Origin of the sequence: Nocardiopsis sp. SBT366 (assembly GCF_001083815.1) — a bacterium.
Lineage (GTDB): Bacteria > Actinomycetota > Actinomycetes > Streptosporangiales > Streptosporangiaceae > Nocardiopsis > Nocardiopsis prasina.
Genome location: NZ_LAVM01000009.1, coordinates 1 through 56,798, shown reverse-complemented (window position 1 = coordinate 56,798; position 56,798 = coordinate 1). Strand labels below are relative to the sequence as shown.

Genomic DNA, 56,798 nt, shown 5'->3' with positions numbered 1-56,798 from the left:
GTTGTACGCCACCCACGGGGCCAACGACGGCCACGCCTTCCGTTATCGAGGCCTGGCCCGCGAACTGCTGCCCCTCCTGCACACCGACGATCGCCTCGCGGAGCGCTACCAGCGCAACTACCGCGAACGGACCGCCCTGTTGGAGGGCATCGCCGCGCAGCTGGTCGAGGCGGGCCTGTTCCGACGCCCCGACCCTCCGGGATCGATCGGTGACCTGGTCATGGCGGCCTGGGTGCTGAACGAGTTCACGCCCCCCTTCCTGCAACAGGTCGAACGGGGCGGCGCCGCCCCCGACTCCGCGCGCGCCACGCGCGCTCTCCTGAACGGACTGCTCACCGAACGAGGACGCCGCGTCCTCGACTCGACCCACCCACACGAGAGACACCCGTGAACCCCCACAGCAGCCCCTCGACCCCGTCCGAGCCGGACCCGACCGGAACGACACCCGACGATTCGAGTTCCTCCCAACCTTCGCGACGGAGCCTGAGCCGGAGGAGACTGCTGCGCTGGGCGGGCCTGGGCGCGGGCGGGGCGATCGTGGCCGGGAGCGGAGCTGTGGGGGTGCGCGCGGCCACGAACGGTGTTTGGGGTGCGGGCACGCGCGACTCCCATGAGCTGTGGCGTTCCTGGAAGGACGAGACCGGTGTGCGTGGGGTCGTCGCTGCCGGCGTACTCGCGGCCAGCCCCCACAACACCCAACCGTGGCTGTTCGACGTCCGTCCCTCGTCGATCGACGTGCTCTCGGAGCCGAGCCGCAGGATCCCGATCACCGACGCGAGCCTGCGCGAGCACTACTCCGGCCTTGGCTGCGCGGTCGAGAACATGGTCAGAGCGGCGGGCGCCCTCGGATTCTCCGCGACGGTGCGGGTGGTGCCGGAAGGCACGGACTCACCGGTCGTCGCGCGTCTCGAACTGGAGTCCGGCGCCGCTCAGGACGATCCGCTGTACGAGGCGATCGGTGGCCGCCACACCAACCGCGGCCCCTACCTGGACCGCGAAGTACCCGAGGCCGAGCTCTCGCGACTGGAGGAGCTCGCCGGTGCCCACGAAGGCGTCGGACTGCGGTGGCTCACCAGCCGAGCCGACCGCGACGAGATGTCCTCCCTGATCGTCGAGGCGACACAGGCGATCACCGACGACGAGGAGCAGTCCAGGGACTCGGCCTCCTGGTTCAGGACCCCGCGCTCCGATGTCGACCACCACCGCGACGGCATCACCCTTGACGCACAGGCGCTGGACCCGTTCACCCTGGCCATGGCGAAGATCCTCCCGGAGCAGTCCCGCCAGGCCGCGGACCGCTTCTGGGTCGACCGCACCAGATCCGAGCAGTGCCCCACGGCTGCCGCCTACGGGGTCATCACCGTCGGGGACGCCACCGCTCTCCAGGACCAGTTCAACGGTGGGCGCGCGCTCCAGGCTGTCCACCTGGCCGCGACCCACGCTGAGCTGGGACTGCACCCGATGAACCAGATCACCGAGCGCATCGACCGCGACCACGCCCTGGGGCAACCCGACCAGTTCGGCTCCCGTTACGCCGCGCTCCTGGGCGCGGAGGCGAACACCCTGTTGCTCGCGTTCCGCGTCGGATATCCCGAGCGGGCTGCCATGCCCAGTCCCCGACTGCGCCTGGACGACGTCCTCACCTGACACCCCGGCGCCGTCGCTGCGCGGGGGCCACCTCTGCCCACGGCTCTGGCGCCGGGCGATTCGACCCTCAGCGGGCGGCGGCGTCGAGGTGGGTGACGTAGGCGTTCATGGCATGGTCGCGCAGCGCGTCCACCCCCAGGGAGAAGGGATCGGCGGTGTGCCCCCGCACCGAGTCGGCCAGGCCTCCCAGCACGGACATCGGCTTCTCGTGTATCCGCCCGGCGGCGTCGATGTGCCTGACCTCGGAGACGTGGCGGAAGATCGGCTCGGGCGGCACATGGGCGATCACGTCGTTGTTGTTGACGAAGCGGTACATCCGCCCGCGGAACACCTCTTCGTAGGCCTTGGCCAGGGTGGCGTCGCAGGTCCGGGGCTGCCCGAACGTGTAGACGCCGTCCGCCAGGACGCCGTCGACGAAGTGCAGGCGGGCCGCGGCCAGCATGGCCAGGGCGCCGCCGAGGCTGTGCCCGGTGACCCACACCGTCTGCTCGGCGTCTCGGAACTCCCGGAGGGCGGTCGAAAGGTCCGTGTACACCGCGTCCAGCGCGCGTTGGAATCCCCAGTGCACCCGGCCCTCGCACGAGCGCTCGGGGACCGGGGGAGTGTTGATGTCGGAGAGCCAGTCGCGGATCTGTGCGGGCTCGGTTCCCCGGAAGGCGATGACGATCATGTGATCGCCCGCCATCACGTAGGCCTGGGTGTCCTCCAAGGGGAAGGGCGGTGAGAAGGCCACCCGGAAGGAGCGCACGCGCTGGAACCCCCATTCCCGCGCTGTCCGCTCCACCGCGTCGTGGTCCTTGTAGGCCAGCCGTGCGGCGTGGGCCAGGGAGCGCACGTGCGACAGCTCGTAGTCCCTGACGGTGTGGTCGAAGGTGATCGTGGTCATCCCTGTACTCCCGAGCGCGTCGATGTCGTCACCATCTGTAACACCATCGCTGCGTCCGAGGGGCCTGTTCGCGCAGCTCCTCCGGGCGGTGAGCGGGAAATTCGCTGGGTTTGCCCAGGCTGGGCCACTAACGTTCCTGGTGTTCGACCTTCCTACTGGAGACATCCATGAACAGCGCAGTGACCCTGATCCGTTCCGCCGCCCTCTCCGACGCCGCCGAGTACGCTTACGCGGCCACCGTTCCCTCGGGGGTGCGGCTGATCTTCCCCGCGGGATCGTGCCCCCTCAACGAGGACGGCTCCACCGCGGCGGTCGGCGACTACGCGGGGCAGGCGGCCGTCTGTGTGGCCAACCTTCGGACCGCGCTCGCCGAGGCTGGCGCCGAACTCACCGACGTGGTCAACACCCGGGTGCTCGTGGCCTCCACCTCCCAGGACGACCTCGTCGCCGCCTGGGAGGTGGTCCGGGACGCCTTCGGTGAGCACGACGTCCCCAGCACGCTGATGGGCGTCACCGTTCTGGGCTACGACGACCAGCTCGTGGAGATCGAGGCGGTGGCCGCCGTTCGCGAGTAGACGGTCCGGGGGCTGAGGGGATCACCTCCGGCCGGTGGCGGTGTCGCCGTCCGGTGCCCAGCGCAGGACGTCTCCGGGTTGGCAGTCCAGAACTCGACAGATCGCGTCCAGGGTGGTGAACCGCACCGCCTTGGCGCGGCCGTTCTTGAGGACGGCGACGTTGGCGGGGGAGATCCCGACGGCCTCGGCGAACTCCCCGACCGACATGCCGCGCCGAGCGAGTTGGACGTCGAGGTCCACGATGATCGCCATCAGACCACCCCGGCCATCTCGGCCTGGAGGTGGGTCGCCTTGCGCAGGAGGCCCCGCATCAGGACGACCACCATCGCGAAGGCCGTGCCCATGGCGGTGGTCAGGAAGGCGGCGCCGAGCGCGGCGACCGCCTCCATGTTGCCGTTGGCGAAGGGCATGTCGGTCAGGGCCAGGTGTGCCGTGACTCCGGCCGTGAGCAGTGCTCCCGCGAGGCTGGCGCCGATGATGAGGTCCACCCACAGAAAGGCCCGGGTGCTGAAGAGCGCGTCGCGCCCCAGCATGCCGAGCAGCATCCACGTGGCACCCAGAGCGACCTGTACACAGGCGACGCCCAGGATGCCCAGGATCGTGTAGGGGACGACGATCCGCTCATACGGGGGGAAGTGGGCGGCCTCGTCGGCGATCGCGCCGGGAATGACGACGATCTGTCCGAAGAGGCCGACCAGGATCGCCCCGATGATCGCGAGGCGCAGGATGGGGGTGAGGTAGCGGTGCATATATCGATTATCGATAGAATCCTATCGATAGTCAACACGTTCCATCGGGTTCGATGGCACCGCGAGCCTCACCCGCCTCTGTCGTCTCAGAGCGTGAGCATCACCTTGGTGGCCCGACGCTCGTCCATCGCCCGGTATCCCTCGGCCGCCTCCTCGATCGGCAGGGTCAGGTCGAAGACCGCGCCCGGGTCGATCTGGTCGGTCATGATCAGCTCGATCAGCTCGGGAAGGAACCGCCGTACCGGCGCCGGACCGCCCAACAGGCTGACACTGGAGAAGAACAGGTCCAGGCCGTCGAGTTCGACCCCGTGGGACACACCGACGAAGCCGACGTGTCCGCCCGCACGTGTGGAGTGGATGGCCTGCTCCATGGACTCCTGGGTGCCGACCGCCTCGACGGTCGAGTGGGCGCCGAGACCGCCGGTGAGCTCCTTCACCTTCGCCGCGCCCGCCTCGCCGCGCTCCTCCACGATGTCGGTGGCGCCGAACCGCCGTGCCAGTGCCTGCCGGTCGGCGTGGCGCGACACGGCGATGACTCGCTCCGAGCCGAGCCGTCTGGCCGCCAGGACCGCCAGCAGGCCGACGGCGCCGTCTCCCACCACCGCTACGGTCCGACCCGGCCCGGCCTGGGCCGCGACCGCGCCGAACCAGCCGGTGCCGAGGACGTCGGAGGCTGCCAGCAGGCCGCGGACCTGCTCCGGCGTCGGTTCGCCGGGCACCCGGACCAGCGTGCCGTCGGCCAGTGGGACACGGGCGTAGTCGGCCTGGGTGCCGATGGAGCCCATCATCACCTGGTGGACACAGCGGGACTGGAAGCCCGCCCGGCAGATCTCGCAGGTGTTGTCGGAGGCCACGAACGAGCCGACCACGAAGTCGCCCACCCGAACCGCACGTACCTCCGGTCCGACCTGCTCCACCACGCCCACGTACTCGTGGCCCATCCGCGCTGGTCCGTCCTGCTGCTCAATGCCGCGGTAGGGCCACAGGTCCGACCCGCAGACACAGGTGGCGGTGACCCGAACCACCGCGTCGGTCGGTTCGACGATCTCCGGTTCCCGGACCTGCTCGACCCGGACGTCGCCGGGTCCGTGCATCACTACAGCTCGCATGATCGCTCCCTCATTGGGCCCACTGTTCTTCCCCCAACAGCACCACGTCTCACATCCGTGAGGGAGTCCCGCCTGATGGGGGCACTGCGAGGGACTCCCTCACGGACGCGCGAGAGGAGCTACCCGGGGCGCGGGCAACCGAACCGGGGTGCGCGCTCGGGGCGCGGTGGCGTCGGCGCCGCGACACCTCGGCCCGGGGTTGTCATCGGGCCGCTACGCCTGGTCGGAGGAGCAGCAGCCGGAGGGTCCGGCGGGGGCGTGATCCGTGACGGCCGCGGGCGCGGCGCCCCTCTGATCGCTGTCGCCCTTGACCACGTAGACCTCCCAGGGCTCCCGTCCTGGGCCGTGGACCCACACCTTGTCCTGGACCGCGTAGCAGCACGAGGTGTCGTTCTCCTCGAAGGTGGCCAGGCCGGAGTTCCTGAAGCGAGTCGTGGCCGCGTCGACCTTCGCGGTCTCCTCCACCTCGACGCCGAGGTGGTCCAGGCGGGTCTCCTGGCCGGGCTCGCCCTCGATGAGGACGAGCTTGAGCGGGGGTTCGGCGACGACGAAGTTGGCGTAGCCGGGGCGGCGCTTGGCGGGCTCGACTCCGAAGAGGGTCGAGTAGAAGGCCACTGACGCTTCGAGGTCGGCGACGTTCAGGGCGAGTTGGATACGGGACACGGAGTCCTCCCGAGTTCTGAATTGATGTTCATCTATTCAGTGAGGCTCCAGTGTTGCCTTCTGAATTGAAGTTTGTCAACATAGACGCATGTCGAATCAAGAGGAGGGGGTCCTCGATCCCCATGGCGGCGTCACCGACTGCTGTCCCAGGCTGTTGCAGTCCCCGCTGGAGGAGGGCGAGTCGGTCGAACTCGCCAGGGTGTTCAAGGCCCTGGGTGATCCGGTGCGGTTGCGGCTGTTGTCGATGATCGCCACCGCGCGCGGCGAGGAGGTGTGCGTCTGCGATCTGACGCCCGCCTTCGACCTGTCCCAGCCCACCATCTCCCACCACCTCAGACTCCTGCGCGAGGCCGGGCTCATCTCGTCCGAACGGCGCGGGACCTGGGTGTACTACCGGCTGCTACCGGAGGCGACCGACCGCCTGGCCTCGGTCCTCACCCGCACCGTGAGGCCCGCGGGGGCCTACTCGTGAACGTCCCCGCTCGCTCGGACGCCGCCCCCTCCGGTGTGGTCGGACGCCTGTCGTCGCTGGACCGGTTCCTGACCGTGTGGATCCTGGCGGCGATGGTCGCCGGCCTGGCCCTGGGGCGGCTGGTCCCCGGACTGGGGGAGGCGCTGTCCGCAGCCGGGGTGGCCGGTGTGTCCCTGCCGATCGCGCTGGGGCTGCTGGTGATGCTGTTCCCGCCCCTGGCCAAGGTCCGATACGACCGGTTGGGGGCCGTCACCGGCGACCGCCGTCTGCTCGTCACCTCGCTGGCGGTGAACTGGCTGGCGGGCCCGGCGGTGATGTTCGCGCTGGCCTGGCTGTTCCTCCCGGACCTGCCCGAGTACCGAACCGGACTGATCATCGTGGGCCTGGCGCGGTGCATCGCGATGGTGATCGTCTGGAACGACCTCGCGTGCGGCGACCGTGAGGCCGCCGCCGTCCTCGTCGCCATCAACTCCGTGTTCCAGGTGGTGGCGTTCGGCGCCCTCGGCTGGTTCTACCTGTCGGTGCTGCCCGGGTGGTTGGGTCTGGAGCAGGCGGCCCTGGACGTGTCGTTCGTCGACATCTCGCTCTCGGTCCTGGTCTTCCTCGGAATACCCCTGCTCGCCGGGTACCTGACGCGCCGCCTCGGGGAACGGGCACGCGGACGGGAGTGGTACGAGACCCGGTTGCTGCCCCGGCTGGGGCCGTGGGGGCTGTACGGCCTGCTGTTCACCATCGTGATGCTCTTCGCCCTCCAAGGGGAGGCGATCACCTCGCGGCCCTGGGACGTGGCCCGCATCGCCCTGCCCCTGCTGGTCTACTTCCTGGTCATGTGGGCGGGGACGCTGGCTCTGGGCCGTGCCCTGGGCATGGCCTACCCGCGCTCGGTCACCCTGGCCTTCACGGCCGCAGGCAACAACTTCGAGCTGGCGATCGCGGTGGCCATCGCCTCCTTCGGCGCCACCTCCGGACAGGCGCTGGCCGGTGTGGTGGGCCCGCTGATCGAGGTGCCGGTGCTCATCGGGTTGGTGTACGTGGCCCTGGCGGCCCGGCGCTGGTTCCCGGGGGAGGGGCGCGCCGGGAGGCCGACCGCCGATGACGGGAGGCCGTCCACCGATGACGGGAGGCCGTCCACCGATGACGGGAGGCCGTCCACCGAGGAGAGGCAGGGAAGCGGTGGCTGAGACCACGATGGAGAACTCGCCCTCGGAGGTGGCGGTTCCGCAGGTGCTGTTCGTCTGCGTGCACAACGCGGGGCGGTCCCAGATGGCGGCGGCGTTCCTCGAACACCTGGGCGCTGGCCGCGTGCGGGTGCGCTCGGCCGGTTCCGCGCCCGCCGACCAGGTCAACCCGGCGGTGGTGGCGGCGATGTCGGAGGTCGGGATCGACATCGCCGAGAACACCCCGAAGGTCCTCTCCGAGGAGGCTGTCCGCGCCTCGGACGTGGTGATCACCATGGGCTGCGGCGACGCCTGCCCGTTCTTCCCCGGCAGGCGCTACCTCGACTGGGAGCTGCCCGACCCGGCGGGGCGGGGCGTGGAGGCCGTGCGGCCGATCCGCGACCGGATTCGACGGCACGTGGAGGATCTGCTGGGGGAACTCGCCCCGGGATGACCCCGACCGGCCCGCCGTGACCGTGGGCGGCTCCGGGAGCGTCCACCGAACGGGTTCCGGTGGGGCCAGTGGTGCCCACGGGTTCGTCCGCTTCACGGGGCGCCGCGTTGGTGAACGCCCGCACATGTCACTTTTCGGGCTCACCGTGCTGTGGCTCGTTGGGCGATCGCGGACTCCGTGGTGGGCCACGACTGAGGAAGACTCGGGCGCGAACACCGTGCAGACCCCGATCGCGCAGACCGTTGCCGGGATTTCGGGTGAGGCCACGGTGAACTTGCAGCGCTCGGTCCGCCAGTGGCCCCCGACGACGCTCCTCCGTGCGCGGCGCCCCGGCATGAACCGGGGCGCCGCGTTGTTGCCAACGGATGGTGGACGAACGTGAGGAGCGGTCGTGGAGGGTGTTCTGGGCGGGGTCCTGCCTGAGGCGGCGGACGTGGTGGTCATCGGAGCCGGACAGGCCGGGCTCTCGGTCGCCTGGCACCTGCGGCGGCTCGGGCTCGAACCCGGGGCCGGGTTCGTGGCCCTGGACCGTGGGCCCGACAGCGGCGGGGCCTGGCAGTTCCGCTGGGAGTCACTGCGCCTGGACGACGCCCACCAAGGTGGACGACCTCCCCGGGATGCGCGAGATGGGTCTGAGCTTCGCCAGCGCCGACCCCGCGCGGCCCGCCCGGGAGGTGGTGCGCGACTACTACGAACGCCACGAACGTTGGTTCGGGTTGAACGTGGTGCGGCCGGTCCGCGTCACTTCGGTGAGCGATGAGGGATCCAGCCTCCTGGTCGCCACCGACAAGGGGGACGTCTCCGCGCGGGCGGTGGTCAACGCCAGCGGGACCTGGGCGCGCCCCTTCCGCCCCTACTTCGCAGGGGCCGCCGACTTCCGGGGCGTGCAGGTCTCCACGCCCGAGTACCGGGCGGCCGAGGACTTCGCCGGGATGCGGGTCCTGGTGGTGGGCGGCGGTACCTCGGCGGTGGGATTCCTGCGGGAACTGGAGGGGGTCGCCGCGAGCACGGTCTGGGCCACCCGACGTCCGGTCGAGTTCGTCGACGACCCCCAGGCCGGGGTCCGCGCGGTGCGCCGGGCGGACGAGGCCGCCAGGGACGGGCTGCCACTACCCAGCATCATCAGCGGCACGGGCCTGCCCGCGACCCCCGAGAACCTCGCCGCACGCGACCGGGGGCTCCTCGTGGCCCGACCCATGTTCACCGCGATCGAACCCGACGGAGTCCGCTGGGACGGCGGCTCCCTGACGTCCGTGGACGCCATCGTCTGGGCCACCGGGTTCCGTTCCGAACTCACCCACCTGGCACCCCTGCGTCTGCGTGAACCCGGCGGAGGGGTCCGGGTCGAGAACGGTCGCGCCGTCCGCGAGCCGCGCCTCTTCCTCGCCGGGTTCGGCCCCCAGGCCAGCACCATCGGCGCCAACCGTGCCGGCCGCGCCATCGCCCGACAGGTCATGGCCGAACTGGAAACCGGCGCCTGAAGAGAGAGCCTGTGGACAACCGTTTCGCGGCCGCCGCGAGGGTTAGGGTCGTTTCTGGACCCCATCGTTCCCCAACGTCCGGAGGTAGCCGGTATGAGGGCCAACAAGCTCCCCACCGAGGAGATCAAACGGGATCCGGCGGCCTTCGCCGACCGGGTCACCGCTGACGGTCGCTTCGGACGCACGGCCGAAGCGGGACGCTACCGGCTGATCATCAACCGGGCCTGCCCGTGGGCACACCGCGTGGTGATGACCCGGCGGCTCATGGGGCTCGAGGGCGCCGTCTCCCTGGCCGTCACGGACCCGGTCCAGGAGATCATCGAGGGCGACCCGCACTGGGTGTTCAGCGAGCGCACCGGCAGCCCCGGCGGCCGGGACCCGGTCCTGGACATCCACGCCCTGCGCGAGGCCTACCTCGCCCGCGACCCCGCCTACGACGGCGGGGTGAGCGTGCCCGGACTGGTCGACGTGCCCAGCGGACACCTGGTGTCCAACGACTTCGACCAGATCAGCGTGGACATGGCCACGGAGTGGGGCGACCTGACCCGGGAGGGGGCTCCGGAGCTGTACCCGGAGGACCTGCGCGAGGAGATCGACGCCGTGAGCGCGGAGGTCTACCGCGACCTCAACAACGGTGTCTACCGGTCCGGTTTCGCTCCCGACCAGCGGCGCTACGACCGGGCCGTGACCGGTGTCTTCGACCGGCTGGACGCCCTGGAGAACCGTCTCACCGGCAGCCGCTACCTGGTGGGCGACCACATCACCCTGGCCGACCTGCGGCTGTGGGCCACCCTCGCGAGGTTCGACGCCGTCTACCACGGTCACTTCAAGTGCAACCGCCGCAAGCTCGTCGAGTACCCGGCGCTGTGGGCGTATGCGCGGGACCTGTTCCAGACGCCCGGGTTCGGGGACACCACCGAGTTCGAGCACATCAGAGTCCACTACTACCGGGTGCACACCGCCATCAACCCCCCGGGCGTGGTGGCGATCGGCCCGGACCCCGGCGCCTGGCTCACCCCGCACGGCAGGGAGGCCCTCGGGGGCAGTCCCTTCGGGAAGGGCACCCCGCCCGGTCCGGTACCCGCCGGTGAGCGGGTCCCGCCCCTGGAAGCCCAGGACCGCGCGGCCGGAGGAACCTGGGACGCCCCGGTCGGCTGACCACACACGCCCTCGCCCCCGCTTCGCGTCCACGTTCGGCGAGGGCGTCCAACACTGACCGCGAACCCTTCCCCGACGACCGGAGGTGAGGCGGAGCACGCAGGGTGGTCAGGTGTCCGGGTGGGCCTACCAGGGGGGTGCTGCCCAGGCTGGCCCCGCTCAGGAGAGGAAACCCCGGATCAGCGCCTCACTGCCCTCCAGGTGTTCGCGGACCGCGCGCCGCGCCGCCTCCGGCTCGCCCTCGCGGATCGCCCGCACCAGTTCCCAGTGCTGCGCGTTGCTGTGCTCCAGGTTTCTGACCAGCATCGGCATGGCGTCGAGCAGGTCGTTGACCCGCATGCGCACCTCGGTGAGCGCTCGGGTGAGGGAGGCCGACCCGGTCAGCTCGGCCAGGGTCAGGTGCAGCACCGTGTCCAGACGCCGGTAGTCCTCCACCTCGGCTGCCTCGGTCGCCTCCAGGCGATCGCCGAGCAGGTCCTCCTGTTCGGGGGTGAGTCCCTTCTCGGCCAACAGCACGGCCGCGCCGGTCTCCAGGGCACGCCGGTGGGTGAACAGGTCGTCCAGGTTCGTTCCGGTGTCCCGCAGGACCCGCTGGGCCTCGCTCCGACTGGGCCTCGGGCGCACGTAGGTGACGAAGGTGCCGCCGGACCTGCCGCGCCGGGACTCCACGTACCCCGCCTCCTGGAGGGCGCGCAGGGCGTCGCGAAGGGTGATCCGGCTGACCCCGAGCCGCGCGGCGAGCTCGCGTTCGGCCGGGAAGCGCTCCCCGTGGCCGACCACGCCCAACCGGATCGCGGACAGCAGGCGTTCCACGGTCTCCTCGAACGGGTTGCCGGTCCGCACGGTCCGGAACACGGCCTCGGCCGCGACCCCCGACGGGTCACCGCCCGAAAGGTTCATGCTTGTTCCTTTTCTGCTCGATGGTGGCCTGCTTGAGAGGTGGCACCTTCCCGGCGCTGGGCATCCCCCTTTCGGGAGAAGCCATTGACAGCGCCGAAGGGCTCCTGGTTGCATGTCCCACCATTGGTCTGAAGTCGAACCATACTCCCGAGCGCAGTCGCGCGGACAAGGAGCCCCAGGTGCGAGACAGCCTCCCCCCACTGTCGCTGGACCAGCTCAGGACCGAGGCGGCCGCCGGAACGGTGGACACCGTCCTGGTCGCCTTCACCGACATGCAGGGACGCCTCCAGGGAAAGCGGCTCTCCGCCCGCTACTTCCTGGAGGAGACCCTCACCCACGGCACGGAGGGCTGCAACTACCTGCTCGCCGTGGACGTCGACATGAACACCGTCGAGGGCTACGCCATGTCCTCCTGGGAGACCGGCTACGGCGACTTCGTCATGGCCCCCGACCTGTCCACACTGCGGCGCACCCCCTGGGCCGAGGGCGCCGTCATGGTCATCGCCGACCTCACCTGGCACGACGGCACCCCCGTCGCCGCCTCGCCCCGACAGGTCCTCGACCGCCAGCGCCGACGCCTGGACGAACGCGGGTGGCGCGCCTACGCGGGAACCGAACTGGAGTTCGTGGTCTACCGCGACTCCTACGAACAGGCATGGAACAGCGCCTACCGCGACCTCACCCCCGCCAACCAGTACAACGTGGACTACTCGGTTCTGGGCGGGGCCCGGGTGGAGCCGCTCCTGCGCCGCGTCCGCAACGAGATGACCGCCGCCGGGCTCTACGTGGAGTCGGCCAAGGGTGAGTGCAACCTCGGCCAGCACGAGATCGCCTTCCGCTTCGACGAGGTCCAGCGCACCTGCGATCACCACAGCGTCTACAAGAACGGCGCCAAGGAGATCGCCGCGCAGGAGGGCATGGCACTCACCTTCATGGCCAAGCCCAACGACCGCGAGGGCAACTCCTGTCACATCCACCTCTCCCTACGCGACGCGGACGACACCCCGCTGCTGGCCGAGGGCGAGGGACTCTCCGAGACCGGCCGCCACTTCCTCGGCGGACAGCTCGCCGCGCTCCGTGAGTTCACCCTGTTGCTGGCACCCAACATCAACTCCTACAAGCGCTTCGTCCCGGGCAGTTTCGCCCCGACGGCAGTGGCCTGGGGCCACGACAACCGCAGCTGCGCCCTGCGGGTGGTGGGCCACGGGCACTCCCTGCGAGTGGAGAACCGCGTCCCCGGCGGGGACGTCAACCCCTACCTGGCCAACGCCGCCCTCATCGCCGCGGGACTGCACGGCGTCGAGCACGGAATCGAACCGGGCGACCCCCTCACCGGAAACGCCTACACCTCCGACGCACGATCCGTCCCCACCACCCTGCGCGAGGCCCTGGAGCTCTGGGAGGGCAGCGCGCTGGCCCGCGCGGCCTTCGGCGAGGAGGTCGTCGCCCACTACGCCAACCACGCGCGTGTGGAACTGGCCGCCTTCGACGCGGCCGTCACCGACTGGGAGCTCTTCCGGGGCTTCGAACGGATGTAGACGATCGCTTCCCCCTCAGTACGGGGGCGGGCACCAGAGACATCGGCACGAGGGAGGGACCCCTGTGGGAACCAGCGAAACCGCACCGGGCCAGCGGCCCCACCAGCACGGACCACGGGATCAGGAGGTGGTCGATCCGGCCATCGGGGAGGTCATCGCCACCGTCCCCCTCGCCTCCGTGGAGGAGACCGACGCCGCCGTGGCCCGCGCGGCCGCGGCCTTCCCCGCCTGGCGCGACACCCCGCCGGGGGAACGGGCCCGCCTGCTGCGCGCCGTCGCCGACCGCATCGACGCCCACGTCGAGGAACTGGCCCAGCTGGAGGTCGCCAACGCCGGACACCCGATCGGTCAGGCCCGCTGGGAGGCGGGCAACGCCCGGGACGTGTTCACGTACTTCGCCGCCGCTCCCGAACGCGCCACCGGTCGGCAGATCCCGGTCCCCGGCGGCTGGAGCGTCACCTTCGCCGAACCCCTCGGCGTCGTGGGGGTCATCGTCCCCTGGAACTTCCCCATGCCGGTCCTGTCCTGGGGCGTGGCTCCCGCCCTGGCCGCGGGCAACACCGTCATCGCCAAACCCGCCGAACTCACTCCGCTCACCGCCCTGCGCATCGGCGAACTGGCCCGGGAGGCCGGGTTGCCCGACGGTGTACTCCAGATACTGCCCGGCGCCGGGCCAGTGGCCGGGGACCGTCTGGTCCGCCACCGCGACGTCGCCAAGATCGTCTTCACCGGCTCCACCCGCGTGGGCAAGGGGATCATGGCGGCCGCCGCCGACGACCTCACCCGCGTCACCCTCGAACTCGGCGGCAAGAGCGCCAACATCGTCTTCTCCGACTCCGACCTGGAGCGGGCCGCGGCCGCCGCGCCCATGGCCGCCTTCGACAACGCGGGACAGGACTGCTGCTCCCGGTCCCGCCTCCTCGTCCAGGCCGACGTGTACGAACACTTTCTGGAACTCCTGCGCCCCGTTGTGGAGGGCATCGCGGTCGGAGATCCACGCGACCCCGGAACGGAGATGGGACCGCTGATCAGCGCCGCCCAGCGCGACCGCGTCGCCGCCTACGTGGACGGCGCCACCATCGCCTTCCAGGGCGGGGCGCCACAGGGTCCCGGATTCTGGTTCCCGCCCACCGTGCTCACCACCCACGACCCGGCCGAACCCGCCTTCCGCGAGGAGATCTTCGGCCCGGTGCTCTCCGTCCTGCCCTTCGAGACCGAGGCCGACGCGGTCCGCTTGGCCAACGACACCGAGTTCGGGCTCGCCGGGTCCGTGTGGACCCGCGACCTCGGCCGCGCCCTGAGGGTGTCCCGCGCCGTGCGCGCCGGGAACCTCTCGGTGAACTCGCACTCCGCCGTGCGCTACTGGACCCCCTTCGGTGGCATGGGCCAGTCCGGCATCGGCCGCGAACTGGGCCCCGACGCCCTGGACGCGTTCACCGAGACCAAGACCGTCTTCCTGTCCGACGACACCTGAGCCGGAGGAACACCATGAACCGATTCCTGGACCGCGTCGCCGTCATCACCGGGGCGGCGGGCGGCATCGGCCGCGCCACCGCCCGCCGCCTGGCCGAGGAGGGGGCCACCGTCGTCGCCGTCGACCTGGACGAGGAGGGCGGCCGCAGCGTGGCCGAGGAGACCCGCGGCGGGTTCATCCGTGCCGACGTCACCGACGAGGCCGAGGTGGAGGCGCTGTTCTCCCAGGTCCGTGACGAGTTCGGCGGCGTCGACGTGGCCTTCAACAACGCCGGGATCTCGCCGCCCGAGGACGACTCCATCCTCACCACCGACCTCGACGCGTGGAAGCGGGTCCAGGAGGTCAACCTCACCTCCGTCTACCTGTGCTGCAAGTACGCCCTGCCGTACATGCGCGAACAGGGGAAGGGAGCCATCGTCAACACGGCGTCGTTCGTCGCCACCATGGGCGCCGCCACCTCCCAGATCTCCTACACCGCCAGCAAGGGCGGGGTGCTCGCGCTCAGCCGGGAACTGGGCGTCCAGTTCGCCCGCGAGGGCATCCGGGTCAACGCGCTCTCCCCGGGGCCGGTGGACACGCCGCTGCTGCGCGAGCTGTTCGCCAAGGACCCCGAACGCGCCGCTCGCCGCCTGGTCCACGTCCCGCTGGGCCGCTTCGCCGACGCCACCGAGATCGCCGCCGCCGTGGCCTTCCTGGCCAGTGACGACGCCTCGTTCGTCACAGCTTCCAACTTCCTCGTGGACGGCGGGATCTCCGGGGCCTACGTCACCCCGATCTAGTCTGGTGACCGTCCGTACGTACTCGTGCACGCAGGAGGACCCATGTCACCCGTCGTCGGGATCAGCGCCTACGCCGAGCAGGCCCGGTGGGGTCCGGCCTGGGACCTGCCCGCGACACTGCTGCCGCAGTACTACGTCGACTCCGTCGCGGCGAGCGGCGGGGTCCCGGTGCTGCTGCCGCCGGTGGCCGGTATCGCCGGGGCGCTGGATCGGTTGGACGGGCTGCTGCTGGCCGGGGGCGGCGACATCGACCCCGGCCGGTACGGATCCCCGACCAGCGAGCACACGGCGGGGGTCAGGGCGGACCGGGACACCGCCGAGGTGGACCTGCTCGCCGGGGCGCTCGCCCGGGGCCTGCCCGTGCTCGGGGTGTGCCGGGGCATGCAGCTGCTCAACGTGTGCCGGGGCGGGACCCTCAACCAGCACCTGCCCGACCTGGTGGGGCACGCCGGACACCGTCAGCGGGTCGGCGTCTTCGACACCCACCCGGTCACCGTCGCCGAGCACTCCCGCACCGCCCAGGTGCTGGGCCGCACCATGCTCGACGTGCCCACCTACCACCACCAGTCCGTCGCCGACCTGGGCCGGAACGTGTCCGCCACCGCCTGGGCCGAGGACGGGACGGTCGAGGCACTGGAGTACACGGACGTGTTCAACGTGCTCGGCGTCCAGTGGCACCCGGAGATGGGGACCGACCCCAGCCTGTTCCGCTGGCTAACCGAGCGCGCCGCCGAACACTGATCCCGGCTCCCGTTCGGGAGGGACGAATCCGTCCGAGCACGCTGACGCCCCTGGTCAGGGGAGGCGGGTCCAGTCCGGGCCGGGAGTGAATGGGGGAGACGCTGGCCCCACGGGACTGACCGAGGGGGTCGTCGTCGGCGCCCCGCCACGCTCTGCCTCACCGTCTTCCCCGTGCGAAACACCCGGCACAAGCTCAACGGCACTGACGGGGGTCCGTCTGCCCCGGTTGGCGTTGGCTGCGTGACCACCAGGGTTTCCGGGTGGGGCTGAGCCCGAGTTCGCCGACGAGCCCTCGCCCGAGGACCCGAGCGGGAGCCGAACTGGTTCGAGCGCCCTTCCGAATGCGGTAAAGTTTCACCTGTTGGCGGGGCGGAGACGCCGCCGCTCAGCGGCCGGGACGTAGCGCAGTTTGGTAGCGCACTTGACTGGGGGTCAAGGGGTCGTGGGTTCAAATCCCGCCGTCCCGACAAACGAAGGGCGTTCACTCAGGTGGACGCCCTTTCGCATGTCCGTGAAGCGCATGACCTCGCGCAGGGTGTCGCCGAAGTGGTGCCGGACGCTCCCGACGGCCAGGCCAGCGCATGCGGCGATCCGGGCGAGGGTCACCAAGCGGATCCCATGCGCGGCGATCTCGTCGGTCACGGCGTCGGCGCCCGCTCTCGGCGCACATCCGGGCGGGCTCTCTGGGGCCTGGCACCGCGCGCCGTCCCGCCCTGTGACGCGTTCTCCGCACGCGATACCGTGAGCCGGTGCCTTCACCGATATCTGCCTCGTTCTCCGACTTCGCCGACATCGACGCCTTCACGCGGATTCCCAGAGTCACCGCCGTGGCAGCCGGGCCCGACGGGCGGGTGGTGGCCTCGATCGACGAAGTCGACGAACACGGGTCCAAACGAAGGTCGGCCCTGTGGGCGCTCGACCCGGAGGGTCTGACCCCGGCCCGGAGACTGACCTTCTCCACGGACGGTGAGGACGCACCGCGGCTCACCCCCGACGGTTCGCTGCTCTTCACCTCCCGGCGCCCCGACCCGGACGACGACTCGGCTGAGGGCGCGGCGGCCGTCTGGCGCCTGCCCGAACACGGGGAGGCGGTCCTCGTCGCCCGGACCCCCGGAGGCCTGAGCGTCTCCGGTGTCGCGGAGGACGGCTCGATCCTCGCGAAGACGAGTGTCCTGGCCGGGGCCACCCTGGAGGAGGACGCCGAACGTCGCAAGGATCGGAAGGCCGCCAAGCGGAGCACCATCTGGCACACCGGCATGCCGATCCGCCGCTGGGACCACGAGCTCGGCGACGTCAGCCCGCGCCTGGTGCTCGTCTCCCCCGACGGTGGGGTCAGCGATCTGACCGACGGCGTCGACACCCTGGCCCTCTCGGGTGCGTCAGCCGACCTGTCCCCGGACGGCCGAACCGTCGCGACGACCTGGACCGAACGGGTCGAGCGCGGGCAGACCCGGACCGGTGTCGTCCTCATCGACACCGACAGCCGCGAGCGAACCACTCTGCTGGCCGCCGACGAACACCAGGAGTACGGCTCGCCGGTGTTCTCGCCCGACGGCGCCCACCTGGCGCTCACGCGCATCACGATCTCCACACCCACCGATACCGGCTACGACTTCCTGGAGATCCATCCGCTGACGGGTGGGGAGCCGGTCGGGGTCGACGTCGGAGACCTCACGATCAGGGGGTACGTCTGGAGCCACGACGGCACCCTCCTGGTCACCGGCGATCTGCACTCCTCCGGCGCCGTGCTCGCCGTCGACCCGAGCACCGGGAAGGCCCGCACTCTGGCGGACACCGGTGTCTTCACCTCGCTGGCTCCCGCTCCGGACGGCTCCCTGTTCGCGCTGCGTTCCGACGTCGCCACCCCCGCCCGGCCGGTGCGGCTGGCGTCCGACGGTGAGCGGACCGAACTCCCCGCGCCGGGTTCGGTGGACGCCCTGCCCGGCGCCCTGGAACGGGTGTGGACCGACGTCGGCGGCGTACGGGTCGGCGGATGGCTGTGCCTGCCCGACGGCGCCTCCGAGGCGGACCCGGCTCCCGTGATGCTGTGGATCCACGGCGGCCCGCACAGCTCCTTCAACGCGTGGTCCTGGCGGTGGTGCCCGTGGCTGGCCGTCGCCCGGGGCTACGCGGTGCTGATGCCTGACTTCGCCATGTCCAGCGGTTACGGGCACGCGGGGTTGAACCGGGGCTGGCCCAGGCTGCCGGAGGTCGTCTACGGGGAGTGCGAGGCACTGCTGGACCAGGAGCTGGAGCGCCCCGAACTGGACGGTGCGCGCACGGCGCTGCTCGGCGCCTCCTTCGGAGGCTTCATGGTCAGCTGGATCGCCGGGCGGACCGACCGCTTCTCGGCGGTCGTCACCCACGCCGGTTCGTGGGCGATGGGGCAACAGCACCGCACTACCGACGCCGCCGCGAAGAAGATGCGCGTGCACGGCCACGAGGACCAGCAGCCCGAGTGGTACCGGGACAATTCCCCGCACCAGGGCGCGTCTCGTGTGGTCACACCGGTGCTGATCACCCACGGCAACCGGGACTACCGGGTGCCGGTCAGCGAGGCGCTGCGGATGTGGTGGGACCTGGTCTCGGGCTGGGACGGCCCGCCGGAGACGATGCCGCACCGGTTCCTCCAGCTGACCGGTGAGAACCACTGGGTGCTCACACCCTCCAACGGCCGCGTATGGAACGAGACCGTGCTGGCCTTCTGCGACCAGCACCTGCGGGGCGGTGACCCGATCCCCGAGATCCTGCCGTGGTGATGGTTCCGCGGTCACGTCAATGAGGCGAACAACTGAGAGGACGGGACATCTTGTCGAACAGATCAACCGTAGTGAACGGGAGCGCGCGGCCATGGCGGACCGGTTCCCGTGTCGCCGCGTCGGCGCTCGTCATGGCTCCGGCCCTGGCGCTCGTGCCTCCAGCGTACGCCGAGCGGGCGGACGGCTGCCTGGGTGAGGAGGGCGCGACCGTGGAGGAGGCACGGGTCGAGCAGGAGGTCCCGCGGGAGATCCTGCTCGGGTCCGGGTTCGACGCCGCCGTGGACCGCTTCGAAGAGGAGCTGTGCGGGGCGTCCGACCTCGACGGTGCCGGAGCGGTCGTTCAAGGCCACGGGGACGCGCTCTGGAGCGACGCGGTGGAGCGGGTCCGGGCCCCCGGGGAGGTGGAGGGGGACCTGAGCGCCGAGGACGACCGGCCGCTCTACTGGGCGAGGCTCGCCATGACCTCCGCCCTCAACCGCTGGGAACCCGGCTTCGCGCTGAGCGAGGCCGAGCGCGCCGAACTCGTGGCCGACCTGGAACGACGCTCCCGGGGCCAGAACGGCGAGGACTTCGCCGAGGCCCCCGGTGGAGCCGACGTCAGCCACGTGGTCGTCACCGGTTTCGACCCGTTCCTCCTCGACGACGACATCCGGCAGGCCAACCCCTCCGGGGCCGCGGCCCTGGCCCTCGACGGCGCGGTGCTGGAGACCGCCGACGGCGTCGCGGTGGTCAAGGCGATGCTCTACCCGGTGCGCTGGCGGGACTTCACCGACGGCATGGTCGAGCAGTCCCTCCTGCCCTACTACACCGGTGACCAGCCGGCCGACGCGGTTATCACGGTCAGCCAGGGCTCGCCTGGGAGGTTCGACCTCGAGGCGCACAACGGTGCCTGGCGCGGTGGCTTCGAGGACAACGAGGTGCTCGGCACGCCCGAGATCATCCCGGTCCCCGAGGGTGCCCCCACCGTCACTCCCCAGCCCCAGTGGTCCGACTCCTCCCTGGACCGCACCGCCATCGCCGAGGAGACCACCGGGGCTCCCTTCCCCGTGGTCGACAACACCGAGGTGACCGAGATCCCGGCGGGTGGGACCGCGCCCGTGGTGAGCCCGGACGGACCCACCCCCGGTTCCGAGGCGCGGTCCGGCGGCGGAGGGAACTACCTCTCCAACGAGATCGCGTACCGCAACACGCTGCTGCGCGACGCCACCGAAGGGGACGTCCCCGCGGGTCACGTCCACACCCCGGTGCTGAACCTCGGTTCCGGTGGGAGCATCTCCGATCCGGCCTTCGAGGAGGAGCGCGAGGCGATCGTCCGCCAGGTCGAGGACATCGTCGCGGCCTCGATCCGCTAGTGAATCGTCCCCCCGGGCCCGCCCATCTGCGGGCCCGGGGGCGCTCCTCCCGTTCGGGATCAGACGACGACCTCCCGGCAGACCTCGATGAAGGCCTGTGTCCGCCGGACCGGTGCGCGGTCGGTCAGCTGGACGATCTCGATGCCCAGCCCCTCGGGCTCGACGTCCAGCTCCCGGGTCGCGTAGGGCAGGTCCTCGTAGCTGCGTTCCAACACGGTGCGCTGGGTGAGCAGCGCGTTGCCCAGGCCACGGGCGACCAGGGCTCGGACCATCTCGAAGCTGGTGGTCCGGAAGCGCACGTTCGGGGTCAGCCCGGCCCGGGTGAACAGGCCGAGGAAGTACTCGCCGCCGGGCGGCAGGTCGAACAGGATCAGCGGTTCGACGGCCAGGTCGGCCAGGCTCGGCCGCTCCTTGGCGCTCACCGCCCCGCCCACGGGGGCGAGGACGTACGGGGGCTCGGACCGCAGAGGCAGCGCGGTCACCCCGCTCGCGGTGCGCACCGAGGCCAGCTTGTAGTCGTAGGTGATCGCCAGGTCGATCCGCGTGTTCAGCAGGTCCTCCAGGAGCCTCTCGTGCGCGGCCTCGACGAAGGAGAGCTGGACCTGGGGGTGGCGGCGGGAGAACTCGGCGATCACCCTTGGCAGCAGTATCGGCGCGATCGTGGCATAGCAGCCGATGGTGAGCGTTCCCTCGATCTGCTCCCGTTCCTGGCGCGCCGACTCCCTGAACTGGTCGAGGCTGGCCAGCACGTTGTCGGCGGCCGCGATCGCGCGCTGGCCGGACGTGGTGAGCCGCATCCCCTTCTGTGAGCGCACGAACAGGGTGATGCCGAGGGCCGACTCCAGCTCGACCAGGGCGGTCGAGACCGCCGACTGCGACACGAACAGCTCGCGCGCGGCGGCTGTCACCGAACCGTGCCTCGCGACGGCCGTCAGGTACTCCAGTTGACGCAGGCTCACGTCCGCCATGCCCGTCCCACTCTCGGTTATCAGTTTTTCCGATGGTGAAGTTCAGATCTATGTGTTGTACAGATCGTACTTCGCACCTCGATACTCGTGACCCAGGCCACAGGCAGGGCGTCCCCCGGGCCCGTCCGTGCCTTGAGTAACGAGTCCCCAGGAGGCGAGATGACCGGTGCGACCCCGGATTCAGTGGACCGGAAGGACCTGCGCCGCAGCGTGTTCGCCGGAGCGGTGGGCGTCTTCGTCCACTGGTTCGACTGGGCCGTCTACGCGTACCTGGCCACCACCATGGCGAAGGTCTTCTTCCCCGAGCAGGACGGCACCACCGGACTGCTCTCGGTGTTCGCGGTCTTCGCCGTGGCGTTCTTCGTGCGACCGATCGGCTCCGTGCTGTTCGGCCACCTCGGAGACCGGTTCGGACGCAAGACCACCCTGTCCATCGTCATCATCTCGATGGCGGCGGGCACGCTCATGCTCGGGCTGCTGCCCACCTACGACTCCGTCGGCATCCTCGCGCCGATCCTGCTCGTGGTCGCCCGCGTGATCCAGGGGCTCGCGGCGGGCGGGGAGTTCGGCAGCGCCGCCGCCTTCCTCGCGGAGTTCTCTCCGCCCAAGCGGCGGGGCTTCGGTTGCTCGTGGATCGAGTTCGGCTCGGTCGCCGGGTTCCTGTGCGCGTCGTTCGCGGTGTGGGCGCTCCACGCGGTCTTCCCGGCCGAGGTCGTCCTCGACTGGGCCTGGCGGATCCCCTTCCTGCTGACGGTGCCCATGGCGGCGGTCGGCCTCTACATCCGCCTGAAGATCGAGGACACGCCCGAGTACCGCGCGCTGGAGGACATGAACAACGTCCCGAGCCAGCCGGTCGTGGAGGTCTTCCGCTCCAACGGGAAGCAGTTCCTCCAGACGGTGGGCATCGAGACGTTCATGAACTCGACCTTCTACATCGTCCTCGTGTACCTGATCACCTACCAGGAGGAGATCGTGGGGGTGCCCGCGGACCGGGCCGCCCTGCTCTCCGCCGCCGCCTCGGTGGTGGCCATGGGGGTGATCCCGCTGTCGGGCATGATCTCCGACCGGGTGGGCCGCAAGCCGGTGCTGTACACCGCTGCCGGGGCGATGATCGTCGGCTCCGTGCCCCTCTTCCTGCTCATGCAGGCGAACACGTCGTGGGCGGCCTTCCTCGCCACCTTCGGACTCGCGGTGATCCTCGCCGTCATCCTGGGCACGCACGCCTCGACGGTGGCGGAACTCTTCCCCACGCGCACCCGCCAGAGCGGCCTCTCCATGGCCTACAGCGTCGCCGGTGCCTTCTTCGCGGGAACCCTGCCGTACCTGATGACCTGGCTGATCTCGGTGACCGGCAGCTCCATGGTCCCCGGTTTCACGATGATCGTGATCGGCGTCATCGGCGCACTCACCCTGCGGACCATGCCCGAGACCAGGGGATCCGACCTTCTGCACGAGAGCGACCGCGCGCGGGTCTGACCCGCCGCCCCCGTGCCCGGGGGCTCGCGCGGCCGAGCCCCCACCAGTACCTCGCAACCGTCCATGGGAGTGGAGAGCAGTATGTCCGTTGAGGAGATCGAAGTCGTCGTCGTCGGAGGGGGGCAGGCCGGGATCGCGACGAGCGAGCACCTGAGCGACCGCCGTGTGCCGCACGTCGTCCTCGAACGCCACCGCGTCGCCGAGCGCTGGCGTTCGGAGCGGTGGGACTCACTGGTCACCAACGGGCCCGTCTGGCACGACCGGTTCCCCGGAATGGAGTTCGACGGTCTCGGACCCGAGGACTTCGCCACGAAGGAACAGGTGGCCGACTACCTGGCCGCCTACGCGGAGAGGATCGACGCGCCGCTGCGCTGCGGGGTCGAGGTGACCTCGGTGCGCAGGCACGACGGCCGCAGGGGCTTTCGTGTGGAGACCTCGGACGGCGTCTACGACGCGCGTTACGTCGTGGCCGCCACCGGACCCTTCCAGCGCCCGGTGATCCCGCCGATCGTTCCCGAGGGGGAGGGGCCGGTCCAGATCCACTCCAGCGGCTACCGCAACCCCGCTCAGCTGCCCGAGGGCGGCGTCCTCGTGGTCGGGTCCGGGTCGTCGGGCGTGCAGATCGCCGACGAACTCCGCGCCTCCGGGCGTCCTGTGTACCTGTCCGTCGGCCCGCACGACCGTCCTCCGCGCCGGTACCGGGGACACGACTTCGTCTGGTGGCTGGGCGTGCTCGGCAAGTGGGAGGCCTCGACCCCGCCCCAGGGCGCCGAGCACGTGACGATCGCGGTCAGTGGTGCGCACGGCGGCCACACCGTGGACTTCCGGGGGTTGGCCGACCGGGGCGTCACGCTCGTGGGCCGGACCGAGACCTACGAGGGCGGGACCGTGCGCTTCGCCTCCGACCTGCGGGAGAACGTCGTCGGCGGCGACGCGAACTACCTGGCGCTGCTGGACGAGGCCGACGCCTACGTCACCCGCAACGGGCTCGACCTCCCGGAGGAGCCTGGGGCCAGGGTCCTTGGGGACCTTCCGGACTCGGTGACCGACCCCGTCCCCGAACTCGATCTCGCCGCAGCCGGGGTCACCTCCGTCGTCTGGGCCACGGGCTTCTCCGCCGACTACGGCTGGCTGCCCACGGACGCCTGCGACGAGCACGGCAGGCCGAGGCACCAGCGCGGGGTCTCCAGCGAGCCCGGCGTCTACTTCGTGGGGCTCCCCTGGCAGTCGCGCCGGGGATCGAGCTTCCTCTGGGGGGCCTGGCACGACGCGAGCTACGTGGCTGACCAGATCTCCATCCAGAGGGGATACATGGAACACAACGACGCCCACCCGCGCCTGACCCACGTCCAGAGGTGAGAGCACCCATGACCACGCACACCCGCATCCGCAAGTTCAACACCCGCGAGACCTACCCCGAGCAGAACCTCGACAACGACCTCTGCCAGGCCGTCGTCGCCGGGGGAGTCGTCTACCTTCGCGGCCAGATCGGCCAGGACCTGGAGACCCGGGAGTCCGTGGGCGTCGGCGACGTCCGCGCCCAGACCGAGAAGGCCATGGCCAACATCGACCTCCTCCTGCGGGAGGCGGGCAGCGGACTCCAGGACATCGTCAAGGTGACGGTCTACCTCGTCGACCCGCGTTACCGCGAGGACGTGTACCGGGAGATGGGGCGCTGGCTCAAGGGCGTCCACCCGGTCTCCACCGGGATCGTCGTCCAGGCGCTGGCCCGGCCGGAGTGGCTGGTGGAGATCGACGCCACCGCCGTGATCTCGGGAGGCCGGGAGTGACCTTCTCCATCGCGGCACACCAGAACGGCAGGTTCGGCGTCGCGGCGGTGTCCTCCTCGCCGGCGGTCGCCGCGCGCGTCGTCCACCTGCGGGACTCCGTCGGCGCCGTCGCGTCGCAGAACATCACCGACCCCCGGCTGGGTTCGGCCCTGCTGGACCGGCTGGAGGCGGGCGCGAGCCCCGAGGCGGCCCTGGAAGAGGTCGTCGGGGCTGCCCCGAACTCCGACTACCGCCAGCTCACCGTGGTGGACGCCTCGGGTGCGGCGGCGACGTTCAGCGGAGGGCTCACCCTCGGCGTGCACGGCGAGGCCACCGGTCCGCACTGCGCGGCGGCGGGCAACATGCTCACCCGCGCCGACATCCCCGCGATCATGTGCGAGGCCTTCGCCTCGGCCGGGGGAGAGCTGGAGCAACGCCTGCTCACGGCGCTCTCGGCCGCACTGGCGGCGGGCGGTGAGGCCGGGCCGGTGTACTCGGCCGGGCTGTCCACAGTGTCCGGCCACGGCTGGCGCGACACGGACCTGCGCGTGGACTGGCAGGACGAACCCGTCGAGGCGCTGCGAGGGCTGCTCGACGTCTGGCTGCCCCAGCGCGACGACTACGTCCAGCGCGGCCTGGACCCGGCCGCCTCGCCCGGATACGGGGTGCCCGGCGATGACCGCTGAGACGCACCGCCCGCCCGATGCCTCCGACCAGCTCGCGCGGCTGATCGCCTACTCCGAGACCCTGCACGCGCATCCGGAGACCGCCTGGCGGGAACACCGCGCGGCCGCGTGGACGGCCGAGCTGCTCGACGAGTACGGTTTCGAGACGACCACCTCCTACCTCGGCTTCCCCACGGCGGTGCACGGCTCCTACGGGTCGGGCAGCCGCAGGGTGGGCCTGGTCGTCGAGTACGACGCGCTGCCCGGCCTCGGCCACGCGTGCGGGCACAACCTGATCGCCGCGATGTCGGTGGGCGCCGCGATCGCGCTCCGGCCCTGGGCGGACCGTCTCGACCTGCGGATCGAGGTCGTCGGCGCCCCGGCCGAGGAGGGCGGCGGGGGCAAGGTCGAGCTGTTGGACGCGGGCGCCTTCCATGGCCTCGACCTGGCGCTGATGGCCCACCCGGGACCGGTCGACGCTCCCCGGGCCGAGCCGTACGCGGTCGCCCACGACCACGTTCGCTTCACCGGGCGGACGGCCCACGCGGCCGCCTACCCGCACGAGGGCCGTAACGCCAACGACGCCTTCGTGGTCGCCCAGGTGGCCCTGGGGCTGATGCGCCAGCAGCTCCCGCCCAACACCCGGGTGCACGGAATCCAGACCGTCGGAGGGGAGGCCCCCAACGCCATCCCCGGAGTCACCGAGGGCCGCTGGTACACCCGGGCCCGGACCCTGGCCGAGCTGGAGCCGCTCAGGGAACGGGTGGAGCGGTGCTTCGAGGCGGGGGCGTTGGCCACCGACACCGAGCTGGAGTTCACGCCCGAGTCCCAGCCCTACTCCGAGTTCCGCACGGACGAGCGCGCCCTGGAGATCTACACGCGCCACGCCCTGGCGATCGGTCGCCGGTTCGACGCCCCGGTGGAACACCAGACGATGAACCGCGCCTCGACCGACATGGGCAACGTCTCCCAGCACGTGCCCGCCATCCACCCCTACATCGGCCTGGACTGCTTCCCGGTGAGCAACCACCAGCCGGAGTTCGCCGCCGTGTGCGTGGGTGAGGCCGCCAACCGGGTCATCGAGGACGGCGCCACCCTGCTCGCGCGGACCGCCCACGAGTACTTCTCGTAGACGCGCGCGACCCGGCGCCCCGGGGTGGTCCGCTCAGTAGCGGGCCACCCCGGGTTTCCACAGGGTGGCCCGCTCGACAACGTAGACCTCCAGGTTGCCGACGCTCGCACCGCACGCGTCCTGGCGTTCGGTGGTGACCAGGGCCGAGGCGATCAGCTCCGCGCGGTGCCGCTCCTCGGGCTCGGAGTCGCCCACCGGGATCACCTGGCGCACGTGGTGGCAGCGCGCGCTGCCGCTGGTGTGCACCAGACCCACCACGTACGTGCGCTTCCAGCGCCGCAGGGCGGCCTGGTGCGGGATCACGTACCGGTAGCGGCAGCGCACCCGTGTGCCGTCGGGCAGTCCCGCCTCGGCCTGGTAGGTGATCGACCACCAGTTCTCGGCCACGGGAAGGACCGTCGCGTGCATGGCCCGCGCCCACGCCTCCAGGGTTGACCGGTCCTCGGCCTCGATGACGGCGGCGTCGCTCACGGCGTCCCCCGCGCTGTTGAACGGACCACGGGCGCCCCCTCGAGTCACCCGTGGCTCTGACATGAGACCACTCTAGGTGGCGATGGGGATGCGAAGGGTACAGATTGTGTCCCCTGTGCCGAGACCGTTCGCCCGCTCAGGACATCAGGCCGATTCGACCCGCCAGAACCCCCGCCCCATCGCGGCGCCGGGGATCGCGTGACTCCAGCTCCTCCAACACCATGCTGCGGGCGAAGGCGTTGTAGCGGACCGTCTCCGGCGCCGCCGCGTGCGCCGCCTCCAGCACCCGCAGCGCCTCGTCCCGCTGTCCGGCCAGGCGGTGGGCGCGGGCCTGCTCGATCCGGTGCCGGGCCCCGCGCGGCCGTGACGGGATCGCCTCCGCCGGGGCGTGCCCGGACTGGCGGACCGCCTCGTGCCCGCTGCGCAGCTCCACCGCCACGGTCACCGCGTGAGCGCCGATCACCGGCCGGGAGAACGAGGTCATCGGGTGGTAGTAGGACGCGGGCAGCCGTTCGGCGGCCTTCCGGGCGGTGTCCCAGTGCCGCCACGCCGTCCCCGCCTCTCCGCGCCGCGCCGCCGTGTACCCCGCCTCGAACCGCAGCGCGCCCCACACCGCCAGCACGTCCGTGTCGGCGTCCGGCAGGTGCCGCTCCAGGTGTCGGCTGACCTCCTCGGTGACCGCGTCCGCCGCCTCCCAGTCACCGGCGTCCCGGTGCGCCTGGGCCAGCAGCCAGGCCGCCACCCCCAGCGCGTGCGGGTCCTCCGCCTCCTGCGCGGCGACCATGCCGCGTTCGGCCACCCGCCACAGGAGGCTCTGCGCGGGCTGGTAGGCGATGAAGAACTGCGCCAGCGAGCACACCTCCGACAGCACCGAGCTCGCCGCGCGTCGCTGCGCCCCGTCCTCGGCGCCGCGCACGGCCCGCTGGGCGTCATCGAACAGCCCGGGGAGCAGGCGCCCCACCACGTCGCGGTGGTTGGGCGCGGAGTGCCGCGCCCGCCACGCCCCCGCCAGCCGGGCGCGCAGCCGCTCCACCGTGGGAACCGGTTGGTCGTCGCCCAGCGTGAGGGCGTTGACCGACGCTCGGACCCTCGGCAGCAGCGTGTGCCCCGGGCCGCTGAACAACTCCACGGGCACGGACTGCTCTCCGGTGAGTTCGGCCAGGTCACGAAGGTGCAGTGCCTCCACCAGGCGCAGGAGGACCGGGAGTCTCGGCGTGCCCAGCCGCCCGGTCTCCAGGGCCTTGACCCACGAGGCGGAACGACCCACGAGGCCGCCCAGCACCTCCCTGGTCAGGCCTCGCCTGGTGCGGCTCAGCTTGAGACGGGTACCGAAGGGGATGTCGACCTCGTACGGGTCCGGGGTGCTGTCCACGGGCGCGGTTTCCTTCCCTGGGGGAGTCGCGGAGTCCAGGCTACGAGCCGTCTGCCGACCCCACGGCGCGAACACGACCACTTCCCCCGGTCGGACCCCGCGCACCGGGTATGGCCCGGTCGGACCCCCTCCGAGCTGCGGTGACGCCGTTCAGTTCCGTGTGCTGAGGGACGGCGGCGGTGCCACCTGGGGGCCGCCGGGGCTGCGCAGACGCTCGAAGACGAGGTCGAAGGTGAATCCGGCGGTGAACCCCACCGGCACCACGAAGAACAGCAGGCGTCTGGCATCCAGCTCCACCAGCAGCTCCGGTACGGTCAGCAGCTGGGCGGCCACGTACAGCAGGACCGACACCGCGCCAGCGCCCAGCCCACGCGCGCAGGCACGCAGGGCCGAGGGGGTCCGACCGAACGAGTCCCTGATCAGCGCCCCCGACACCGCCGCGCACATCGGCCCGGCCAACAACAGGGTGAGACTGAGTGCGTCGGTCGGCCCCGGGCCTCCGGCCAGCACGATCGACGCCAACGCGGCGAGCAACAGTAAAATCGCGCCGACCAGTCCGGCCGACTCGCGCCAAAGGCCCCACCGCCGGGCCCGTTCCTCGCGACGCCGTCGTTCGGCCCGACGCTCCATCTGCCGGCGCAGCACCTCGGTCATGCGCCGGGCCGACCCGGGTGACCAGGACTCGCCCAGGGCCCGAACGTCCTCGCGGTCCACGTGCTCACCGGAACCGTCCAGGTACACCCACACCTGCCGTGCCGCGCCGCCGAACACGGCCAACGGGACCACGGGGACTCCCTGGGCCAGCGCCACCACACCGGTCACCCGGGTGGACCGCCCGCCCCCGGCCAGGACGATCCCGTCCACCTCGAACAGTGTCCGGTAGTAGGGCACCTCCCACTCGGCGCCGGTGTCGCGGATCGTGGTGACACGGACCCTCGACCCCTCGGGCAGGTCGGGCGCGTAGTCCTGGTGCCGGGGCGGATGGGCGATGATCTGGGCTTCGGGCGCGGATGCGGCCGCGTACCCGCGCGCGACCAGGGTCTCGACGTAGTGCTCGTCGTCGGCGAAGACCACGAGGTCGTACCCGGCCAGGGCCAGTTCCCGGCCGAGCTCGTGGCAGGCGCCGCGCACCTGGTCGGTGGCGCTCAGGGGCGGCTGGTAATCGCGGGAGGAGTCGACGCTGCCGACCACGGCGATCCGCGGCCGCTTCGACGGGACGGGTACCTGCTTCAAGGAGACTCCATCACGGTGCGGGGAGGTCGGTCGGGGTGTCCTCCACGGAGGGCCGACCCTGGGGGAGGAGAGCGCGCAGGGCCGCCGCGGCTGAGGGGGCACCGGCGGTCTCGGACACGGCGCGGGCGAGCCAGGCGAGGGCGTGGGAGTCCGGATGCTGGGCGCGCAGATGGGACACGAGCCGGGCGTGGCGCTCGGGGGCGGGTACGGTGACCGGCCAGTACAGGGGATTGAGGGCCCGGTCCCGGCGGAGCTCGCCGAGCCTGCGCAGGAACGCCGCCCAGCACACGGGATCGTCCAGCGCGGGGACCGTGAGCAGGACCCGCGTGGCCCGCTCACCGACCGTCCCGCGCGCGTCGGGACCGTCCTGTTCACACTCGGTGACTCTCTCGTGAGGGGCGGCCTCGTCCGCGGCCGGGGCCGGGCCGTCCGGGTCGCCGCCCGCCCTCCGGGCCACCGCGTCCCAGGCGGGGACCGCCTCCCGGGCGAGGGCCTCGGTCAGGGGCGGCAGGCCGACGGCCGCGGACCGGGCCACCAGGGCTCCGATTCGATAGCACAGGGCCTGGTACGCCGTCGGGTCGGTGAGCATCAGCTCCAGGACCCCGGCGTCCGCGTGACCGGGCACGCCCACCCAGTCCAGCCGCTGGCGCTCCCGCACCACGCGGGGGAGCGGTCCGCTGAGCGGCTGCCACACCAGGGGAAGGATGTGGTGGGGCGGGGCGCCGTCGTCGCGGAACCGGCGGACCCGCTCCTCGACGATCCACCACTCCCGTGCACACCAGGCGCTGTTGAGGTGGGTCTCGCTGAGCAGGACCACCAGCGTCCGGGTGGTGGCGCAGTGCCTGAGCAGCTCGGAGCGCCACCCGCCGCCCGGCTCCAGGGTGGGCCCGGTGGCGCCGAAGGCGTGGTCGTGGGTGTGCAGACGGACCATGCCCTCCAGATCGGCGTGGAAGCGCAGGACGTGCTCGCGGTCGGCCCTGCGTCCGCCGTAGCTCGTGAAGAAGGCGCTGGTCCCGCCCGCTCCGGTCCCCTCCGTGCCGGTCGCCTCCACGCCCGTCGTCTCCACCATTGGCCCTCCCCGACCCCGTCGGCCCAGCCCCGTCACCGATGTCCGTGCTCAGATCTCCGGCACCTCCAGATCGATGTGGCCGCGTTCGCTGACGGAGTCGCCCATGTGCCGGGCGGTGCTGTTCAGGTAGTTGGCGTAGGCCAGCTCGTAGTGCGGGTGCTGGGTGCCGCACACCTGGTGGAGCTCCTCCTGGGTGCGCACGTCCAGCGCCACGGCCTCGGTGATCTCACCCCTGGCCACCAGGGCGTTGGCCAGGTTCACCGCCGCGCCCAGCGCCAGGGGATGTCCCGGACCCACCTGGAGGTTGCCGGACAGTCCCTCGTGCGCCCGCCGGGCCTGGACCTGCGCCTCCTCGACGTGCCCGGTCCGGCAGGCGTAGGCGGCCAGGTTGGCTTTGGCCACCAGCGTGAAGGGGTGGTCCTGCCCGAACACCCCCGTGTAACCGTCGACGCACGTGCGGGCCTGACGGTGGGCCAGGTCGTGGCGGTGGGCGGCGGCCAGGCAGGCGGCCAGTTCCAGGGCCATCGCCAGGCTGCGGGGGTGCTCGTCGCCGTATTCGTGCCGGTGCTGTTCGTGGGTTCGGCGAATCCGCTCCAGCGCCTGTTCGGGGTCGCCCACGAGCCGCTCGTTCACCGCCAGTTCCTTGCTCGCGTGCAGCGTGTGAGAGGACAGCTCCCCGATGGTGCGGCGCAGCATCCGCGCCGCCTGGTGGATCTGCCGGTGCGCCATCACGTACTCGCCCGTGCGACGACGGTAGGTCGCGGTCGCCGAGGAGAGGATCCAGGTGTAGGGGTGGCGGTGGCCCAGGATCTCCCGGGTGACCCGGTGCGCCCGCTCGCCGACGGTCAGGGCCTGCGCGTAGTCTCCGGCAGCCGACAGCGACAGCGCCAGGTTGTGCTCGGCCAGGAGGGTGTGCTGGTGGTGGGGACCGCGACCGGCCAGGTAGGCGGCGTAGGTCTCCCTGTCGTGTTCGAGCGCCGACCCGAACCGGCCCAGGGCCCGCAGGTCCGCGCCCATGCCACGACGCGTCAGCAGCGTGAACGGGTGCCGATCGCCCAGAACGTCCCGCTGGAGTTCGAGGGTGCGGGCGTTCAGCCGACCCGCCTCGCGGTGCTGGCCGCGCGAGCGGTGCACGTTGGCCAACTGGGTGGCCAGGTGCAGGCGGAGCCGGTCGCGTTCGCCGAAGGCGTCGGTCCACGTGCGCAGCAGCGGGGTTCCCAGGTCCAGCGCCGCCTCCAACTCGCCCTTGCGGTGGTGGTAGCGCACCTGGTTGACCAGCCACCGGCGGACCTCGTCGTCCCCGCTCAGGTTGGCCTCGGAGGGGGCGATCTGCCAGCGCAGGTTCTGGTACCGGCGGTCGTGGCGGGGGTCGTCCGCCTCCTCGTCGTGCGGGGCGTAGGAGGCCAGCACCTGGCGCACGGACTCGCGGACCCCCGCGCGCTCCTCGGCGGGGATGCGGTCCCGGACCACCTCCTGCACCGCCGGGTGCACCGAGAACATCTTCAGCTGGCGGTCGAAGTCCATCAACAGGACCCGGGTGAGCTGGAAGTGGACGTGGTTGAAGTTGACCCGGCCGGTCCGGTACTGGGGGTCGGCCCCGGCATACTCGCTGACCGCGCGCGGTGACCGGAGCAGGTCCTCGGGAACCCCGTCGGCGGACAGGTGCGCCGCCAGCCGGATCAGACACAGGCTCGCCGGGTGGTACTGCTCCAGTTCGTCCAGGGCGAGGGAACTGCTCAGCCGCTCCTCGAACGAACCGGCTCCCCGCACCACCGAGGGTTCCCGTTCGTCGAGCAGTCGCGTGTACTCCACGACCGCCTCGGCGGCCCCGTCCAGGCGCTGCCCCGAGCCCAGCCACTCCAGCGCGCGGTGCAGCTGGGCGGGCAGGTGGCCCAGTCGGCGCGACAGGGCCAGGGCGGTCTCGGCCTCGATCTCGGGGAGGCGGTCCCGGAACAGTTCCACCACCTCGTCCTCGGTGAAGGGCCCCACCTGGAGGCAGCGCCGGTGGCCGTAGGCCTCCCAATCGCGGTGGTAGGAGGTGATGATGACGTGCCCGTGATCGTGCGGGATCAACGCGTCCAGCCCACCGGGCGGCCCCGCGTTGTCGTAGACCAGCAGCCACCGGTTGAGCGGACGCCCCGACCGCAGGGCGGCCAGAACGGGGTCGGCCTCGGGGGAGCGGTGGTCGGGGAACCGTTCGGCCAGGGTCGCCGCCAGTTCCTCCAGGGACGACTCGACCTTCTCCGGGCGGTCCGCGGAGATCCACCAGATGAGGTCGTAGTCGCTGCGGAAGCGCCGGACGAACTCGCGGACGATCTCCGACTTCCCACTGCCCTGCATCCCCACCAGCACCACCGGCGGTTTGTCCTCCATGCCCTGCCCGAGGAGGTCGCGCAGGCGCTCCAGGAACCCCTCGCGGCCGCTGAAGTTCTGGTTGCCGTGCGGTGCGTTGCTGATCAGCTCCGGGTTGGGCGCCCCGGGGTAGCTCGGGCCCTGCCCCGGGCCACGGGAGCGGTGACTCGGGAACCTCGGGTCGAAGCGGGCCAGCAGGGCGCCACGGGCGTCCTCCTCCTCCCGGATGCGCAGGTTGATCCACTCGGCGTCGGGGAATCCGTCCGGCGGTGCGCCCTCGTCGATGGTCACGCCCAGCACGCGGTGGGCACCGTTGCCGCCCTGGTGCGGGGCGGTCTCCAGCAGACGGTGCAGGAGCTCGAAGGCGGGCGACCCGTGCAGATGGGCCGAGACCAGCACCATGATGATGCCGTGCGCCGTGGTCTCCGGCAGGGGAGCGCCCGGCGCCGTCCTGGGCCGCACCACCCGGATGCCGACCCACTCCAGCTGGGGCTGGACCCAGTCCGCCCACGAACGGTCCCGGGAGTCGGCCAGCAGGATCACCGAGGCGACGGCGCCGTGCCGGATCTGCTCGAAGACCAGCCTCACCTGCTCACTCTGCTCCTGGGTGAGGTGACGCCCCCGGGGGACCGCGCCGCCGGTGAGGATGGAGGTCAGCCGCTCGTAGGCGTGGAACAGAGAGCTGGGCATCCATGTGCGTTCGAGGAAGGCCGTGAGGGTGAGGCGCTCGGCGATCCTCGCCTTGTAGGGGATCTCGGCCCGACCCCAGTACTGCCAGGGGTCGTCCTGCGAGCCCTCGACCCAGGACGAGAACGTCTCGTACGCGCGGTCCCGGAGTTCGTCCAGGTTGGGGAGTTCCAGGTCCACGCGGGTCAGGATCGGACGGACCGGAACGTGCGGTGCCTCGGCGCGCAGCTCGGCGGCGATGCGGGCCGACTTCTGGATGGCGGTGGTGTTGAGGGTCAGACAGAGGGCGACCTGGTCGGCCAGGACGGTGGCGACGCGCCGCCCCAGGAGCCCGTTGCCAGGGGCGGTGTCGACCAGGACGTGGTCGTATCCGCTGTCCGCCAGCGCCGCGCGGAGTTCGCGCAGGAAGCGCGTGGACAGCTCGCCGCGGGCGAACCCCGAACCGTGGATGGTGTCCAGTTGGGTGAGCCGGGCGGCGTGGTGGGTGCCCGGACCCAGGTAGCCGATCTCGCCCTCGGGGACGCCGGGGATGACCGGCCAGCGGCTCAGGTGTTCGACCTGGTCGCTGAGGTCGGCGCCGCGGGCGCACACCTCCGCGGGGTCGGCCCCCGGGTCGTGGCAGCCCTCGATGACACCGGTGATCATGTCGACCAGGCCCTGGGGACGCCCGCCGCGTAGTCCGAACAGCGGGGAGAAGTACTCGCGCAGTTCGGGGGAGCGCAGGTTGAAGTCGACGAGCAGAACACTCCGACCGGTGCTGGCGATGTTCCAGGCCACGTTGGCCAGGGACGTGGTGCAACTGCTGCCCGACAGGGGTGAATGGAACACGAGGATCTGTCCGACGGAGTTCGTGTCCCCGATTGCTTTGCTGGTCAACGCGGCTCCGGGGGAGGAAGTTTCCTTTTCTCGTACCTTCCCGTCGTCCCGTGTGTCCCGTACGCACGGGCTTTCGGCTTGGGAGAGAGGATGTTCCCACTTTTCATGGGAAGGAACCCCGGGGAACCTGGGTGAGTGGTGCGGGAAAGCGGCCGCAGTGAATTCAGGGGCCTTTGTCGCCGTTGTTTCTGAGGTCGGACTGGAGAAGGACCGGTGAGACGGCGAAGCCGTGCCGGGCGTAGGCGGGGACCGCCCGGTCGCTGGAGTGGACGCTCACCCTTTCCATCCCGAGTTCGCGGGCCAGACCCAGCACCGCCCGGATCAGCTGTCCGCCGAGGCCGAGGTCCCGTAGCTCGGGGCGTACGTAGACGCACTGCACGTCGCCCGAGGCCCGCTCGAACGCTCGCGGTTGCGGGACACGCGGGGTGACCGCCAGCCACGCCATACCGGCCACCGCCCCGTCCATGACCGCCACGAAGCAGTGGTGGGTGTCCCGTTGGTCCCAGCCCCAGTCGACGAACCGGGCCGTGAACTCGGCCAGGGGCAGGTCCGGGGCTCCGTGCACCTCGGTTTCCCACGACCAGCGCAGTTCGGCGACGCCGGGCAGGTCCTCGGGTCGGGCCGGTCGGACGGTGGCTTCGCTCATGCCCTGATGGTGCCAGCCCAGCGGACACGGCGAAGCCCCCGGAGCGGGCCTGCGCCGCACCGGGGGCTCGTGGGTTCCAGGAGGTGCTCGGGTCCTCGGAGGTCCCTGGGGCCCGGAGGAACCGACGGACTCAGCCCCGGTACTCCGAGGCCCGATCCTCCGCCGTCGCCACCATCTGGTCCTGCCGTTCGCGGACGACGGGCCGCTCCGGCGCCGCCACCCGGCCCAGTTCGCGGTTCCGACCGTGCCGACTGGCGAGGGCGACCGCCGCTGACCGGTGCATGCCCAGTTCCTCGCCCTGCACGGCCAGGGACTCCCGAACCCGACGTCGATGGGCGTGCCGCGCCACGAAGTACACGGCCAGCGCGCTCAGGAACACCACCAGCATCTTGAACAGCACGCCGAGGAGGCCCTCCAACAGCGGAGCGTCGAAGAGCCAGTGGACGCCGATCGCCAACAGGAACAGGAGCAGGGCGCCGGTGGCCCTGCCCGGGGTGGGTCGCCAGGCCGAGGCGGCCAGGAGGCCGACCGCGGTACCCGCGATCGCCGACATCGCCCAGTGTGAGCCCAGACCGGTGAGACCGACCCGCAGGAACAGCGTCTGGAGCACCGAGGCGACACCGTCCGTGGCCCCCTGCATCATGATCGAGTTGAGAGCGTAGGTGAAGTCCTCAGCGAGCTGGAAGCCCAACCCGACCAGAGCGCCCATGACGAAACCGTCCACGGGGCCACGCACCACGCGCGCGGCCATCACGGCGATCAGCACCACCCCGGCGGTCTTGAGCAACTCCTCGTTGAGCGGTGCCGTCAGCGCCGCTCCCCACGCGGAACCGAACTCGACGCCGCCCAGCCGCGACCACGCGGACATCAACTGGGTGTTGGAGAACAGGGACAGACCGATCGCCCCGGTCAGGCCCCAGAGCACGGCCAGGAGCGAGAACGTGAAGCTCGGGGGCCGGACCGGACGAATCCGCCGCAGGACCCAGAAGCCGAACACACCGGCCACACCGAGCACGACGGCTGCGGCCAGAGTCTCAGTGGGGAAGACCCACATCGCCCCGAAGAAGTTGGTCAGGGTGAAGACGAAGCCGCCCAGGCAGAGCAGGGCGAGGGCCAACGTGGCGAACAGTGCCGGAAGGCGTTGGGTGCGATGCGGTTCGGGGAGCGGCGCGGTCAGGTGTTCGGTGCCCTCGTGGCCCTGGTCGGACTCCCGGGGGGTGGGAACCTGACCACTCGCGGTGGGCGGGACGTCGGGTTCGGGTCGTGCGTGGCTCATGAGGTCCCTTCCGTGTCCCGGTCGAACCGGATCGACTGGACCGTCCGTTCGGCGTCGGCGAGATCGGCCATGCTGGCGTCCGCGCCGATGGCCTGGGTCTCCACGGCGAAACCGCCGTTCGGAGAGGGGAAGACCGTCGCGACTCCGGTGTGCTCCTGCATGTGCAGGTCCCCGGTCAGGCCCTGCGCTCCGCCGTCGGAGGTGATCTGCTGCGGTTCCCCCAGGGTGGCCGAGGAGTCGCTGACCCTCACCGTCTCGCGCATGCCGTCCCAGAGTTCCGAGGCGTCGGTGCGCTCGGACGGCTCCACCACACTCATGTGGAGGTTGACCGGTCCCTTGACGAAGCGCAGCTGCTGGCCCAGGGTGCTGGACCCGGTGTCGAGTTCCCAGCCCTCGTCGAAGGTCACCGACGCCCCGTAGCCCTCGCTGGACCCCAGGGTGACGGCCTGCCCCGGTTCCACCGCCTCGGAGGAGGGCAGCGCCGCGTTCACCAGGGCCCAGCCCCCCGTCAGGACCACGACCACCGCGGCCGTGGCCCCCAACGGGACCCAGTTGCTCCGTGGACCTCGTGACCTGGCGTGGCGTAGCTCCGTGCTCTCGTTCACCATCGCGCCCCCGTCTCCGCGCTCGTTCCGGTGTTCGCTTCCTGGAGACAGCGAAACACCCACAAAGGTGCCGAACAGAGAAAAGGGGGACACTTGGCGCAATTTTGCGGTGATTTCACCGACTCTGGGAGTGATGGCGAGACCGCGCGATCCAGCCCCGGGGTGGGAACACCCGGGGGCGACGTGGCCGAAGGTGGCCCCGATTCGCGCCACCCGCCCTCTTGGCGAACCCAGTCCCCCCGTGATGGGATGCCACCTTCAGCGTGACGACCGAACGGAAGCACGGGCGACCGATGCCGAAGCAGAGCACTGAGCAACTCACCACGGACCGTTCCTCCCTGGTCCACCGGATCCGCTACGCGTTGCGGAATCCGGGCCGGATAGCGCCCCACGTCCTGCGGTCCGCACGTGACCTGCGTCTGCGCCTCACACACCGGGACCACGTCTCCTACTACCGCGCGGTGATGGCCTCCGACGCGGCCCGGGACCCGAAGGCGGCGGTCGGCAGCCGCAACGAGGAGCGCTGGCTCGCCCTGGGCCAGATGCAGTTCGACTACCTGGTCGAGCACGGTCTCAAGCCCAGCCACCGGATGCTCGACATCGGTTGCGGCAACCTGAGGGCCGGGTGGCGGTTCATCGACTACCTGGACACCGGCGGCTACTACGGCATCGACATCTCCCCGGACATCCTGATCGCGGGCAAGAAGGTCCTGGCCGAGCGCGGACTCCAGCACAAGCTGCCGCACCTGACCCTCACCCAGGACCTGACCTTCGACTTCCTCCCCGACGACTCCTTCGACGTCGTCCACGCCCACAGCGTGTTCTCGCACTCGCCCGTCGAGGTCATCGACGAGTGCCTGAGCCACGTGGGCCGCGTGCTCGCCCCGGGCGGGTTCTTCGACTTCACCTTCGACCGCACCGAGGGCACCGAGCACCACGTGCTGCACGAGGACTTCTACTACCGCACGCAGACCCTGGTCGCGCTCGCGGAGAAGCACGGGCTCCGGGCCCGCTTCATGGAGGACTGGGAGGAGCGCCCGCACGGGCAGTCGAAGATCCGGGTCACCGCGGCGGAGTGAACCACGGGGTCGACTTCGGTCACTCTCGTCGGGGCGGTGAACGCGTGGTGTCACCAATGCGCCGGTTCGGTCGCGGGCAGCTCATGGTTCGGCGCCCTTCGCGTGCGAGCGTGTCATCAGTGAGTGCGACTCCCTCTGACCCAACGACTTCGACAGCCCGCTGGAGCGACAGGAGGACATCAGCCGCATGGTGCGGTCCCGGGCCGCCGATTCTCCTCCCCTCCCTTTTCGAGAAGGCGAGCGAGCCCGTCGGCGGCCCCGACCCGGAGATCTGCGTGGCGGCATGATGCGCCTGATTCTCAAGGGGGCCCGTGTGAAAAGGGTCCCCTTGCGTCTGCATTCACGAACCAGGGCCGTTTTGGCTCTATTGTCATTCTCCTCCCTAATTCCCGCCCAGGCGGAAACCGGCGTTCCGTGCGCAATCACCCCGGTCGAACTCAGTGCGCGGCATCAGGCGAATGCCCGGGGCAGGGGCTATCCCAGGCGGCGGATGTCGCCTCTGACGCGGTAGAAGTCGCCGCTGCCCGAGGTGAGCACCTCGTTCACGACGTAGCGGGCTCCCGCCCGGCGGATGTCCTTGGGGAACTGCACCCGCAGGGACGGGTCGAAGCCGTTGGAGACCACACGGACCCGCAGGCGGCCTCCCTCGTCCACGCACTCGACGACGATCCCGTCGGTGTCGGTGAGCTCGCTGGTCCGCACGGTCTCCAGCTCGGTGGCGGGGGTGACCGCGTCCCAGGAGGGGGCCTTGACGCTGACCGGCTCCGGGACGGTGCCCCGCTCCGCGGCCAGGATCGCCTCCTCGGAGGCGTCCACGCAGGCCAACGATCCGTCGGTGGTGACGATGTACAGACGGTCCTGGTGGAACTGCATCGAGTAGGCCGAGCCGCAGCCGGTGGCCAGCTTCCACAGGCGCCGCCCGTCCCTGGAGAAGCAGTACACGGAGGAGTGGTTGTCACCCGCGAACACGTACCGCCCGTCCGGGGAGGCCGCGCAGGAGAAGACCGCCCCGTCGCAGCGGTAGGTGGAGCGGTGTACACCGTCCTTGCCGATGCGGTCCACGGAGTTGCGGGCCGTGGCGGCGAAGACCTCGTCGCCCTCCTGCCAACCGAACAGCACCGCGCCACTGGTCGGCACCGACCAGCGTTCGTTCCCGGTGCCCGCGTCGTACATGGTGACGCCCCGGGAGTGCCCGTGGTAGACGCCCGACTCGTCGTGGCGGACCATCCACGCGGAGTTGCCCGCGCTGCGCCGGGACCACTGGAACTCGTCCTCGTGGTCGATCACGGTGATCTGGCCCGCGACGTCGGAAACACCGAGCACCCCGTCGTGGATGTCCAGCCAGAAGATGTCCACGTCCTCGGCGATCTCGTACGCCACGTGCGGGATCTTCGCACCCAGGTCGTAGACCTTGCCGTCGTCGCATCCCGCGTAGATCCAGAAGTCGTCGGCCACGATGCACTTGACGCCGTCCGGGAGTCCGTAGCGGGCGGTGACGGTGCCCTGGTGGGACAGGGTGTACACGTCCCCGCGCTCGTTGCCGACCCAGCAGCGCTCGTCGTCGACGAAGATGCCGAAGGCGGGGCTGCCCGAACGGAACCGCCACAGGACCGGCGCCAGGTTGGCGGTCGACCTCTGGCTGACGATCGTCCGCCTGGTCACCGCGCGCCGCTTGCGGACCCCGACCACGGCGGGCTCGTACCCCTTGCGCTTCTTCTCGGCGATCTTCCTCGCGGCCGTGGCCTCGGCCTTGGCGACGGTGGTGTGGCTCGCGGTGCGCGACTGTCCGGGTTCCCCGATCCGCCCGTAGCGGATGGTGACGTCGGTGCCGTCCACGGTCACCTCGTAGAACTTGTGCGCGCCGCCGCCCTCTTCCGAGAGCTCCAGGTAGGTGCGGGTGCTGGTCATGGGACGCCCTTCGACGATCGGGGATCCGGGCACACGTGCGGGAGACGGGTGCCAGGCAGGGGTGGGGAGGGGTACCTGCCTCCGGGAGGAGGCCGTGTCGACTGGTTCGAAACTATCGGTGGGTGCCGACATTCCGGTGCCCCCGTCCCCTGGTCGTCGGGGCAGGTGCGCATCGGTCCTCGGTTCCACTCCACGGTGTCGGCGGGTACCCGGGCCAGGTCCTTCGCCTCACCGGTGAGGTCGGCCCGGGCCCGGTGCGGGTTCGTGACGGCCGTTCGGCGTCCGCCCACGCGCCCAACTCACCGGATCGGTGGTGCGCGCGCCCTCCAGGGTGCTCTCACCCGCGCGGGCGGCCTGTCTCGTGGCGATCCCCTCGTGGTGACGGTCCGGGGCGTTTTCGTGACGGGCAGCGCAATCGGAGGCCCCGACACGAGGGGCCGGTCCGTCGATCCCTGGAGGAGTCGGGCCGTCGCCGAACCGGCCGCCGCCCCGGCGGAACGGGCCGACACCCCCATCGACGTGGCCCTGCTCCGGGGCACGAGCCGGTCAGCGGCTCGGCCCCTCGCCTCAACGGAGTGTTCGACGCCTCCACCGACCTGGCGGGAGATCCTGGCCCCGTGACCAGGCCCCGCACGCTCACAGAGATCCGATTCTTCGAGAATCCAGCTTGTGGAAAACCGGACTTCGGTTAACGCCGGGTGCTAGCTTCCCAACATGGACACGCCTCGACACCTCACGGTCCTTCGCGAGAGCGGCACCCTCCTCGCCGACGCCGCCGAGGGCAGGCCGCACGCGCACGTGCCCACCTGCCCCGAGTGGAACGTCTCCGATCTGGTCTGGCACGTCGGCGAGACCCACCACTTCTGGAGGGCCATCGCCTCCGGGGAGATCCGGGACCCCGAAGACGGGTACGCGCAGCCGGAGCGCCCCGACGACGAGAAGCTCCTGCACTGGTACCGGGAGGGGTTGGCCGAGACCCTGACCGCCCTCACCGCGCTGGACCCGGAGGAACCGCGCTGGACCTGGTCCCCGCAGAAGAACGGTGCCTTCATCCACAGACGCATGGCACAGGAGACCGCCGTGCACGCGTGGGACATGCTCAACGCGATCGGCGGCCCGGCTCCGCTTCCCTCCGATGTCGCCTCGGACGGTGTGGACGAGTTCCTCACCTTCTTCCTCGGCCTGGCCGAGATGCTGGACCTGCCCAGGGAACCGGTGGGCCCGACGGGTGCGGTGCTGCTGACCGCCACCGACGTCGACCGCTCGTGGTCGGTGGACCACACCGGCCAGCACTGGCGGGTCAGCCACTCTGTGACCCGGGCCAGCACCACGGTGGAGGGCACCGCCTCCGATCTGCTGCTCACCCTCTGGAGACGGGCCGAGCCCGGTGCGCTGCGGATCACCGGCGACGAGCAGGGCTTCGCCCGGTTCCTCAAGGTCGCCGAGACCGAGTGACCCGGGGCGCCTCTCCGGGCCTCGCGCCACGCGCTCCAGGGGATGGTACGGCGCACGGAAAACTCCGTGCCCCGACGGGCGCGGGGTGTTAGCTTCACTGCCATGTTGGACAGGCCCGTTGACTTCGACGAACACCAGATCAAGGACGCCCTGGCGGACTGGGGCATCCACGCGGAGGTGCTGACGCACGTCCCCCTGGGGTTCGGCGACCACCACTGGAGCGCCACCGACACCTCCGGTCGTCGCTGGTTCCTCACCCTGGCGGACCTCCATCACAAGCCCTTCCTCGGCGGCGACCCCGACACCGCCCTGCGCAACCTGCGCCGGGCCATGGACACCGCCGCGGACCTGCACGACGTGCACGGGCTCGGTTTCGTCGTGGCCCCACTCCGCTCCACCGGGGGCGCCACCGCCCGGCGGATCGGCGACCGCTACGCGCTCAGCGTGTTCCCGCACACGGAGGGCACCCCCGGCGGCTTCGGGCAGGAGCTCACGCCCGAACAGCGGGACCGGGTCCTGGACACCCTCGCCCGCCTCCACGGGCGCACCCCGCCCGCCGAGGTCCGGGCCGCCCCGCCGACCCTGGACGGAGCCGCCCGGCTGGCCGGGCTCACCGCCGACCCCGAGGGGATCGGTGACCACGGCCCCTTCGCGGGGCCCACCGCCGAACTGCTCTCCGCACACGGCGCCGTGCTGCGGGAGCGTCTGGACGAGTTCGGCCACCGAGCCGCCGAGGTCGACGGCTCGCCGGCGGTCACCACCCACGGCGAACCGCACCCCGGCAACCTGCTGTGGCGCGGGTCCGGCCCGCTGCTCGTCGACTGGGACACCGTGGGCCTGGCCGCCCCCGAACGCGACCTGTGGCTGGTCACCGACGACCCCGACGAACTCGCCCGCTACACCGAGGCCACCGGGCACCGGCCCGACCCCGCGCTCCTGACCCTGTACCGGCTGCGCTGGGCGCTCCAGGACGTCGTGGAGTTCGTCGACTGGTTCGCCGCCCCGCATCTGCGCGGCCCCGACACCGAGCAGGCCTGGCGGGACCTCGGCGCGATCCTGCGCGGTCTGGAGCTCTGAGCCGGGGCGGACCCGCCCCGGCTCAGCCGTTGAGCAGTGGCACGAACACCCGCAGTGCCCCCTGGCGCTTACGGAAGACCACCTCGGGTGATCCCTCCACGACCTCGCCGTCCACAGCCAGCAGCCGGGGCTCGTCCGGAATGGACAGGGTCAGCGACTCGGTGAGCCGCTCGGTGTAGCCCGCCCCGGACACCGTCCGCGCGAACAGGACGTCCGCCAGGGCCCGCAGCCGGGGGAAGGGTGAGCGCGCGCGCAGCACCCGCACGTCCAACCGTCCGTCGTCCAGGCTCTCCCGCAGACCCGGCACCCGGGCGTGCGTCCGGTACCGGCAGTTGCCCACGAACGCCCACCACACCTTCACGGGGCGCCCGTCCACCAGCGCCGGGGTGGGCTGGACCTCGCGCAGGTCGCGCCAGAGGGCGAGCGCGAAGGCGGGCCACTTGCCGATCCGGTCCGCCCAGCGGTCGCGCACCTCCACCATGCGCGGATACGACCCGAACGACGAGGTGTTGAGGAAGACGCGCCCGTCGACCTCGCCCACGTCCACCCGTGCCAGCCGAGCGCCCGCGTAGGCGCGCAGGGCGATCTCGACCGAGGTCAGTCCCAGGGTGCGGGCGAAGTTGTTGAGGGTGCCGTCCGGCAGCACCAGCAGGGGCCGGTCGTGTGTGAGCGCCGCCGTGGCCCCGGCGTTGACGGTCCCGTCGCCGCCCGCCACCGCGAGTACCTCGCAGTCGCGGGCCGCCTCGTCCATCACCGCGGCGACGTCGTCGTCGGCGGAGAGCGGAACGATCCGCGCCCGGGGCAGCTGGCGGGCCACCCGGGTGGTGGTGTCGGCGGTGGTCAGCGTGGGCACTCCGGTGTCGCCGCCGCGCGGGTTGACCACGACGGTCACCCCCGAGCCCTCCGGATCCACGTCCGCCTCACCCGCGGGGGTGGTGCTCGCGCCGAAGACGAGTTCGGGACGGGGCGGGAGGAGCGCGCGGGAGAGCAGCGCCGAGGCGGCGCCGACCGCGACCCCGCCGAGTACGTCACCCGGGTAGTGGACCCCGCTGTGCACGCGGGAGAAACCCACGGCGCCCGCCATGGCGGACACCAGCACCGACAGTGGCAGCGGGGCGTCGGACATCACACCGCCCGCGTAGCCCACCGCGGCGGCGGTGTGACCGGAGGGGAAGGAGGAGCTGAGGTAGGTGCGGTAGGGGACGCGCGCGGTGGGCACCGCGGAGCTGTCCGGGCGCGAGCGCCGAACCAGGTACTTGACCGCGGTCGCGCCGGCGTTGGCGAGCCCGGCGGCGACGATCGCCCGCATCGCGGTGCGGCGCAGGCGTGGTCCGCCGGTGACCGCGAGTGTGGCCGAGACCAGTACCCACGGCGCCATGTTGTCGGTGCTCTGCACGAACTTCGGCGTGTAGCCGTCCAGGAAGGGGGTGCCCACTCGGGTCACACGGTCGTAGACGCGCTGGTCGATGCGTTGGAGTCGAGGGAGCAGTCTCATGGGGCCAGCCTGGTGGCTACCGGATGAGTTGTCCATAAGGCGCGCTTCGCCCCGGGAAGCGGCAGGAAGGGAGACGGTGCTCGGGGGCGACGACTGGGGAAGGGACGTCGCCCCCGAGCGCCACGGCTCAGTGGTTCACACCACTGGAACTTCCGTGGGCCTGCTCCGAGATTAGCCTGTCCTGTTCGGCTTGGGGTGGGATCCCCGTCACTGTGCGGGGTCGTCCCTGGGTGGCCGGTTCCGGCCCGGTGAAAGACGTTTCGGAGGGGGCTGGGGAGAGTAGGTCTTCGGGCGTTCCCCCCTGAGGAAAGGCGACCATGTCCACCACTGAGACCCCTGACCCGATCCACGTCGTGGTCCTGCACTCCGAGCAGCCGCTCTCCGTCGACCTCTCCGAACTCCACCCCGACTGTCGGATCACCGTGCTCACCGACGGCGCTCCGGGCGCGGTCAGTGAGGGGGTCGAACCCCCGGACGTCGTGTCCATGCCCCGCTCCGAGTGGGCCGACCAGCTCGCCCGCTGGGCGCGTGGCGGTGAGGTGGACGTCGTGACCAGGGACGAGACCTGCCAGGACGTGTGCGCCGACCTGCGTTCCGGGCTCGGGCTGGACCCCCGTCCCGCAGCTTCCGCCGACCACTGAACCCGCTCCTCCCAAGGGGCTTCGGGCCCCTTGGAGTGGCCCCTCCCGCCGCTGCTGGCGGTGGGGACCGCCGTGCTGGCCCAGCCCGCCGTGCGTCACCTCCCCCGGGACGCCCTGCTCCCGGCCTCGGTCTCCAGGCGCATGCCCTCACCGAAACCCGGCGTCCTGATCTCGTACGTGGGGCAGTTGGCCGTGGGCCGACTCCTTTCGACCGTGGGCGGGACATTCACCCCGGCGCCGCTCCAGCCCCCTTCTCCCCGTCACCTCCGCCTCTGCCGGGGCCGTAGTCGCCGGGCTGGCCGCGTCGTTCACCTCCCACTCCTGATCCCTTACGCGGACCGGGAGACCGACGACCTCCGGAAACGACCTGCTGTTCGGTGGGGAGGAACGCTCGGAGAGCGGGCTCGAGCGGGCCGAGGACCGTCCCTGGTTCCAGCCGTTGGCGGTGCCCGCGGCGGTGGTCTCCTACTCAAGGAGGAGGGCTCCGGCGTGCACGGCTGGCAGCCCTGACCGACCGCCCCAGCGCCCTCTCGCATTCCGTGAATCTTTTTTTCCCAACTACCACCAATCCGCTCCCCGACCTGCTCCGAATCACTGGTGTCAGCCAGACACCTGTTTCGCGAGAGGACGCATGAGCACACACCACAACGGGCGTCGCAGGGTCGCGGTCATCGGCAGCGGCGTCTCCGGACTGACGGCCGCGTACATCCTCGGCCGGCACGACGACGTCACCCTGTTCGAGGCCGACGACCGCCCAGGCGGCCACGCCCACACCCACCGCGTTCCCGGGGCGGACGGCGGCGAACTGGGTGTCGACTCCGGCTTCATCGTGCACAACCGCCGCACCTACCCCCACCTGCTGCGGCTCTTCGACGAACTCGGCGTCGCCACCCGGCCCACCGAGATGAGCCTGTCGGTGAGCTGCGAGGGATGCGGTCTGGAATACGCGGGCGCACGGGGTGCGCGCGCGCTGTGGCCGAGCGGGTCCCGGCGCAGCGCCGACCACGTCCGCATGCTCCTCGACATCCCGCGCTTCCACCAGGCGGCCCGTCGCCTGGTCTCCGTGGCCCGGAAGGTCGATCCCGGGGGCACGGTGGTCGGCCCCACCCTTGGGGAGTTCGCGGACCGGCACCGTTTCTCCCCCTACTTCACCGCGCACTTCCTCCTGCCGTTGGTGTCGGCGGTCTGGTCCTGCCCGGCCGGGACCGCCCTGGACTACCCGGCCCGCCACCTGTTCGGCTTCCTGGAGCACCACGGCATGCTCGGCATCTGGGGTTCCCCGCGCTGGCGCACCGTGGAGGGCGGCTCGCACACCTACGTGGAACGTGTGCTGGCGGGCCTGCACTCCGTCCGCCTGGGCACACCCGTGCGGGCCCTCGCCCACAACGGGGACGGGGTACGACTGAGCACCGACAACGAGGTGCTGGAGTTTGACGCCGCCGTGGTCGCCACCCACGCCGACCAGGCCCTCGCACTCATCGAACACCCCTCCGCCGACGAACGGGAGATCCTGGGAGCCTTCACCTACACGCGCAACCACACCCTGCTGCACACGGACACCTCGGTCCTGCCCTCGGACCGGGACACCTGGGCCTCCTGGAACCACCGGCTGACCTCCTGCGACCCGGGCGGCTCCCCGGTGCGGGTCAGCTACCACATGAACCGGCTCCAGGGCCTTCCCGAGGGCACCGACTACGTGGTCACGCTCAACGCCGACGACGACGTCAAACCCGACCGTGTGGTGGCGGCCATGGACTACGCCCACCCCGTCTTCACCCCGGAGTCGGTGGCCGCGCAGGGGCGGCTGCGCTCCCTGGACACCCCTGTCCTCGCCTTCGCCGGGGCCCACCACGGCTGGGGATTCCACGAGGACGGCTGCCGCTCCGGGGTCGAGGCGGCCGCCGCCTTGGGGAGGCGGTGGTGATCCCCGCCCTGTACGAGGCCACGGTGCGGCACGCCCGCGCCGAGCCCGTCCGGCACGCCTTCGAGCACCGCACGTACTACTGGCTGGTCGACCTCGACGCCCCGCCCCGCCTCCCGTGGCCGCTGCGAGCCCTGGCGGGGTTCCACCCCGCCGACCACGGTGACGGCCGTGCGGCGACCCTGCGCGCCGACATCGTCCACCACCTGCGCGAACACGGGATCGACCTGAACGGCGGCCGGGTGTTCATGCTCGCGCACGCCCGGGTGTTCGGGCACGTCTTCAACCCGCTGACCGTCTACTGGTGCCACGACCCCGACGGTTCCCCGCGGGTGGTCGTCGCCGAGGTCCACAACACCTACGGCGACCGCCACCGCTATCTGCTCCACCCGGACCAGCGGGGGCGGGCCAGCGTGCCCAAGGACCTGTTCGTCTCCCCGTTCAACGAGGTCGACGGCGAGTACCGGCTCAGCCTGCCCGAGCCCGGCGAACGGCTCGCGCTCACTGTCGCCCTCCACCGTGAGGGCCGCCCTCCCTTCACAGCCTCCGTGCGCGGCCGTCGCCGCCCCGCGACCCTCGCCCAGCTGCTCCGCCTGTCCGTGCGCCACCCATTGGCGCCGCTGGTCAACGCGGCCCGCATCAGGGTCCACGGTGTCTGGCTCCACCTACGCGGTCTCCCGATCCGGGAACGCCCCGAGCCCGGCTGCCCCCGCACCGAGGAGCGCGGGCTCCGCACGTGTGCTCCCGACAGCGCCCGCCCCAGTCCCGGCCATCCCCAACCACGAGGAACACGACCATGACCGCGACCAACCCCCACCCACCCGGCGCCGTCGACCCGCGCCGCTGGCCCGACGTGGCCAGGGTCCCCGACAGCCGACTGCGCACCGCCGTGGCCCGCCTGATCGCCGCCCGCGCCGTCCCGGCCGTGGGGATCCGCCTGCACGTCGGCCAGGAAGCACCGCCCGCCGAGCTCACCGAGGGGGGCGCCCCCGTGCTGTGGCTGCGCGACCCCGACGCCTTCCACGCCCGCCTGGCCCACGACGGCCTCATCGGGTTCGGGGAGTCGTACATGGCGGGGGAGTGGGACTCACCCGACCCGGTCGCCGTGCTCACCCGCTTCGCCGAGCACTACGAGGAGCTGGTCCCCAAGCCGCTCCAGCCGTTGCGCCACCTCACGCTGCCGCGCCGCCCGTCCTCGGACCGCAACACCCGCGCCGGGGCCCGTCGCCACATCAGCCACCACTACGACCTCTCCAACGACCTCTTCGCCCTCTTCCTCGACCGCACCATGACCTACTCGTCGGCGCTGTTCACCGACGACGACCCGCGTGACGCCGACGGCCTGGCCCGTGCCCAGGCACGCAAGACCGACCGGCTCCTGGACGCCGCGGGGGTCGGGGAGGGCACCCGGCTGCTGGAGATCGGTACAGGATGGGGTGAACTGGCCGTGCGCGCCGCCCGCAGGGGAGCCCACGTCACCTCCCTCACCCTGTCGACCGAGCAGCGCGACCTCGCCCGTGAGCGCGTGGCCGCCGAGGGACTGTCCGACCGGGTCTCCGTGGAGCTGTGCGACTACCGGGACGCCACCGGCACCCACGACGCGGTGGTCAGCTGCGAGATGGTCGAGGCGGTCGGTGAGCGCTACTGGCCCGACTACTTCGCCGCGTTGGACCGGCTGGTCCGGCCGGGCGGAAGGGTCGCCCTCCAGACCATCACCATGGAACACCGCCTGATGCGAGCCTCCCGTGGCTCCTACACGTGGATGCACAAGTACGTGTTCCCCGGCGGACTCATCCCCTCGGTCACCGCCATCCGCGAACAGCTCGCCGCCCGGACCGGACTGCGGATCACCGACCGCCTCGCCTTCGGCCGGGACTACGCCGACACCCTGCGCGTGTGGCGCGAGACCTTCGCCGGGGCGGCGGAACAGGTGCGATCGCTCGGCTTCGACGACACCTTCCGCCACATGTGGACCTTCTACCTGGCCTACTGCGAGGCCGGGTTCCGGTCCGGGCTCATCGACGTCGAACAGATCACCATGGAGCGTGCCGCATGACGACCACCCACCCGCGTCCCCGGGGCGTCGCCCACATGCTCGGCCCCCTGGCCGCCGCCTTCTTCAACGGGGTCCTCCCGGTCCGGCTGCGGGCCTGGGACGGCAGCGAGACCGGACCGCTCGACGCCCCGCGCGTGACCGTCCGCGACCGTGACGCCCTGCGTCACGTCCTGGCCCGCCCCGGAGAACTCGGGCTGTCCCGCGCCTACGTCACCGGCGGCGTGGAGGTCGAGGGGGACCTCACCGACGCGCTGCGCAGGGTGTGGGCGTCGGTCGAGGCACACGGCACCTCGGTCCCCGGTCCGCGCACCTGGGCGAGGATCGCCCGTACGGCCGTGGTCCTGGGCGTGGTCGGACCGCCGCCGCCCCCTCCGGTCTCCGAGGCGCGCGTCAGAGGACGGCGCCACTCACGGGAGCGGGACGCCGCCGCGATCTCCCACCACTACGACGCGGGCAACGACCTCTACGAGCTGCTGCTCGACGAGACCATGGCCTACTCGTGCGCGCTCTGGGACGGGGATGATCACGGCCAGAGCCTCGCCGACGCCCAGCGCGCCAAACTCGACCTGATCTGTGACACCCTCCGCCTGAACAAGGGGGACCGGCTGCTCGACGTCGGGTGCGGGTGGGGATCGCTGACCCTCCACGCGGCCCGGTGGTACGGGGCACACGTCTCGGCGCTCACCCTGTCCGCCCGGCAACGCGACCACGTGCTCGCGCGCGCTGAGGAGGAGGGGCTCGAACAGCTGGTCGACGTGCGCCTGCTCGACTACCGCGACGTCGCCCACGACACCTTCGGGCCCGGAGGCTTCGACGCCGTCGCCTCCGTGGAGATGGGCGAGCACGTGGGCCGCGACGGCTACGCGCCGTTCGCCCGCCAGCTCCACGGTCTGCTGAGCCCCGGTGGCTCCCTGCTGGTCCAGCAGATGTCCCGGCGCGGATCCCAGCCCGGTGGAGGTCCCTTCATCGAGCGCTACGTCGCGCCCGACATGCACATGCGTCCGCTCGGTGAGACCGTCGGCCTCCTGGAGGACGCGGGGCTCGAAGTGCGGGGCGTGCGGGCGATGCGGGAGCACTACGTCCGCACCGCCCGCGCCTGGACGGACGTGCTGGAGCGGCGGTTCGACGAACTGGTCGCCCTCGCTGGTCCCGAGGCGGCCCGGGTGTGGCGCCTCTACCTGGCCGGAGGGTCACTGGCCTTCGAGGAGGGGCGCATGGGCGTGGACCAGATCCTGGCGGTCCGCCCGGACCCGGTGATCCGGGACGAGACCAGCGCGGAACCGGTCGCCGAGGCGGTGGCGACACGATGACCGCCCTCACCGCCTTCCTGCTCAACCTCGCGGTCACCGCGGTCGTGGTGTGCGCGGTCATGCTCACTACCTTCGCGGTCGCGGTCCGTGTGGGACGCCACGGCGTCGTGGACGTCGCCTGGGGGCTCGGCTTCGCCGGGGTGGCCGTGTCCACCGCCGTGGTCGCCACCGTCACGGGGACCGGTGACCCCGCGCGGACCTGGTTGCTGGCCGCCCTCACCGCCGTGTGGGGTCTGCGACTGGCCGTCCACATCGGGCTGCGCGGCCGCGGCAAGGGCGAGGACCCCCGGTACGAACGGTTCCTCGCCAACGCCCCGGGCAACCGGAACCTGTACGCCCTGCGGGTGGTCTACCTGCTTCAGGGATCCCTCCTCCTGCTGATCTCGCTCCCGTTGCAGGTCGCCGGCCACACCGCCGGCGCCCTCGGCTGGCTGGCGTTCCTGGGCGTGCTGGTCTGGCTCACCGGGTTCGCGTTCGAGTCCGTCGGCGACGCCCAGCTCGCCCGGTTCAAGGCCGACCCCGCCAACCGGGGCCGGATCATGGACCGGGGACTGTGGGCCTGGACCCGGCACCCGAACTACTTCGGCGACGCCCTCGTGTGGTGGGGCCTGTTCCTGGTCGCCGCCGGGTCCTGGTGGGTCCTGCTCACCCTGCCCGCGCCCCTGCTGATGACCTACCTGCTCACCCGTGGTTCGGGCCAGCGACTGCTCGACGAGCACATGTCCGGCCGACCCGGCTGGTCGGAGTACGTCGCCCGGACCAGCGCCTTCGTTCCGCTGCCCCCGAAGAGGGTGACCACCCGGGAATGAGCCCCCGCGGGCGGTCTCGCGTGGGAACACGGCAAACCCCCGGCCGGAGGGTGTGGAGTGGCCCCGGCCGGGGGCGGTTCGCGGGACGGGGCCGTTCAGGCGGCCCCGTCCGCCCCCGGGTCCTCGCCGATGCGCACCACCACGGCCTTGGGCTCGGTGAAGAACTCGCGGCTGTGGGCACCGCCCTCGCGGCCCAGGCCGGAACGACCCACCCCGCCGAAGGGCGCGCGCAGGTCGCGGACGAAGAAGCAGTTCACCCACACCGTGCCCACCCTCAGGGAGGCTGCCACGCGGTGGGCCCGGGACAGGTTCTCGGTGAACAGCATGGCGTTGAGCCCGTAGGGGCTGTCGTTGACCTCAGCCACCACCTCGTCCTCGGTGTCGAAGGGGGTGACCGTCACGAGCGGTCCGAAGACCTCCTCGTTGCGGTGCGGTGCCTCCTTCGGCAGGCCGGTGACCACGGTGGGGCGTACGAACAGCCCCGGCCCCGCCGCGCCGGTCGCCACGGTGCCGCCCCACTCCGCCACGGAGTCGAGGTATCCCGACACCTTGCGGTGGTGCGCCTCGGAGGACAGCGGGCCCAGCAGCGTGGCCGGGTCCTTGGGGTCCCCGGGCACCAACTGGTCGGCGGCCTCGCACAGGCGGCGCGTGAACTCGTCCGCGATCGACCGGTGCACGTACAGCCGCGACCCGGCCAGGCACACCTGCCCGGCGTTGGTGAAGGCCGCGCGTACCGACCACTCCACCGCCTGTTCGATGTCGGCGTCGGCGAACACCACGTTCGCGCCCTTGCCGCCCAGTTCGAGGCTGACCGGGGTGAGGTGGGTGGCCGCCGCGCGCGCCACCGCCGTCCCGGTGGCGCTCTCACCGGTGAAGGTGACCCGGTCCACCCGGGCGTGGCCGGTCAGCGCCGACCCCACCGAGTCGGGGCCGTAGCCGTGCACCACGTTGAGCACCCCGGGCGGCATCCCGGCTTCCAGGGCCAGGCGTGCCAGGATCGTGACCGAGGCGGGGGAGTCCTCAGCGGGCTTCAGCACGACCGTGTTTCCCCAGGCCAGTGCGGGAGCGATCTTCCAGCTCGCCAGCATCAGGGGGAAGTTCCACGGGGCGATGGCCACCACCACACCGGCCGGTTCGTAGCGGGTGTAGGCGTGGTGACCGGTGTCGGAGGGGTACAGCTCGGCCGGGGTGAGGGCGGCGTGGTCGGCGAAGAACCGAAGGTTCTCGGCGGTGCGCGGAACGTCCTTGTTCAGGCTCTGCGACACGGGTTTGCCCATGTCACGGGTGTCCGCCAGTGCCAGGTCCCGGCGGTTCTCCAGCACGAGATCGGCCAGCCGGTGCAGGATCGCACGGCGCTCGGAGCGGCTCATCCTCGGCCACGGCCCGGAGTCGAAGGCCCGGCGGGCGGAGTCCACGGCCAGGTCCGCCTCGGCCCCACCGCCAAGGGGGAAGCGGGCCCAGGGGCGGCCCGTGTAGGGGTCGACGCTGTCGAAGCCCGGACCGTCCCCGGCGTTGATCTCCTCGCCGTCGATGACGTGGCCGAACAGCTCGACGTCCGACTGTGCCCCGGCCATGTCAGTTCCCCTCCGGAGCGGGTGTGCCGACAGCGGCGCCGTTGGCCGCGTGCTCGGTGTCGGGACGGTCCAGGCCCCGCTGCTCGGCCAGGGTGGTGCCCCCGGCCGACCACAGGGTGGGCGGTACCTCGCGGACGATGACACGGATGCTCCGCGCCGGGGCGTCCAGGCTGGTCTCGACCGCTTCGTGCACGGACCGCATGAGCTCGCGCAGCCGCGCGGGGTCCCGGCCCTCGGTGAGGGTCACTTCGATCAGGGGCAAGGGAACTCTCCTGGGAGGGGTCGGGCCGGTGCGGTCCCGGCCGGGGACGGTGCCACACGTGGCGGCACCGTCCCCGGCCGTGGACGGATCAGTCCTGGAGGGTCAGTTCGGACATCTCGATGGGCTCGTGCAGGACACCCGTGGCCAGCAGCAGGTCGTTCCAGCGGCCCAGCTCGTCCACGTCCACCGCGCCCTCGGTCCACACCGGGAGCTCCATGGCATCGGCCTGCTCCTCGGTCGTCTCCGAGTAGGTCTGCACGATCTCCGCGGCGATGGCGGGGTCCTCGGCGAGCACGCCGTTGGCGCGCTCGATCGCCCGAGTGAAGCCCTCGACGGTGGTCGGGTTGGCAGCCACGAACTCGTCCGCCATGCCGATCCCCGAGACCGGGATGCCCTCGGCGATCCCGGTGTAGGAGGAGAAGACCTTGCGGGCGCCGTCCTTCTCGGCGCCGCTGCGGAACGGCTCCACCAGCCAGACCGCGTCCACGGCCTCCTGTTCGAGGGCGGGCACCATGTCCGGGAAGGGGTACTCCACGAACTCGATCCCGGCGGTCTCCACCCCCTGCTCCTCCAGCGAGGCGGCGATGCTCACGTCACCGATGTTGTTCAGGGTGTTGACCGCGATCGTCCTGCCCTCGAGGTCCTCGGGACCCTCGATGGGGGAGTCGTCGTTCACGTAGATCCCCGCGGTCTCCTCGGTCCCCCGCACGCCCTCGGCGACGATGGTCACGCCGATGTACTGGCTCTCGGCGAGGAAGAAGGACGGGTAGCTCGCGAAGGCCGCCTGGAGATCGTCGGAGACCATCGCCGGGACGGCGGCCGCACCGCCCTGCACGGGCTGGGCGGACACGCTGAGGCCCTCCTCGTCGAAGAAGCCCTCCTCGATGGCGATGAACACGGAGGCGTGGTCGATGATGGGCGTGATGCCCACGACCAGCGTCGTGGTCTCGTCGGTGGGACCGTCGTCGGCCTCGGAGGAATCGGAGCAGGCGGTGGCGGCGAGGACGAGGGCGGCACCGGCGCAGGCCATGGTCCAGCGCCTGCTCGTCGACGAGGTTTCGGACATAATCATCATGATGGATTAGCGCCTTGGGGGGTCGGCGGGGCACGGTAGGGGGCCGCGCACCCGGCTGGTTGCTCGGTCAGTGGTTGCCGGAGTGGCTGTGGAGCGGTTCCGGCGCCCGATCGGAGGAGGGGCGCCGGATCAGGCGTGCGACCTCGCCGCGCAGGGCGACGAACTCCCGCAGTTCCTTGGTCTCGATCTGGTCCCTCGGCTGGGGGAGCGGCACGTCGATGGTGGTCACGACCGTGGTGGGCGGGCCCGAGAGCACGACCACGCGGTCGGCGAGGTAGACGCTCTCGTCGATGTCGTGGGTGACGAAGACGATGGTCATGTCGTAGCGTTCGCGCACCTTGAGGACCAGGTCCTCGAGGTCCTCACGGGTCTGGGCGTCGATGGAGGCGAAGGGCTCGTCCATCAGCAGGACCCCCGGCTGGTAGGCCAGGGCCCGGGCGATGGCCACCCGCTGCTGCATGCCTCCGGAGAGCTGGCTGGGGTACCTGTCGGAGTGCCCCTCCAGCCCCACGGCGGCCAGCGACTCCGTCACCCTCCGCTGGGCCTCCTCGCGTCCCAGGCGCAGGTGGCGCAGGGGGAAGCGGACGTTGCCCGCCACGGTCTGCCACGGGTACAGGGACCGGGCGTAGTCCTGGAAGACCATCGCCAGTCCCTCGGGCACACCGTTCACGGGCCGTCCCTGGAAGGAGACCTCGCCGCCGGTGGGGCGTTGGAGCCCGGAGAGGACGCGCAGCAGGGTGGTCTTGCCGCATCCGGAGGGCCCCACCACGGAGACCAGCTCACCCTCGGCGACCGAGAAACCGATGTCCGCGAGCGCGGTGTGCGCCGTGGCACCGCTGCCGTAGGTGTGCGTCAGGCCTCTGACGTCGAGCATGGATGTGGTCCTCATGGTCGGGGCCTCACTGGCCCGCGGGTTCGGAACTGGGGCGGTTGGCGATCCGGTGCCAGGCCAGCAGCCGGTGCTCCACCAGGGTCAGGGCGAGGTTGAGCAGGTAGCCGAGGACGCCCAGGAGCGCGATCCCCGCCCACATGTCGAGGATCTGGAAACCGCGCTGGGCCTGGACGATGTGGTAGCCGATCCCGCCGGTCGCGGCGACCATCTCGGAGATCACCATCAGGATCAGGCCGAGCGCGAGGGCGGTGCGCACCCCCGCGAGGATCTTCTGCGAGGCGCCGGGCAGGACGATGCGGGTGAGGCGTGTGTGCAGGGGAACGCCGAACACGCGGGCGGTGGCGTGCTTGAGCGGGTCGATGGAGCGTACGCCCTCGATGGTGTTGATGAGGATCGGCCAGGACGTCCCGAAGGCGATCAGCAGCACCCGCATCAGGTCGTCGCGACCGAACAGCACCAGGAACAGGGGGATGAGCGCGGGTGGCGGCAGCGCGCGGGCGAACTGGACGACGGGATCGAGGTAGTCGCCGATCCGTCGGTTCAGGCCGATGGCCACGCCCAGGGCGACCGCGGTGACGGTGGCCAGGGCCAGACCGGCGAGCATTCGCGCCAGGCTGGGCAGGACGTCGTCGCGCATGCTGTCGGTCAGCCATGCCTCGGCCGAGGGCAGCCACAGTTCACCGGCGCGGGCCAGGAACTCGGTGGGCGGGGGGAAGAACGGCGAGCGCGCGTTCAGCGCCGCCAGTTCCCACACCAGCAGCAGTCCGGCCAGGACGGCCCACCGCAGCAGGAACGATCCCAGCGCGCGCCCGGTGCGTCCGGTCCGGCCCGATCGTGCAGGCCCCTGGGACCCCTGGCCGGGGTTCGCGGGTGCCGGTCGCACCATGCCGGGCCCTCGCGCGTTCGAGGTCGGCTCCACCGTCGGGAACGTCTTCACGTCTGTTCCTCCATGAGGCGCTTCCAGCGGAAGAGCCGCTGTTCACCGGCGCGCAGGAGCCCGTTCACGACCAGACCCAGGAGCCCGGCCACGATCGTCCCCGCGTAGACCATGTCGGTGTTGGCGCCGCCCGAGCTCATGCGCAGGATCCAGCTGCCCAGACCCTCGGCGGCGCCGGCGAGCAGTTCGGCGCTGACGGTGACGATCAGCGCGATCGCGGCCGAGATCCGCACCCCGGCTGCGACGAAGGGTGCGGTGGACGGCAGGACCACCCGGGCCAGGACCGCGAGCCGGGGCACCCCGAACACCCGGGCCGACTCCCTGGCCAGCGGCTCCACGGCCCGCACCCCGTAGAGGGTGTTGAACAGGATCGGCCACAGTGCCGCGTAGGTCACCAGGGCCACCTTCATCTCTGACCCCTGGCCGAAGACGAGGATGGCCACCGGGATGAGCGCCACGGAGGGGATCGGGCGGAGGAACTCCACCACCACCGAGGAGGCGCGTTCGACCCAGCGCAGGGAGCCCAGGAGCAGTCCCAGGCCGACACCGGCGACCGCCGCGATGGCGAGGCCGGTGACGGCGGCGGTGAGGGTGGCGGCGACCTCGGTGAGGAAGGCCGGGTCGACCAGGAGCCGCCCGGTGTTGGCCAGGACCACGGAGACCGGGGGCAGCGCGGACGAGTCCACACCCCAGCGGGCCACGGCCTCAGCGAGGCACAGGGCGACGACGACGCCGACCAGACCCCGGCGTAGGGTGCCGAGGGTCGACGTGCGCGGACCGTGGTCCAGGCGACCACGCCGCGTGAGGGAGTTCAGGGGGGTCACGTCGGAACGCTCCTGGAGGATGACGGAATGCAATCACTCTATTGATTATGGTTAATATGTCAACGTGCGTCCCCCGAACTCCACGAAGCCCGCCCCGTCGCCCCTGCCGTCCGGTTCAGCCCGGCGGCGTGCGTGTGCTGCTGCGCGGCGGTGTGTGTTCGTCGGCCGCGCGTCTGGCGAGCCGGGCGTCACCCGAGGCGATGGCGTCCACCAGGTTGCGGTGCAGCTGGAGGTTGGCCTCGAAACCCGCCTCGAAGCCGGGGTCCGCCGCGATCTCGCGCACCGATTCGCGCGCGTTGTCGAGGAGCGACACGTACAGGGTGCTCAGCAGCTGGTTGGAGGAGATCCGTGCGATCTCCTCGTGCAGCTCCCAGTTGCGGGCCAGATAACCGGCCGGGTCGTCCCTGAGGTCCGCCATCAGGGCCACGATCTCCCGCAGGCGTTGGATCTGTTCTCTGCCCGCCTCCCGCGCCGCGTGCTCGGCGATGGTGGCCTCCAGGGCCTCACGGACCTCCAGGCTGTTGGCGACCGACAACGCGTCGTCTCCCAGCCCCAGGATGAGGTGGCTCAGCCGGATGTGCGCACTGGGGGAGCTGACGAAGATGCCTCCGCGGGGGCCGGGACGCGCCTCCACCAGACCGCGTGTCTCCAGGAGCCTGACCACCTCGTTGAAGGTGCCGACGGAGACCTCGAACCGCTGGCGCAGCTCCTCCTTGGTGCCGAGGCGGTCACCCGGGCTGACCTGCTTGTTCATGATGATGCCGCTGATGTGGCGCACCACGCCCTCGGCCTTGGACATGCGCTCGGGCAGGGGTCCGCCCATGGTGGGCCAGTCGCTGTAACGATTCGCCATAATGATCATAACTATACGACCTTCCGGCGAATCACCCAGGTGAGGGGCCTGCCCTTTGACTCCGAGGGCGCTTCGGCGGTCTTCGGCTCCCTTCGTGGACCCCGCTCCGCACACCCTCCGGGAGCCCGCTTTCCCACCC

At 71.4% G+C, this 56,798-nt stretch carries 52 protein-coding genes, 1 tRNA gene and 1 pseudogene (1 of these 54 running past the window's edge); 29 read left to right on the top strand and 25 right to left on the bottom strand.

Translation table 11 applies throughout. The features are described 5' to 3' along the window. A protein-coding gene (locus ADX84_RS04380; protein ID WP_049567891.1) for a TetR/AcrR family transcriptional regulator crosses the window boundary here: on the top strand, nt 1-391 show its 3' portion. 269 nt of this gene lie to the left of the window's left edge; 391 of the gene's 660 nt are visible here — the last part of the coding sequence; its start codon lies beyond the left edge, outside the window; it ends in the stop codon at nt 389-391. Further along, on the top strand, nt 388-1,647 hold the full coding sequence (locus ADX84_RS26550) for an Acg family FMN-binding oxidoreductase (RefSeq protein ID WP_234003838.1): 1,260 nt from the start codon (nt 388-390) through the stop codon (nt 1,645-1,647). The genes ADX84_RS04380 and ADX84_RS26550 overlap by 4 nt, the downstream gene beginning before the upstream one ends. Before the next feature lie 67 nt (nt 1,648-1,714). Here ADX84_RS26550 and ADX84_RS04370 read toward each other — a convergent pair whose 3' ends face one another. Continuing rightward, entirely contained in the window at nt 1,715-2,533 is an 819-nt protein-coding gene (locus tag ADX84_RS04370) for an acetylxylan esterase (protein WP_049567889.1), read from the bottom strand. A 167-nt stretch (nt 2,534-2,700) separates the two neighbouring features. On the opposite strand from ADX84_RS04370, the gene ADX84_RS04365 reads away from it, so the two are divergent. Then, nucleotides 2,701-3,108, top strand: coding sequence for a RidA family protein (locus tag ADX84_RS04365; protein WP_049567886.1), 408 nt, complete (start codon nt 2,701-2,703; stop codon nt 3,106-3,108). Nucleotides 3,109-3,129: 21 nt separating this feature from the next. On the opposite strand, the gene ADX84_RS04360 is transcribed toward ADX84_RS04365, so the two are convergent. From ADX84_RS04360 to ADX84_RS04345, 4 genes are all read right to left on the bottom strand, one after another. Continuing rightward, a complete protein-coding gene (locus ADX84_RS04360) occupies nt 3,130-3,360 on the bottom strand; it encodes a helix-turn-helix transcriptional regulator (protein WP_017544608.1) in 231 nt (76 codons plus the stop codon). Continuing rightward, entirely contained in the window at nt 3,360-3,857 is a 498-nt protein-coding gene (locus tag ADX84_RS04355) for a DUF2975 domain-containing protein (protein ID WP_049567883.1), read from the bottom strand. The genes ADX84_RS04360 and ADX84_RS04355 overlap by 1 nt, the downstream gene beginning before the upstream one ends. A gap of 86 nt (nt 3,858-3,943) precedes the next feature. Next, a complete protein-coding gene (locus tag ADX84_RS04350; RefSeq protein WP_049567880.1) occupies nt 3,944-4,966 on the bottom strand; it encodes a zinc-dependent alcohol dehydrogenase family protein in 1,023 nt (340 codons plus the stop codon). Nucleotides 4,967-5,179: 213 nt separating this feature from the next. Then, nucleotides 5,180-5,629, bottom strand: a complete 450-nt coding sequence (locus ADX84_RS04345) for an ArsI/CadI family heavy metal resistance metalloenzyme (protein WP_049567877.1) — start codon at nt 5,627-5,629, stop codon at nt 5,180-5,182. Between the two features lie 88 nt (nt 5,630-5,717). On the opposite strand from ADX84_RS04345, the gene ADX84_RS04340 reads away from it, so the two are divergent. The 5 genes and pseudogenes from ADX84_RS04340 (at nt 5,718) to ADX84_RS04320 (ending at nt 10,351) form a co-directional block, all read left to right on the top strand. After that, nucleotides 5,718-6,101 carry a helix-turn-helix transcriptional regulator gene (locus tag ADX84_RS04340; RefSeq protein WP_049567875.1) on the top strand — a complete coding sequence of 128 codons (384 nt, stop codon included), beginning with the start codon at nt 5,718-5,720 and terminating at the stop codon, nt 6,099-6,101. After that, the gene (gene arsB / locus ADX84_RS04335; RefSeq protein ID WP_049567872.1) at nt 6,098-7,282 is read left to right on the top strand and encodes an ACR3 family arsenite efflux transporter; all 1,185 of its coding nucleotides are present in this window, start codon (nt 6,098-6,100) and stop codon (nt 7,280-7,282) included. Before ADX84_RS04340 ends, arsB begins: the two co-directional genes overlap by 4 nt. A 7-nt stretch (nt 7,283-7,289) precedes the next feature. Then, complete coding sequence (locus ADX84_RS04330) at nt 7,290-7,712, top strand: arsenate reductase ArsC (protein WP_049568009.1); 423 nt, start codon at nt 7,290-7,292, stop codon at nt 7,710-7,712. A 391-nt stretch (nt 7,713-8,103) separates the two neighbouring features. Continuing rightward, nucleotides 8,104-9,193, top strand: a pseudogene (locus ADX84_RS04325) (flavin-containing monooxygenase). A gap of 93 nt (nt 9,194-9,286) precedes the next feature. Beyond that, on the top strand, nt 9,287-10,351 hold the full coding sequence (locus ADX84_RS04320) for a glutathione S-transferase family protein (RefSeq protein ID WP_049567869.1): 1,065 nt from the start codon (nt 9,287-9,289) through the stop codon (nt 10,349-10,351). Nucleotides 10,352-10,510: 159 nt separating this feature from the next. Here ADX84_RS04320 and ADX84_RS04315 read toward each other — a convergent pair whose 3' ends face one another. Continuing rightward, on the bottom strand, nt 10,511-11,251 hold the full coding sequence (locus ADX84_RS04315) for a FadR/GntR family transcriptional regulator (RefSeq protein ID WP_049567866.1): 741 nt from the start codon (nt 11,249-11,251) through the stop codon (nt 10,511-10,513). 179 nt (nt 11,252-11,430) lie between these two features. Here ADX84_RS04315 and ADX84_RS04310 point away from each other — a divergent pair, with 179 nt between their 5' ends. The 5 genes from ADX84_RS04310 to ADX84_RS04290 all read left to right on the top strand — a co-directional run bounded on the left by ADX84_RS04310 (nt 11,431) and on the right by ADX84_RS04290 (nt 16,250). Further along, the gene (locus tag ADX84_RS04310) at nt 11,431-12,789 is read left to right on the top strand and encodes a glutamine synthetase family protein (protein ID WP_049567863.1); all 1,359 of its coding nucleotides are present in this window, start codon (nt 11,431-11,433) and stop codon (nt 12,787-12,789) included. 64 nt (nt 12,790-12,853) lie between these two features. Further along, complete coding sequence (locus tag ADX84_RS04305; RefSeq protein WP_049567858.1) at nt 12,854-14,263, top strand: aldehyde dehydrogenase; 1,410 nt, start codon at nt 12,854-12,856, stop codon at nt 14,261-14,263. Nucleotides 14,264-14,277: 14 nt separating this feature from the next. After that, nucleotides 14,278-15,042, top strand: coding sequence for a 3-oxoacyl-ACP reductase (locus ADX84_RS04300; RefSeq protein ID WP_017544620.1), 765 nt, complete (start codon nt 14,278-14,280; stop codon nt 15,040-15,042). A 42-nt stretch (nt 15,043-15,084) separates the two neighbouring features. Continuing rightward, nucleotides 15,085-15,783 carry a gamma-glutamyl-gamma-aminobutyrate hydrolase family protein gene (locus ADX84_RS04295; protein WP_049567855.1) on the top strand — a complete coding sequence of 233 codons (699 nt, stop codon included), beginning with the start codon at nt 15,085-15,087 and terminating at the stop codon, nt 15,781-15,783. 393 nt (nt 15,784-16,176) lie between these two features. Further along, nucleotides 16,177-16,250: transfer RNA gene (locus ADX84_RS04290), tRNA-Pro, on the top strand. Here ADX84_RS04290 and ADX84_RS26250 read toward each other — a convergent pair. Beyond that, complete coding sequence (locus ADX84_RS26250) at nt 16,216-16,425, bottom strand: TetR family transcriptional regulator (protein ID WP_082206289.1); 210 nt, start codon at nt 16,423-16,425, stop codon at nt 16,216-16,218. The two genes, ADX84_RS04290 and ADX84_RS26250, sit on opposite strands and share 35 nt — an antisense overlap. Before the next feature lie 107 nt (nt 16,426-16,532). Between ADX84_RS26250 and ADX84_RS04285 the strand changes: the two genes are divergently transcribed. Continuing rightward, entirely contained in the window at nt 16,533-18,542 is a 2,010-nt protein-coding gene (locus tag ADX84_RS04285; protein ID WP_049567851.1) for a prolyl oligopeptidase family serine peptidase, read from the top strand. A gap of 131 nt (nt 18,543-18,673) precedes the next feature. Next, nucleotides 18,674-19,894, top strand: a complete 1,221-nt coding sequence (locus ADX84_RS04280; protein ID WP_082206288.1) for a pyroglutamyl peptidase — start codon at nt 18,674-18,676, stop codon at nt 19,892-19,894. Nucleotides 19,895-19,953: 59 nt separating this feature from the next. On the opposite strand, the gene ADX84_RS04275 is transcribed toward ADX84_RS04280, so the two are convergent. Continuing rightward, entirely contained in the window at nt 19,954-20,862 is a 909-nt protein-coding gene (locus ADX84_RS04275; RefSeq protein WP_049567846.1) for a LysR substrate-binding domain-containing protein, read from the bottom strand. A gap of 159 nt (nt 20,863-21,021) precedes the next feature. On the opposite strand from ADX84_RS04275, the gene ADX84_RS04270 reads away from it, so the two are divergent. From ADX84_RS04270 to ADX84_RS04250, 5 genes are all read left to right on the top strand, one after another. Further along, a complete protein-coding gene (locus ADX84_RS04270) occupies nt 21,022-22,338 on the top strand; it encodes an MFS transporter (RefSeq protein ID WP_049567843.1) in 1,317 nt (438 codons plus the stop codon). An 81-nt stretch (nt 22,339-22,419) separates the two neighbouring features. Next, nucleotides 22,420-23,697, top strand: coding sequence for an NAD(P)/FAD-dependent oxidoreductase (locus ADX84_RS04265; protein ID WP_049567840.1), 1,278 nt, complete (start codon nt 22,420-22,422; stop codon nt 23,695-23,697). 8 nt (nt 23,698-23,705) lie between these two features. Further along, on the top strand, nt 23,706-24,128 hold the full coding sequence (locus ADX84_RS04260) for a RidA family protein (protein ID WP_049567837.1): 423 nt from the start codon (nt 23,706-23,708) through the stop codon (nt 24,126-24,128). Further along, nucleotides 24,125-24,793, top strand: a complete 669-nt coding sequence (locus tag ADX84_RS04255) for a DUF1028 domain-containing protein (RefSeq protein ID WP_049567834.1) — start codon at nt 24,125-24,127, stop codon at nt 24,791-24,793. Before ADX84_RS04260 ends, ADX84_RS04255 begins: the two co-directional genes overlap by 4 nt. Continuing rightward, the gene (locus tag ADX84_RS04250; protein ID WP_049567831.1) at nt 24,783-25,904 is read left to right on the top strand and encodes a M20 family metallopeptidase; all 1,122 of its coding nucleotides are present in this window, start codon (nt 24,783-24,785) and stop codon (nt 25,902-25,904) included. Before ADX84_RS04255 ends, ADX84_RS04250 begins: the two co-directional genes overlap by 11 nt. Nucleotides 25,905-25,937: 33 nt before the next feature. Here ADX84_RS04250 and ADX84_RS04245 read toward each other — a convergent pair whose 3' ends face one another. The 8 genes from ADX84_RS04245 to ADX84_RS04210 all read right to left on the bottom strand — a co-directional run bounded on the left by ADX84_RS04245 (nt 25,938) and on the right by ADX84_RS04210 (nt 36,494). Then, complete coding sequence (locus ADX84_RS04245; protein ID WP_234003837.1) at nt 25,938-26,438, bottom strand: hypothetical protein; 501 nt, start codon at nt 26,436-26,438, stop codon at nt 25,938-25,940. A gap of 73 nt (nt 26,439-26,511) precedes the next feature. Next, nucleotides 26,512-27,747: a helix-turn-helix transcriptional regulator gene (locus ADX84_RS04240; RefSeq protein WP_199776470.1), complete on the bottom strand. Its 1,236-nt coding sequence runs from the start codon at nt 27,745-27,747 to the stop codon at nt 26,512-26,514. Nucleotides 27,748-27,897: 150 nt separating this feature from the next. Next, nucleotides 27,898-28,980, bottom strand: coding sequence for a hypothetical protein (locus tag ADX84_RS04235; RefSeq protein ID WP_049567824.1), 1,083 nt, complete (start codon nt 28,978-28,980; stop codon nt 27,898-27,900). Between the two features lie 10 nt (nt 28,981-28,990). Then, nucleotides 28,991-30,049, bottom strand: a complete 1,059-nt coding sequence (locus ADX84_RS04230; RefSeq protein WP_049567821.1) for a TIR domain-containing protein — start codon at nt 30,047-30,049, stop codon at nt 28,991-28,993. Between the two features lie 48 nt (nt 30,050-30,097). Then, nucleotides 30,098-33,964 (bottom strand): FxSxx-COOH system tetratricopeptide repeat protein, encoded by a 3,867-nt coding sequence (fxsT, locus tag ADX84_RS04225; protein ID WP_049567818.1) that lies wholly within the window; start codon nt 33,962-33,964, stop codon nt 30,098-30,100. Nucleotides 33,965-34,127: 163 nt separating this feature from the next. After that, the gene (locus ADX84_RS04220; protein ID WP_049567816.1) at nt 34,128-34,610 is read right to left on the bottom strand and encodes a GNAT family N-acetyltransferase; all 483 of its coding nucleotides are present in this window, start codon (nt 34,608-34,610) and stop codon (nt 34,128-34,130) included. Between the two features lie 130 nt (nt 34,611-34,740). After that, nucleotides 34,741-35,886 (bottom strand): PrsW family intramembrane metalloprotease, encoded by a 1,146-nt coding sequence (locus tag ADX84_RS04215; protein WP_049567813.1) that lies wholly within the window; start codon nt 35,884-35,886, stop codon nt 34,741-34,743. Further along, entirely contained in the window at nt 35,883-36,494 is a 612-nt protein-coding gene (locus ADX84_RS04210; RefSeq protein ID WP_369801053.1) for a hypothetical protein, read from the bottom strand. The genes ADX84_RS04215 and ADX84_RS04210 overlap by 4 nt, the downstream gene beginning before the upstream one ends. Before the next feature lie 290 nt (nt 36,495-36,784). Between ADX84_RS04210 and ADX84_RS04205 the strand changes: the two genes are divergently transcribed. Beyond that, the gene (locus ADX84_RS04205) at nt 36,785-37,570 is read left to right on the top strand and encodes a class I SAM-dependent methyltransferase (protein ID WP_049567806.1); all 786 of its coding nucleotides are present in this window, start codon (nt 36,785-36,787) and stop codon (nt 37,568-37,570) included. 474 nt (nt 37,571-38,044) lie between these two features. Here the strand turns inward: ADX84_RS04205 and ADX84_RS04200 are convergent, their stop codons facing one another. Continuing rightward, the gene (locus ADX84_RS04200) at nt 38,045-39,478 is read right to left on the bottom strand and encodes a WGR domain-containing protein (RefSeq protein WP_049567802.1); all 1,434 of its coding nucleotides are present in this window, start codon (nt 39,476-39,478) and stop codon (nt 38,045-38,047) included. A gap of 714 nt (nt 39,479-40,192) precedes the next feature. Here ADX84_RS04200 and ADX84_RS04195 point away from each other — a divergent pair. After that, nucleotides 40,193-40,933 (top strand): maleylpyruvate isomerase family mycothiol-dependent enzyme, encoded by a 741-nt coding sequence (locus tag ADX84_RS04195; RefSeq protein WP_049567798.1) that lies wholly within the window; start codon nt 40,193-40,195, stop codon nt 40,931-40,933. Nucleotides 40,934-41,035: 102 nt separating this feature from the next. Continuing rightward, entirely contained in the window at nt 41,036-42,010 is a 975-nt protein-coding gene (locus ADX84_RS04190) for a phosphotransferase (RefSeq protein ID WP_082206287.1), read from the top strand. Nucleotides 42,011-42,032: 22 nt separating this feature from the next. Here the strand turns inward: ADX84_RS04190 and ADX84_RS04185 are convergent, their stop codons facing one another. Then, on the bottom strand, nt 42,033-43,505 hold the full coding sequence (locus tag ADX84_RS04185) for a bifunctional phosphatase PAP2/diacylglycerol kinase family protein (protein WP_049567795.1): 1,473 nt from the start codon (nt 43,503-43,505) through the stop codon (nt 42,033-42,035). Between the two features lie 317 nt (nt 43,506-43,822). Between ADX84_RS04185 and ADX84_RS04180 the strand changes: the two genes are divergently transcribed. The 6 genes from ADX84_RS04180 (at nt 43,823) to ADX84_RS04155 (ending at nt 50,242) form a co-directional block, all read left to right on the top strand. Continuing rightward, nucleotides 43,823-44,146 carry a hypothetical protein gene (locus tag ADX84_RS04180; RefSeq protein ID WP_049567790.1) on the top strand — a complete coding sequence of 108 codons (324 nt, stop codon included), beginning with the start codon at nt 43,823-43,825 and terminating at the stop codon, nt 44,144-44,146. Between the two features lie 631 nt (nt 44,147-44,777). After that, on the top strand, nt 44,778-46,070 hold the full coding sequence (locus tag ADX84_RS04175; RefSeq protein WP_049567787.1) for an NAD(P)/FAD-dependent oxidoreductase: 1,293 nt from the start codon (nt 44,778-44,780) through the stop codon (nt 46,068-46,070). Next, nucleotides 46,064-46,867, top strand: coding sequence for a DUF1365 domain-containing protein (locus ADX84_RS04170; RefSeq protein WP_049567778.1), 804 nt, complete (start codon nt 46,064-46,066; stop codon nt 46,865-46,867). The genes ADX84_RS04175 and ADX84_RS04170 overlap by 7 nt, the downstream gene beginning before the upstream one ends. Beyond that, nucleotides 46,864-48,123 carry a cyclopropane-fatty-acyl-phospholipid synthase family protein gene (locus ADX84_RS04165; RefSeq protein WP_049567776.1) on the top strand — a complete coding sequence of 420 codons (1,260 nt, stop codon included), beginning with the start codon at nt 46,864-46,866 and terminating at the stop codon, nt 48,121-48,123. The genes ADX84_RS04170 and ADX84_RS04165 overlap by 4 nt, the downstream gene beginning before the upstream one ends. After that, on the top strand, nt 48,120-49,433 hold the full coding sequence (locus tag ADX84_RS04160; RefSeq protein WP_049567774.1) for a cyclopropane-fatty-acyl-phospholipid synthase family protein: 1,314 nt from the start codon (nt 48,120-48,122) through the stop codon (nt 49,431-49,433). Before ADX84_RS04165 ends, ADX84_RS04160 begins: the two co-directional genes overlap by 4 nt. Continuing rightward, complete coding sequence (locus ADX84_RS04155) at nt 49,430-50,242, top strand: DUF1295 domain-containing protein (RefSeq protein ID WP_049567771.1); 813 nt, start codon at nt 49,430-49,432, stop codon at nt 50,240-50,242. The genes ADX84_RS04160 and ADX84_RS04155 overlap by 4 nt, the downstream gene beginning before the upstream one ends. A 95-nt stretch (nt 50,243-50,337) precedes the next feature. Here the strand turns inward: ADX84_RS04155 and ADX84_RS04150 are convergent, their stop codons facing one another. From ADX84_RS04150 to ADX84_RS04120, 7 genes are all read right to left on the bottom strand, one after another. Then, complete coding sequence (locus ADX84_RS04150; protein ID WP_049567768.1) at nt 50,338-51,816, bottom strand: aldehyde dehydrogenase; 1,479 nt, start codon at nt 51,814-51,816, stop codon at nt 50,338-50,340. A 1-nt stretch (nt 51,817) separates the two neighbouring features. Further along, entirely contained in the window at nt 51,818-52,078 is a 261-nt protein-coding gene (locus ADX84_RS04145) for a tautomerase family protein (RefSeq protein ID WP_049567765.1), read from the bottom strand. A gap of 88 nt (nt 52,079-52,166) precedes the next feature. Further along, the gene (locus ADX84_RS04140) at nt 52,167-53,144 is read right to left on the bottom strand and encodes an ABC transporter substrate-binding protein (protein ID WP_199776469.1); all 978 of its coding nucleotides are present in this window, start codon (nt 53,142-53,144) and stop codon (nt 52,167-52,169) included. Nucleotides 53,145-53,220: 76 nt separating this feature from the next. Beyond that, nucleotides 53,221-54,042 carry an ABC transporter ATP-binding protein gene (locus ADX84_RS04135; RefSeq protein ID WP_234003836.1) on the bottom strand — a complete coding sequence of 274 codons (822 nt, stop codon included), beginning with the start codon at nt 54,040-54,042 and terminating at the stop codon, nt 53,221-53,223. Between the two features lie 10 nt (nt 54,043-54,052). Then, complete coding sequence (locus ADX84_RS04130) at nt 54,053-54,982, bottom strand: ABC transporter permease (protein WP_082206285.1); 930 nt, start codon at nt 54,980-54,982, stop codon at nt 54,053-54,055. After that, nucleotides 54,979-55,806 (bottom strand): ABC transporter permease, encoded by an 828-nt coding sequence (locus ADX84_RS04125; RefSeq protein ID WP_082206284.1) that lies wholly within the window; start codon nt 55,804-55,806, stop codon nt 54,979-54,981. The genes ADX84_RS04130 and ADX84_RS04125 overlap by 4 nt, the downstream gene beginning before the upstream one ends. 115 nt (nt 55,807-55,921) lie before the next feature. Next, a complete protein-coding gene (locus ADX84_RS04120) occupies nt 55,922-56,659 on the bottom strand; it encodes a FadR/GntR family transcriptional regulator (RefSeq protein ID WP_049567756.1) in 738 nt (245 codons plus the stop codon). Nucleotides 56,660-56,798: the final 139 nt, after the last annotated feature.

Coding starts and splice junctions, on each gene's coding strand:
- ADX84_RS04370 (WP_049567889.1), bottom strand. CDS start 2,533: ATGACCACGATCACCTTCGACCACACCGTCAGGGACTACGAGCTGTCG.
- ADX84_RS04365 (WP_049567886.1), top strand. CDS start 2,701: ATGAACAGCGCAGTGACCCTGATCCGTTCCGCCGCCCTCTCCGACGCC.
- ADX84_RS04360 (WP_017544608.1), bottom strand. CDS start 3,360: ATGGCGATCATCGTGGACCTCGACGTCCAACTCGCTCGGCGCGGCATG.
- ADX84_RS04355 (WP_049567883.1), bottom strand. CDS start 3,857: ATGCACCGCTACCTCACCCCCATCCTGCGCCTCGCGATCATCGGGGCG.
- ADX84_RS04350 (WP_049567880.1), bottom strand. CDS start 4,966: ATGCGAGCTGTAGTGATGCACGGACCCGGCGACGTCCGGGTCGAGCAG.
- ADX84_RS04340 (WP_049567875.1), top strand. CDS start 5,718: ATGTCGAATCAAGAGGAGGGGGTCCTCGATCCCCATGGCGGCGTCACC.
- ADX84_RS04330 (WP_049568009.1), top strand. CDS start 7,290: ATGGAGAACTCGCCCTCGGAGGTGGCGGTTCCGCAGGTGCTGTTCGTC.
- ADX84_RS04320 (WP_049567869.1), top strand. CDS start 9,287: ATGAGGGCCAACAAGCTCCCCACCGAGGAGATCAAACGGGATCCGGCG.
- ADX84_RS04315 (WP_049567866.1), bottom strand. CDS start 11,251: ATGAACCTTTCGGGCGGTGACCCGTCGGGGGTCGCGGCCGAGGCCGTG.
- ADX84_RS04300 (WP_017544620.1), top strand. CDS start 14,278: ATGAACCGATTCCTGGACCGCGTCGCCGTCATCACCGGGGCGGCGGGC.
- ADX84_RS04295 (WP_049567855.1), top strand. CDS start 15,085: ATGTCACCCGTCGTCGGGATCAGCGCCTACGCCGAGCAGGCCCGGTGG.
- ADX84_RS04280 (WP_082206288.1), top strand. CDS start 18,674: ATGGCTCCGGCCCTGGCGCTCGTGCCTCCAGCGTACGCCGAGCGGGCG.
- ADX84_RS04275 (WP_049567846.1), bottom strand. CDS start 20,862: ATGGCGGACGTGAGCCTGCGTCAACTGGAGTACCTGACGGCCGTCGCG.
- ADX84_RS04270 (WP_049567843.1), top strand. CDS start 21,022: ATGACCGGTGCGACCCCGGATTCAGTGGACCGGAAGGACCTGCGCCGC.
- ADX84_RS04265 (WP_049567840.1), top strand. CDS start 22,420: ATGTCCGTTGAGGAGATCGAAGTCGTCGTCGTCGGAGGGGGGCAGGCC.
- ADX84_RS04260 (WP_049567837.1), top strand. CDS start 23,706: ATGACCACGCACACCCGCATCCGCAAGTTCAACACCCGCGAGACCTAC.
- ADX84_RS04250 (WP_049567831.1), top strand. CDS start 24,783: ATGACCGCTGAGACGCACCGCCCGCCCGATGCCTCCGACCAGCTCGCG.
- ADX84_RS04245 (WP_234003837.1), bottom strand. CDS start 26,438: ATGTCAGAGCCACGGGTGACTCGAGGGGGCGCCCGTGGTCCGTTCAAC.
- ADX84_RS04230 (WP_049567821.1), bottom strand. CDS start 30,049: ATGGTGGAGACGACGGGCGTGGAGGCGACCGGCACGGAGGGGACCGGA.
- ADX84_RS04220 (WP_049567816.1), bottom strand. CDS start 34,610: ATGAGCGAAGCCACCGTCCGACCGGCCCGACCCGAGGACCTGCCCGGC.
- ADX84_RS04215 (WP_049567813.1), bottom strand. CDS start 35,886: ATGAGCCACGCACGACCCGAACCCGACGTCCCGCCCACCGCGAGTGGT.
- ADX84_RS04210 (WP_369801053.1), bottom strand. CDS start 36,494: ATGGTGAACGAGAGCACGGAGCTACGCCACGCCAGGTCACGAGGTCCA.
- ADX84_RS04205 (WP_049567806.1), top strand. CDS start 36,785: ATGCCGAAGCAGAGCACTGAGCAACTCACCACGGACCGTTCCTCCCTG.
- ADX84_RS04200 (WP_049567802.1), bottom strand. CDS start 39,478: ATGACCAGCACCCGCACCTACCTGGAGCTCTCGGAAGAGGGCGGCGGC.
- ADX84_RS04195 (WP_049567798.1), top strand. CDS start 40,193: ATGGACACGCCTCGACACCTCACGGTCCTTCGCGAGAGCGGCACCCTC.
- ADX84_RS04190 (WP_082206287.1), top strand. CDS start 41,036: ATGTTGGACAGGCCCGTTGACTTCGACGAACACCAGATCAAGGACGCC.
- ADX84_RS04185 (WP_049567795.1), bottom strand. CDS start 43,505: ATGAGACTGCTCCCTCGACTCCAACGCATCGACCAGCGCGTCTACGAC.
- ADX84_RS04180 (WP_049567790.1), top strand. CDS start 43,823: ATGTCCACCACTGAGACCCCTGACCCGATCCACGTCGTGGTCCTGCAC.
- ADX84_RS04175 (WP_049567787.1), top strand. CDS start 44,778: ATGAGCACACACCACAACGGGCGTCGCAGGGTCGCGGTCATCGGCAGC.
- ADX84_RS04165 (WP_049567776.1), top strand. CDS start 46,864: ATGACCGCGACCAACCCCCACCCACCCGGCGCCGTCGACCCGCGCCGC.
- ADX84_RS04160 (WP_049567774.1), top strand. CDS start 48,120: ATGACGACCACCCACCCGCGTCCCCGGGGCGTCGCCCACATGCTCGGC.
- ADX84_RS04155 (WP_049567771.1), top strand. CDS start 49,430: ATGACCGCCCTCACCGCCTTCCTGCTCAACCTCGCGGTCACCGCGGTC.
- ADX84_RS04150 (WP_049567768.1), bottom strand. CDS start 51,816: ATGGCCGGGGCACAGTCGGACGTCGAGCTGTTCGGCCACGTCATCGAC.
- ADX84_RS04140 (WP_199776469.1), bottom strand. CDS start 53,144: ATGTCCGAAACCTCGTCGACGAGCAGGCGCTGGACCATGGCCTGCGCC.
- ADX84_RS04135 (WP_234003836.1), bottom strand. CDS start 54,042: ATGAGGACCACATCCATGCTCGACGTCAGAGGCCTGACGCACACCTAC.
- ADX84_RS04120 (WP_049567756.1), bottom strand. CDS start 56,659: ATGGCGAATCGTTACAGCGACTGGCCCACCATGGGCGGACCCCTGCCC.